General features: G+C 71.2%; 54 protein-coding genes (2 of these 54 running past the window's edge). 22 read left to right on the plus strand and 32 right to left on the minus strand.

The genetic code is table 11. The annotated features are described in order from the left end of the window. The 4 genes in view from ACI2K4_RS23895 to ACI2K4_RS23910 are tightly spaced (at most 25 nt apart) and all read right to left on the minus strand, a layout consistent with a single transcriptional unit that may run on beyond the window. On the minus strand, positions 1-324 hold the 5' portion of the coding sequence (locus ACI2K4_RS23895) for an adenylosuccinate synthetase (RefSeq protein ID WP_404514282.1). The gene continues 951 nt to the left of window position 1, outside the view; 324 of the gene's 1275 nt are visible here — the first part of the coding sequence; its start codon is at positions 322-324; its stop codon lies off the left edge, out of view. Further along, complete coding sequence (locus ACI2K4_RS23900; RefSeq protein ID WP_404514283.1) at positions 321-1295, minus strand: hypothetical protein; 975 nt, start codon at positions 1293-1295, stop codon at positions 321-323. Before ACI2K4_RS23900 ends, ACI2K4_RS23895 begins: the two co-directional genes overlap by 4 nt. Positions 1296-1320: 25 nt before the next feature. Continuing rightward, on the minus strand, positions 1321-2370 hold the full coding sequence (locus tag ACI2K4_RS23905; protein ID WP_404514284.1) for a molecular chaperone DnaJ: 1050 nt from the start codon (positions 2368-2370) through the stop codon (positions 1321-1323). Next, positions 2367-3119 carry an NUDIX hydrolase gene (locus ACI2K4_RS23910; protein WP_404514413.1) on the minus strand — a complete coding sequence of 251 codons (753 nt, stop codon included), beginning with the start codon at positions 3117-3119 and terminating at the stop codon, positions 2367-2369. The genes ACI2K4_RS23905 and ACI2K4_RS23910 overlap by 4 nt, the downstream gene beginning before the upstream one ends. Before the next feature lie 273 nt (positions 3120-3392). Here ACI2K4_RS23910 and ACI2K4_RS23915 point away from each other — a divergent pair, with 273 nt between their 5' ends. Continuing rightward, a complete protein-coding gene (locus tag ACI2K4_RS23915) occupies positions 3393-5531 on the plus strand; it encodes a multicopper oxidase family protein (RefSeq protein WP_404514285.1) in 2139 nt (712 codons plus the stop codon). Here the strand turns inward: ACI2K4_RS23915 and ACI2K4_RS23920 are convergent. Then, a complete protein-coding gene (locus ACI2K4_RS23920) occupies positions 5487-6332 on the minus strand; it encodes a BTAD domain-containing putative transcriptional regulator (protein WP_404514415.1) in 846 nt (281 codons plus the stop codon). The two genes, ACI2K4_RS23915 and ACI2K4_RS23920, sit on opposite strands and share 45 nt — an antisense overlap. 517 nt (positions 6333-6849) lie before the next feature. Here ACI2K4_RS23920 and ACI2K4_RS23925 point away from each other — a divergent pair. The 10 genes from ACI2K4_RS23925 (at position 6850) to ACI2K4_RS23970 (ending at position 15701) form a co-directional block, all read left to right on the plus strand. Further along, positions 6850-7221 carry a TcmI family type II polyketide cyclase gene (locus ACI2K4_RS23925; protein WP_404514286.1) on the plus strand — a complete coding sequence of 124 codons (372 nt, stop codon included), beginning with the start codon at positions 6850-6852 and terminating at the stop codon, positions 7219-7221. Next, positions 7218-8936: an acetyl-CoA carboxylase carboxyltransferase subunit alpha gene (locus tag ACI2K4_RS23930; RefSeq protein WP_404514287.1), complete on the plus strand. Its 1719-nt coding sequence runs from the start codon at positions 7218-7220 to the stop codon at positions 8934-8936. Before ACI2K4_RS23925 ends, ACI2K4_RS23930 begins: the two co-directional genes overlap by 4 nt. Beyond that, positions 8933-9430 (plus strand): acetyl-CoA carboxylase biotin carboxyl carrier protein, encoded by a 498-nt coding sequence (gene accB / locus ACI2K4_RS23935; RefSeq protein ID WP_404514289.1) that lies wholly within the window; start codon positions 8933-8935, stop codon positions 9428-9430. The genes ACI2K4_RS23930 and accB overlap by 4 nt, the downstream gene beginning before the upstream one ends. An 18-nt stretch (positions 9431-9448) precedes the next feature. Further along, positions 9449-10879, plus strand: a complete 1431-nt coding sequence (locus ACI2K4_RS23940; RefSeq protein ID WP_404514290.1) for an acetyl/propionyl/methylcrotonyl-CoA carboxylase subunit alpha — start codon at positions 9449-9451, stop codon at positions 10877-10879. Positions 10880-11006: 127 nt separating this feature from the next. Then, the gene (locus tag ACI2K4_RS23945) at positions 11007-11945 is read left to right on the plus strand and encodes an SRPBCC family protein (protein ID WP_404514291.1); all 939 of its coding nucleotides are present in this window, start codon (positions 11007-11009) and stop codon (positions 11943-11945) included. Beyond that, positions 11938-12357: a cupin domain-containing protein gene (locus ACI2K4_RS23950; RefSeq protein WP_404514293.1), complete on the plus strand. Its 420-nt coding sequence runs from the start codon at positions 11938-11940 to the stop codon at positions 12355-12357. The genes ACI2K4_RS23945 and ACI2K4_RS23950 overlap by 8 nt, the downstream gene beginning before the upstream one ends. Further along, positions 12354-13625, plus strand: coding sequence for a beta-ketoacyl-[acyl-carrier-protein] synthase family protein (locus ACI2K4_RS23955; RefSeq protein WP_404514294.1), 1272 nt, complete (start codon positions 12354-12356; stop codon positions 13623-13625). The genes ACI2K4_RS23950 and ACI2K4_RS23955 overlap by 4 nt, the downstream gene beginning before the upstream one ends. Next, on the plus strand, positions 13622-14917 hold the full coding sequence (locus ACI2K4_RS23960; protein ID WP_404514295.1) for a beta-ketoacyl synthase N-terminal-like domain-containing protein: 1296 nt from the start codon (positions 13622-13624) through the stop codon (positions 14915-14917). The genes ACI2K4_RS23955 and ACI2K4_RS23960 overlap by 4 nt, the downstream gene beginning before the upstream one ends. After that, positions 14877-15272, plus strand: coding sequence for an antibiotic biosynthesis monooxygenase family protein (locus ACI2K4_RS23965; RefSeq protein ID WP_404514296.1), 396 nt, complete (start codon positions 14877-14879; stop codon positions 15270-15272). Before ACI2K4_RS23960 ends, ACI2K4_RS23965 begins: the two co-directional genes overlap by 41 nt. Before the next feature lie 60 nt (positions 15273-15332). After that, complete coding sequence (locus ACI2K4_RS23970; protein WP_404514297.1) at positions 15333-15701, plus strand: SchA/CurD-like domain-containing protein; 369 nt, start codon at positions 15333-15335, stop codon at positions 15699-15701. A 46-nt stretch (positions 15702-15747) separates the two neighbouring features. On the opposite strand, the gene ACI2K4_RS23975 is transcribed toward ACI2K4_RS23970, so the two are convergent. The 6 genes from ACI2K4_RS23975 to ACI2K4_RS24000 all read right to left on the minus strand — a co-directional run bounded on the left by ACI2K4_RS23975 (position 15748) and on the right by ACI2K4_RS24000 (position 20724). After that, a complete protein-coding gene (locus ACI2K4_RS23975; protein WP_404514298.1) occupies positions 15748-16491 on the minus strand; it encodes a DedA family protein in 744 nt (247 codons plus the stop codon). A 202-nt stretch (positions 16492-16693) separates the two neighbouring features. Further along, entirely contained in the window at positions 16694-17656 is a 963-nt protein-coding gene (locus ACI2K4_RS23980; RefSeq protein WP_404514299.1) for a PDR/VanB family oxidoreductase, read from the minus strand. 19 nt (positions 17657-17675) lie between these two features. Continuing rightward, on the minus strand, positions 17676-17909 hold the full coding sequence (locus ACI2K4_RS23985) for a hypothetical protein (RefSeq protein ID WP_404514300.1): 234 nt from the start codon (positions 17907-17909) through the stop codon (positions 17676-17678). Continuing rightward, a complete protein-coding gene (locus ACI2K4_RS23990; protein ID WP_404514302.1) occupies positions 17906-18964 on the minus strand; it encodes a Rieske 2Fe-2S domain-containing protein in 1059 nt (352 codons plus the stop codon). Before ACI2K4_RS23990 ends, ACI2K4_RS23985 begins: the two co-directional genes overlap by 4 nt. A gap of 65 nt (positions 18965-19029) precedes the next feature. Beyond that, the gene (locus ACI2K4_RS23995) at positions 19030-19992 is read right to left on the minus strand and encodes an ABC transporter substrate-binding protein (RefSeq protein ID WP_404514303.1); all 963 of its coding nucleotides are present in this window, start codon (positions 19990-19992) and stop codon (positions 19030-19032) included. 123 nt (positions 19993-20115) lie between these two features. Next, the gene (locus ACI2K4_RS24000) at positions 20116-20724 is read right to left on the minus strand and encodes an excalibur calcium-binding domain-containing protein (protein ID WP_404514304.1); all 609 of its coding nucleotides are present in this window, start codon (positions 20722-20724) and stop codon (positions 20116-20118) included. A gap of 175 nt (positions 20725-20899) precedes the next feature. On the opposite strand from ACI2K4_RS24000, the gene lon reads away from it, so the two are divergent. The 3 genes from lon to ACI2K4_RS24015 all read left to right on the plus strand — a co-directional run bounded on the left by lon (position 20900) and on the right by ACI2K4_RS24015 (position 25001). Beyond that, positions 20900-23242 carry an endopeptidase La gene (gene lon / locus ACI2K4_RS24005; protein WP_404514305.1) on the plus strand — a complete coding sequence of 781 codons (2343 nt, stop codon included), beginning with the start codon at positions 20900-20902 and terminating at the stop codon, positions 23240-23242. 400 nt (positions 23243-23642) lie between these two features. Then, a complete protein-coding gene (locus ACI2K4_RS24010; protein ID WP_404514306.1) occupies positions 23643-24137 on the plus strand; it encodes a hypothetical protein in 495 nt (164 codons plus the stop codon). Between the two features lie 72 nt (positions 24138-24209). Further along, positions 24210-25001, plus strand: coding sequence for an alpha/beta fold hydrolase (locus ACI2K4_RS24015; protein ID WP_404514308.1), 792 nt, complete (start codon positions 24210-24212; stop codon positions 24999-25001). Positions 25002-25146: 145 nt separating this feature from the next. Here ACI2K4_RS24015 and ACI2K4_RS24020 read toward each other — a convergent pair whose 3' ends face one another. After that, on the minus strand, positions 25147-26190 hold the full coding sequence (locus ACI2K4_RS24020) for a hypothetical protein (RefSeq protein ID WP_404514309.1): 1044 nt from the start codon (positions 26188-26190) through the stop codon (positions 25147-25149). Between the two features lie 747 nt (positions 26191-26937). Then, positions 26938-27147, minus strand: a complete 210-nt coding sequence (locus ACI2K4_RS24025) for a hypothetical protein (protein WP_404514310.1) — start codon at positions 27145-27147, stop codon at positions 26938-26940. Between the two features lie 568 nt (positions 27148-27715). On the opposite strand from ACI2K4_RS24025, the gene ACI2K4_RS24030 reads away from it, so the two are divergent. After that, complete coding sequence (locus tag ACI2K4_RS24030; protein WP_404514311.1) at positions 27716-28138, plus strand: hypothetical protein; 423 nt, start codon at positions 27716-27718, stop codon at positions 28136-28138. 171 nt (positions 28139-28309) lie between these two features. On the opposite strand, the gene ACI2K4_RS24035 is transcribed toward ACI2K4_RS24030, so the two are convergent. Further along, on the minus strand, positions 28310-29257 hold the full coding sequence (locus tag ACI2K4_RS24035) for a siderophore-interacting protein (protein ID WP_404514313.1): 948 nt from the start codon (positions 29255-29257) through the stop codon (positions 28310-28312). A 246-nt stretch (positions 29258-29503) separates the two neighbouring features. On the opposite strand from ACI2K4_RS24035, the gene ACI2K4_RS24040 reads away from it, so the two are divergent. After that, positions 29504-30331: an SAM-dependent methyltransferase gene (locus ACI2K4_RS24040; RefSeq protein WP_404514314.1), complete on the plus strand. Its 828-nt coding sequence runs from the start codon at positions 29504-29506 to the stop codon at positions 30329-30331. 19 nt (positions 30332-30350) lie between these two features. On the opposite strand, the gene ACI2K4_RS24045 is transcribed toward ACI2K4_RS24040, so the two are convergent. From ACI2K4_RS24045 to ACI2K4_RS24075, 7 genes are all read right to left on the minus strand, one after another. Beyond that, entirely contained in the window at positions 30351-31199 is an 849-nt protein-coding gene (locus ACI2K4_RS24045; RefSeq protein ID WP_404514315.1) for a carbohydrate ABC transporter permease, read from the minus strand. Then, on the minus strand, positions 31196-32176 hold the full coding sequence (locus ACI2K4_RS24050; protein WP_404514317.1) for a carbohydrate ABC transporter permease: 981 nt from the start codon (positions 32174-32176) through the stop codon (positions 31196-31198). The genes ACI2K4_RS24045 and ACI2K4_RS24050 overlap by 4 nt, the downstream gene beginning before the upstream one ends. Positions 32177-32190: 14 nt before the next feature. Further along, complete coding sequence (locus ACI2K4_RS24055) at positions 32191-33588, minus strand: extracellular solute-binding protein (RefSeq protein ID WP_404514318.1); 1398 nt, start codon at positions 33586-33588, stop codon at positions 32191-32193. A gap of 470 nt (positions 33589-34058) precedes the next feature. Further along, the gene (trpA, locus tag ACI2K4_RS24060) at positions 34059-34856 is read right to left on the minus strand and encodes a tryptophan synthase subunit alpha (RefSeq protein ID WP_404514320.1); all 798 of its coding nucleotides are present in this window, start codon (positions 34854-34856) and stop codon (positions 34059-34061) included. Continuing rightward, the gene (trpB, locus tag ACI2K4_RS24065; protein ID WP_404514321.1) at positions 34853-36169 is read right to left on the minus strand and encodes a tryptophan synthase subunit beta; all 1317 of its coding nucleotides are present in this window, start codon (positions 36167-36169) and stop codon (positions 34853-34855) included. The genes trpA and trpB overlap by 4 nt, the downstream gene beginning before the upstream one ends. Positions 36170-36484: 315 nt before the next feature. Then, positions 36485-36766 (minus strand): DUF6295 family protein, encoded by a 282-nt coding sequence (locus tag ACI2K4_RS24070; protein ID WP_404514322.1) that lies wholly within the window; start codon positions 36764-36766, stop codon positions 36485-36487. 10 nt (positions 36767-36776) lie between these two features. Next, the gene (locus ACI2K4_RS24075; protein ID WP_404514323.1) at positions 36777-37520 is read right to left on the minus strand and encodes a dienelactone hydrolase family protein; all 744 of its coding nucleotides are present in this window, start codon (positions 37518-37520) and stop codon (positions 36777-36779) included. 252 nt (positions 37521-37772) lie between these two features. On the opposite strand from ACI2K4_RS24075, the gene ACI2K4_RS24080 reads away from it, so the two are divergent. Continuing rightward, positions 37773-38366, plus strand: coding sequence for a hypothetical protein (locus tag ACI2K4_RS24080; protein ID WP_404514324.1), 594 nt, complete (start codon positions 37773-37775; stop codon positions 38364-38366). Further along, a complete protein-coding gene (locus ACI2K4_RS24085) occupies positions 38363-41254 on the plus strand; it encodes a M48 family metalloprotease (protein WP_404514326.1) in 2892 nt (963 codons plus the stop codon). The genes ACI2K4_RS24080 and ACI2K4_RS24085 overlap by 4 nt, the downstream gene beginning before the upstream one ends. 64 nt (positions 41255-41318) lie before the next feature. Here ACI2K4_RS24085 and ACI2K4_RS24090 read toward each other — a convergent pair whose 3' ends face one another. Continuing rightward, positions 41319-42035, minus strand: a complete 717-nt coding sequence (locus ACI2K4_RS24090; protein ID WP_404514328.1) for a DUF981 family protein — start codon at positions 42033-42035, stop codon at positions 41319-41321. Between the two features lie 504 nt (positions 42036-42539). Between ACI2K4_RS24090 and ACI2K4_RS24095 the strand changes: the two genes are divergently transcribed. Then, positions 42540-43382: a PhzF family phenazine biosynthesis protein gene (locus ACI2K4_RS24095; protein ID WP_404514329.1), complete on the plus strand. Its 843-nt coding sequence runs from the start codon at positions 42540-42542 to the stop codon at positions 43380-43382. Between the two features lie 85 nt (positions 43383-43467). On the opposite strand, the gene ACI2K4_RS24100 is transcribed toward ACI2K4_RS24095, so the two are convergent. The 5 genes from ACI2K4_RS24100 to ACI2K4_RS24120 form a co-directional block, all read right to left on the minus strand. Then, on the minus strand, positions 43468-44643 hold the full coding sequence (locus tag ACI2K4_RS24100) for a CaiB/BaiF CoA transferase family protein (RefSeq protein WP_404514417.1): 1176 nt from the start codon (positions 44641-44643) through the stop codon (positions 43468-43470). Between the two features lie 2 nt (positions 44644-44645). Continuing rightward, complete coding sequence (locus ACI2K4_RS24105; RefSeq protein WP_404514330.1) at positions 44646-45056, minus strand: DUF6188 family protein; 411 nt, start codon at positions 45054-45056, stop codon at positions 44646-44648. A gap of 21 nt (positions 45057-45077) precedes the next feature. Next, a complete protein-coding gene (locus tag ACI2K4_RS24110) occupies positions 45078-45410 on the minus strand; it encodes a hypothetical protein (RefSeq protein ID WP_404514332.1) in 333 nt (110 codons plus the stop codon). A gap of 103 nt (positions 45411-45513) precedes the next feature. Next, positions 45514-46008, minus strand: coding sequence for a hypothetical protein (locus ACI2K4_RS24115; RefSeq protein WP_404514333.1), 495 nt, complete (start codon positions 46006-46008; stop codon positions 45514-45516). A gap of 2 nt (positions 46009-46010) precedes the next feature. Beyond that, a complete protein-coding gene (locus ACI2K4_RS24120; protein WP_404514334.1) occupies positions 46011-46340 on the minus strand; it encodes a hypothetical protein in 330 nt (109 codons plus the stop codon). 191 nt (positions 46341-46531) lie between these two features. On the opposite strand from ACI2K4_RS24120, the gene ACI2K4_RS24125 reads away from it, so the two are divergent. Continuing rightward, positions 46532-47779: a low temperature requirement protein A gene (locus ACI2K4_RS24125; RefSeq protein WP_404514336.1), complete on the plus strand. Its 1248-nt coding sequence runs from the start codon at positions 46532-46534 to the stop codon at positions 47777-47779. Positions 47780-47828: 49 nt separating this feature from the next. Here ACI2K4_RS24125 and ACI2K4_RS24130 read toward each other — a convergent pair whose 3' ends face one another. Beyond that, the gene (locus ACI2K4_RS24130) at positions 47829-48812 is read right to left on the minus strand and encodes a tripartite tricarboxylate transporter substrate binding protein (RefSeq protein ID WP_404514338.1); all 984 of its coding nucleotides are present in this window, start codon (positions 48810-48812) and stop codon (positions 47829-47831) included. Positions 48813-48929: 117 nt separating this feature from the next. Between ACI2K4_RS24130 and ACI2K4_RS24135 the strand changes: the two genes are divergently transcribed. After that, positions 48930-50489 (plus strand): ATP-binding protein, encoded by a 1560-nt coding sequence (locus ACI2K4_RS24135; protein WP_404514339.1) that lies wholly within the window; start codon positions 48930-48932, stop codon positions 50487-50489. Then, on the plus strand, positions 50486-51160 hold the full coding sequence (locus ACI2K4_RS24140; protein WP_404514340.1) for a response regulator: 675 nt from the start codon (positions 50486-50488) through the stop codon (positions 51158-51160). The genes ACI2K4_RS24135 and ACI2K4_RS24140 overlap by 4 nt, the downstream gene beginning before the upstream one ends. Positions 51161-51176: 16 nt before the next feature. Here the strand turns inward: ACI2K4_RS24140 and ACI2K4_RS24145 are convergent, their stop codons facing one another. The 4 genes from ACI2K4_RS24145 to ACI2K4_RS24160 all read right to left on the minus strand — a co-directional run. After that, positions 51177-52727 (minus strand): tripartite tricarboxylate transporter permease, encoded by a 1551-nt coding sequence (locus tag ACI2K4_RS24145; RefSeq protein WP_404514341.1) that lies wholly within the window; start codon positions 52725-52727, stop codon positions 51177-51179. Next, positions 52724-53404: a tripartite tricarboxylate transporter TctB family protein gene (locus ACI2K4_RS24150; RefSeq protein WP_404514342.1), complete on the minus strand. Its 681-nt coding sequence runs from the start codon at positions 53402-53404 to the stop codon at positions 52724-52726. Before ACI2K4_RS24150 ends, ACI2K4_RS24145 begins: the two co-directional genes overlap by 4 nt. Then, positions 53404-54489 carry a Bug family tripartite tricarboxylate transporter substrate binding protein gene (locus tag ACI2K4_RS24155; RefSeq protein WP_404514343.1) on the minus strand — a complete coding sequence of 362 codons (1086 nt, stop codon included), beginning with the start codon at positions 54487-54489 and terminating at the stop codon, positions 53404-53406. The genes ACI2K4_RS24150 and ACI2K4_RS24155 overlap by 1 nt, the downstream gene beginning before the upstream one ends. A gap of 434 nt (positions 54490-54923) precedes the next feature. Continuing rightward, positions 54924-55391: the 3' portion of a C40 family peptidase gene (locus ACI2K4_RS24160; protein WP_404514344.1), read on the minus strand. 33 nt of this gene lie beyond the right edge of the window; 468 of the gene's 501 nt are visible here — the last part of the coding sequence; its start codon lies off the right edge, out of view; it ends in the stop codon at positions 54924-54926.

Genomic DNA, 55391 nt, shown 5'->3' on the forward strand with positions numbered 1-55391 from the left:
GGCGTCGACGGTGAGCAGTTCGAACGGGTCAGGTACGCCGATCGCGTTGAGCTGCTCCGCCTCGGCGGCCAGCGCGAGTGGGTCGACCACCACGAAGCGGGACAGGTGGGTGGGCACCCCGTGCAGGGTGCCCGACCCGAACTGGGCGAACGTGTGGTGCCGTCCGTCCGGTGTGACCACGTTGTGTGCCGCCTGTGCGCCCCCGTTGAACCGGACCACCGAGGCCACCGGCCCGTCCGCGCAGAGCCGGTCCACCACCGTGCCCTTGCCCGCGTCGCCGTAGCCGAGGTCGACCACGACGACGTGCCGCCCGTCGGCGTTCACAGCCGGACCAGCCCGTCGTCCGGGCCGTCGGTGTCCAGCCCCTGCGGCAGTTCCGTCCGCACCACGGCACCCCGGGCGGTGCCGATGGTGGCCAGGGCCTTGCCGACCGTTCCGGTCGCGGTCGAGCCCACGTCCGCCAGGTCGTGCAGCCCCTCGGCCAGGTCGATCGCCTCCTCGCCGAGACCGACGGTGAGCGCGATCGTCTCGCAGACCGCGTCCAGGTCGTCGAGTTCGATCACGTGCTGGCCGAGCAGCCGGCGCCAGTGACCCAGGATCTCCGGGTCACCGGCGTAGCTCGCCCCGCTGGGCAGGATGTAGTAGACCTCGAAGTGCTGGCGCAACTCGGCCACGATCGCCGCGACCGAGATCGGTTCGGCCAGCTCGTCGCCGATCCAGCGGCGCACCTCGGCCGGCTTCACCTGCGGGTACGGCAACTCGTCACCGATGATGAACAGGTAGCCGCGCCGGCCCCGCCGCCGCACACTGTCCAGGCTGGTGTGCCGGGCCATGAAGTACATCGCCAGCTCGTACGACTCGGTGCGCTGGCCGCCACCGCCCCCTTCGAGCACGAAGCTGGCGAGGTCGTCGTCCATCCGGTTGTCCGACTCGAACTGGCCGATCTGCAACGGCACCCGGTCGCAGGTGGCGTCGCCGATCGCACCGAACATGATCTGCGGGTCGGTGGCGTACCCCTTGCGCAGCAACAGGCCGAACAACTCCGGCAGCTTGCCCTGCAACACCCGGGGCACGTTGCCCATCGAGCCGGTGACGTCGAACAGCACCGCGATCGGGGTCGACCGGGGGTGCTCGTCGCTGTCACGGCTCTCCCGTACGTCGACCCCGCGCGGGTCGAGCCGTTCGTGCACGCTCCGCGCCCCGCCGTCGCTGTACGCGAACGCGCTCTTCCCGGTGGCCGCGCGGTAACTCGCGGCGGCGCCGTACACGTCGGTGGACCAGCGTCCACTACCCATGGTCTGTCTCCCTCTCGTGGTGTGGTCAGGCGGGTGTCGGTGGTAGGAGCAGGCGCCGGAACCGGCGCGGGCCGTAGCGCCGCTCCAGCAGTTCGTCGAGTTCGCCGAGCAGCCGCCAGGCGTCCTGCGGGCGTCGGCGCGGATTGGCCAGGGTGCAGCCACGGATGAACCGGGTCAGGGCGGCGTCCGCGCGGGACCCGATCAGCCAGTCGACGCAGCGGGAGGCCAGGTGGATGTCGGTGGCCGGGGTGGCCGGGCCGCGGCGGCCCACCTCCGGCGGGTACCAGTCGCGGTAGCGGGCCACCAGCGCCGGCACCGAGCCCCCGTCGCCGCCGACCGAGTAACACCAGTCGACCAGGACCACGCCGTGTTGCTCCGGCTCGATCAGCACGTGCTCGGGCAGGACGGCGCCGTGCACCACCCCGGCCCGGTGCGCCCAGCCGAGGGCGACCAGCAGTCGACGCCAGATCCAGGCGGCGTCGCGCGGGTCGAGGCCGCCCGGGTAGGCCCGCCGGACCTCGGTGAGCGGGACCAGGCCGGGGGAGTGGGCCAACACGTTCGCGGTGCGCCGTACGCCGGTGTCCGGGTCCTCGTGCCGGAAACTCTCCACCAACTCGGGCGCGTAGGCACGGTGTTGTGGGTCGCCGAGGCGGCGCAGCGTGTCCAGCGCGACCGCCTCCCGTTCCAGCAGGTCGTTCTGGGCCGGCTGGCGGGGGAGCTTGAGCAGGGCGTCACGGTTGTCGTAACGGACCCGGTAGAGGTTGGCCAGGTCGCCGGTGGCGAACCGCTCGCCGATCATGTACTGGTGCCGTCGGGTGCGCAGACCCGGCCCGCCCCGGCCCTGGTGCCGGGCCCAGAGGTCGGCCAGGAGCGCGAAGACGGCCGTGGCGGTCGCCGTCCGACCGGCCGGTGCCGCGTCCGGGTGCAGCAGCCGGGCCATCCTGCGGTACGTCACCGCGTCCTGACCGTCGCCGAACAGGTCGCCGGGCGTACGGGCGGCGCGGACCAGGGTGACCGCCTCGTCGAAGGTCATCGTGTGCCCTCCCCGGGGCGAGGGTCGGCCGTTGTGGCTCATCGCACCGTCTCCTCCCGGGACGGGCGCAGCAGCGCGGGGTGCAGCAGCCTGGCGTCGCCGGCCCGGTAGAGGCGGGCCCGGGGCCCGCCGCGCTCGCCGCCCCGGCTGGTGGTCTCGCCGGTGCTCTCCACGAAGCCCGGCACGGAGAGCACCTTGCGGTGGAAGTTGCCCGCGTGCAGCTCCTCGCCCCAGACCGCGGTGTAGACGCCGCGCAGCTCGCCGATGGTGAACTGGTCACCGAGGAAGGCGGTGGCCAGCGGGGTGTACTCCAGCTTCGCGCGGGCGCGTTCGAGCCCGGCGGCGAGGATCGCCCCGTGGTCGAAGGCGAGCGCGCCGGCCGCGTCGACCTCGACCCAGGCCGCGCCGGCCGCGTCGGAGCCGGCCCGGGGGTCGGGCAGGCTGGGGGCGAACGCCAGGTGGGCGACGGAGACCACCCGCATTCTCGGGTCCCGGCCGGGGTCGCCGTAGCTGGCCAACTGCTCCAGGTGGAGCCGGGCCAGTTCCCCTTCGCCGGGGCGCAGCCCGGTCTCCTCGGCGAGCTCGCGGATCGCCGCCGACTCCAACGGCTCGTCCCGGACGAAACCGCCGGGCAGGGCCCGGTGCCCGGCGAACGGCGGCTCACCCCGGGTGACCAGCAGGACGTGCAGCCGGCCGTCGCGGATGGTCAGGGCGACCACGTCGACCGTCACGGCGAGCGCGGGGTATGCGCGCGGGTCGTAGCTGTCGAGGAATTCCTGTTCGGTGGTCACGCCTGGTTCGGTGGTCACGCCCGGCCTCCGGCCTGTCATTCTCAAGCTGAGTGTTTCTCAGTAGGAGGGTAACTTAGCTCCGCCACGCCCGGTGGGTCAACGTCGTTTCCGTGCCCGTGTCTAAGCCTTCGGGGTGAATCCCCCGTCAGCGGAAGAACCGCGAGTCTCTTTCGGCTACCGTCAACCGGAAGATTCGCCCAAGTCGGACATTGGTCCTGGACGGGCCGTTGCCAACCGAACATGTCGAAGAAGCGGCGGAAGGTGGAAGGGCAGATGGTTGCACGAAGGCGACTTCTCGCGGCCGGTGCCGCAGGCGGTGCCGCCCTGATGGTTCCGGTGGGGAACCGCCCGGCCGGCTCGCACACCCGGTCGGCGTACGCGATGGACCCCGGAGGCATCCCGAAGTACGTCTCCGACCTGGTGATCCCGCCGGTCATGCCGCCACTGCCCGGCGACGGCAAACAGGCCCTCGACGAGTACCTGATCGCCGTACGCCAGTTCCAGCAGCAGATCCTTCCGCCCGGCTACCCGACCACGACCGTCTGGGGCTACGGCTCGCCCAGCCACGGCAACACCTTCGGCTACCCCGGGTACACGGTGGAGGCGAAGGTCAACCGCCCGGTACGGATCACCTGGGCCAACGAACTCGTCGACGAGCGGGGCAACTTCCTGCCGCACCTGCTCCCCGTCGACCCCACCCTGCACTGGGCCAACCCCGGCGGCGGTGTCGAACACCGCGACCAGCGACCGACCTTCACCGCCGGGCCGGAGCCGTACAACGGGCCGGTGCCGTTTGTCACCCACGTGCACGGCGCGCACACCGCGCCGGAGAGCGACGGTTACCCCGAGGCGTGGTACCTGCCCGCCGCGAAGAACATCCCGGCCGGCTACGCCCCGGTCGGCAGCTTCTACGACGAGTTCCGCGAGACCTTCGCCCGCCGGCACAAGGTCGAGTGGAAGGCGGGCTCGGCGACCTTCGAGTACCCGAACGACCAGCGGGCCACCACGCTCTGGTACCACGACCACACCCTCGGCATGATCCGGTTGAACATCTACGCCGGGCCGGTCGGTCTCTATCTGCTCCGAGGCGGCGCGCACGACCTGCCGCCGGGCGTGCTGCCCGGTCCGGCCCCGGCCCGCAACGACCCGCCGGGCTCCCGCTACTACGAGCTGCCGCTGATCATCCAGGACCGTTCGTTCCACGAGGACGGCTCGCTCTCCTACCCGAGCCGGGCGGCCATCGACGGCTTCTCCGGCCCGTACGTTCCGGACAGCGACGTCTCACCGATCTTCAACTCGATGTTCTTCGGCGAGACCATCGTGGTCAACGGCAGCACCTGGCCGGTGCTGCGGGTCGAGCCCCGGCGCTACCGGTTCCGCGTGCTCAACGCCTGCAACTCGCGCTTCCTGATACTCCGGATCGCCGGGGACGCGACCGCCCGGCCAGCCTCGACCGCCGTACCCTTCTGGCAGATCGGCGCCGACGGCGGCTTCCTGCCCGAACCGGTCCGGCAGGAGCGGATCGTGCTCGGCAACGCCGAGCGGGCCGACGTCGTGGTGGACTTCACCGGCATCGCCGAGGGGACCGAACTGTACCTGGTCAACGAAGGACCCGACCACGAGTTCCGGGGCGGCACGCCCGGCACGGACTTCCCGGCGGCCAACCCGGAGTCCACCGGCCAGGTGATGAAGTTCCTGGTCGGGCCGCTCGTCGGAGCGGACCAGAGCCTCCCGCTGGAGCAACTGGAACTGCCCGCCTTCACCCCGCTGGGCCAGGAGAGCGTCACCCGGCAACTGTCGCTCAACGTCGAGCGCTCCGCCGTGGCTCCGGCCGCCGGGGTGGTCGCCCACCTGGCCGGCGTGATCGACCCGGCGGGGCGGCGGGAGCCGCTGCGCTGGCACGATCCGGTCCGGACGAACCCGGCGGTGGGCGCCACCGAGATCTGGGAGTTCCACAACTTCACCCCGCACGCCCACCCGGTCCACATCCACCAGGTGCAGTTCCAGGTGCTCGGCCGGGGCCGCGACGGGAAGACCCCGCCGGACCCCTCCGAGTCCGGTTACAAGGACACCGTGGTCGCCCTGCCCGGCCAACTGACCAGGGTCAAGGCGAGGTTCGACCTACCGGGACGCTACGTCTGGCACTGTCACATCCTGGAGCACGAGGACAACGAGATGATGCTCCCGTTCCTCGTCGGTCAGACACCGAGGGGCAGCGCGGACACCGGCGGCGGCCCTGCGGCCGACGCCGCCCGGGGACTCGCCGCCGCCGGGGCAACCGCGCTCGCGGCCGCCGCCACCGGCATCCTCCTCCGGCGTAAGGAAGGGCCCCTTATTAACGCTATAGCGTTAATAAGGGGCCCTTCCTTACGCGGTGGGTGGGCGGGGGGCGCGCGGGGCGGGCGGCGGTGACTGGCGTTGGCGCTGCGGGGAGTACGGGTCCCGCGCCGGTCTCGGTGCCGGGCGACCGATCGGGGCGAGGATGTCGTCGAGCAGTGCCCGCATGGCGTTCGACGGCTCCAGTTGCAGTTCGCTGAGAATGAGCTGCCGGTACGCGTAGAACGCGTGCAGCGCCTCGTACGCGTTCCCCTCGTCCAGGTGCACCTGGACGATCAGCCGGTGCGGGGTCTCCCGCAACGGTTCGGCCCGCATCGCCTCCAGTGCCGCCTGCAACGCCTCGCCGTGCTGGCCGGCGCGCAGGTACGCGCGGGCGATCTGCTCCAGGGTGTGCAGCCGCAGTTGGCGCAGCCGTTCCCGTTCCAGCAGCACCCAGTCGTCGTACCAGCCGGGGAGCAGGTCGTGCCGGCCGGCGGCGAGCACCCCCTCGGCCCAGCGCGGGTCGCCGCCCTCGCGGACCCGGGCGGCGGCTCGGACCAGGTCGTCCACGTCCACCTCCACGTCGGCGCCGAGGCGGACCGCCCCACCGGTGGTGAGTACGGGGCAGGTCCCGGTGCGGCGCAGCCGCCACAGTGCCGTACGCAGCCGGGACAGGGCGCGCTCCTCCGGCGTGTCCGGCCAGAGCAGTCCGGCCAGGTGCGTACGGGTCGCGCCCGGACGCAGTCCGATCAGCGCGATCACGCGTTGCAGCCCGCGCGGCACCACCACCGGCGTACCGGCGCGCAGCAACCGGAAGCCGTCGAGCAGGAAGAGGTGCACGGTCCCGGGCTGATCCGGGTCGCCGGAGACGGGTCGGCGGAGCACGGTGGGCGCCATGCTGCTGTCAGAGGTCATGGTCGAACCCCCTGCACCGGAACCCAGGTCCCGAACCACGCTGGCCGGGACTGTCGCCCTGGCCTGGCTGGGCATGACCGTGGTGCCAACGGCTCTGTCGTTGAACTGTCCCATGCCCCCGAAAGTGTGACGAAGAGTAGCAATCGCCCATATGCTCGGTCAATCGTCCGGGCGCCCTTCCGACTCCGGCGCGCCCCGTCGAAGCGTCGGCTCGTTGGGCTAAGACCGCGTCATCGCCCCTGGTCAGACGGGGTATGAACGCGAACTGATGATCCACTGCTGGCGTCACCGGAACGTCACCGGCGGCGCTCACCGCCCACGCGGACGCGGTGACAGCACGTTGACGGTCCTGCGCGCATCGTGACCAACGTTTCCGCGGACGCGCCGCCGCCTCCGCGGCGGTCCCGCCGCCGAACGTCCGCTGGTCCGATCGCACCTCGCGCCACAACACGTCCCCACTCCGATCCGGCACGGGGCCCTGACCCTTGGGAGGTCGTAGATGCATCGATCGCTGATCGTCGCCAAAATCGTGCCCGGGGCGGAATCGGAGGTGGCGCGGATCTTCGCCGAGTCCGACGAGACCGAACTGCCCGGCATCGTCGGTGTCCAGCACCGGTCCCTCTACCGCCTCGACGATCTCTACGTGCACCTGCTCGAAACCGAGGAGCCGGTGGCGGCCGGGCTGATGGCAGCCAGCCGGCACCCCGAGTTCGTACGGGTCAGCGAGCGGCTGCGGCCGCACATCTCGCCGTACCTGTCGACCTGGCGCTCGCCACGCGACGCCGTCGCCGGCTGCTTCTACCGGTGGGACGCAGGTGGGGCCGACCCGACGTACCAGGGGCCGGTCGGGGCAACCGGGAGTGGACGATGACCGCGAGCACCACCGCCGAGACCGTCGCCGACCAGCACTGGACCCGCTGCCGATCGTGCTCGGCACTGCTCTACCGCAAACGGCTACGCCGCAACCTCGACGTCTGCCCCGAGTGTGGCGACCACCGTCGGCTCCCCGCGCCGGACCGGATCCGGCAACTCGTCGACCCGAGCACCTTCACCCCGCTCCCCGGCGACGTCGCGTCGGTCGACCCGGTCGAGTTCGTCGACTCGATCTCGTACCCGCAGCGGCTCGCCGCCGCCCGGTCGGACACCGACCTCGCCGAGGCGGTCCTCTGCGGCGAGGCCCGGATCGACGGCCACCCGTTGGTCCTCGCGGTGATGGACTTCCGGTTCCTCGGCGGCAGCCTCGGCGCCGTGGTCGGGGAGCTGATCACCCGGGCCGCCGAGCGGGCACTCGACCGGAACCTACCGCTGCTCCTGGTCACCGCCTCCGGCGGCGCCAGGATGCAGGAGGGTGTGCTGTCGCTGATGCAGATGGCCACGGTGAGCCAGGCGGTCGCCGCGCTGCGCGAGGCGGGTCTGCTGACCATCAGCCTGATCACCGACCCGACCTTCGGCGGCGTCGCCGCCTCGTTCGCCACCAACACCGACGTGGTGATGGTGGAGAGCGGCGCCCGGATGGGCTTCGCCGGCCCCCGGGTGATCCACCAGACCATCCGCCAGCCACTGCCGGAGGGCTTCCAGACGGCCGACTTCCTGCTCCGCCACGGCCAGGCCGACATGGTGGTCGAACGCTGGAGCCTGCGGTCCCGGCTCCGGCCGCTGCTCGCCACCGCGCACGCCGCCTCGTCGTCGGGCTCGACGTCGCTGCCGGAACCCCCGCCGCCTCCGCAGCCGGTCCTGATCCGGGATCCGGCGCGGCTGGTCGAACCGGACGGCTGGCGTGCGGTGCAGGCGGCGCGGCACCTGGACCGGCCGACCACCCTGGACTACCTTGCCACCGCCTTCGACGGCTTCACCGAACTGCACGGCGACCGGCTCGCCGCGGACTGCCCAGCCATCGTCGCCGGCCTGGCCCGTATCGCCGACCAGCAGATGATCGTGGTCGGGCACCAGAAGGGGCACCACACCAAGGATTTACTCGCCCGGAACTTCGGCATGCCCACGCCGGCCGGTTACCGCAAGGCACAACGGGTGATGCGACTCGCGGTCCGGCTGGGGCTGCCGATCGTCACGCTCGTCGACACTCCCGGCGCGTACCCGGGAATCGAGGCCGAGAAGCACGGCCAGGCGGCGGCGATCGCCGACAGCATCCTCGCCATGACCGGGCTGCCGGTCCCGATCGTCGCCGTGGTCACCGGTGAGGGCGGCAGCGGTGGCGCGCTCGCCCTGGCGGTCGCCGACCGGGTGCTGATGCTCCAGAACGCGGTCTACTCGGTGATCAGCCCCGAGGGCTGCGCGGCGATTCTCTGGAACGACCCGACCGCCACCCCGCGTGCCGCGCGGGCACTGCGGGTCACCGCACCCGACCTGCTCCGGCTCGGCGTCACCGACGCGGTTGTGCCGGAGCCGCCGGGGGGCGCGCACGAGGACCCGGCCGCCGCCGCCGACCTGCTGCGGCACGCCGTGGTCGAGGCACTCGGCCCGCTGCTGCGGATGCCGGCCGAATCCCTGGTACGCCAGCGCCGGCTGCGGTTCCGGCGGTTCGGTGCGGGCACCGGTACGACCACTACGGCGGTGGATCCGCGATGACCGACGAGCCGACCGAGGACGATCATCTGATGGCCCGGCTGCGTGAGCAGGCGAGCCGGCTGGTGGCCGAGGTGGACGGTCCACTGCGACGGATCCGGATGCGCAGCGGCAGCGCGGTGCTCGAGATCGAGTGGCACGGCGTACCGGCGGTGGTCGCGGCGGGACCGGTCGACCCCGCCGGGGCGCCGACGTACGCCGTGGGCGCCGTCCCGGTGCTGCCGGCGGTCGCCGCGACGGCCGCCGAGACCGGATCCCGGCAGAGCGTCGTCTCGCCGATGGTCGGGACCTTCTACCGGGCCGCCGAACCGGGCGCGGCGCCCTTCGTCGAGGTCGGTGACCTGGTCGAGCCCGGACAGGTGATCGGCATCGTCGAGGCGATGAAGTTGATGAACCACATCACCGCCGAGCACGCCGGCAAGGTCGCCGAGGTGCTGGTCGGCAACGGCGAGCCGGTCGAGTTCAACCAACCCCTGATCGCCCTGGTATCCGGCTGACGCCGAGGACGGTGTCCGATGTTCGAAAAGCTGCTCATCGCCAACCGTGGCGAGATCGCGCTCCGGGTCGCGCGGGCCTGCCGTGAACTGGGCGTCCGTACGGTGGCCGTGCACTCGACCGTGGACCGGGACTCGGCCGTGGTCCGGCAGGCCGACGAGAGTGTCTGCATCGGGCCGGCGGCCAGCCGACACAGCTACCTCAACGCCGCCGCGATCATCGAGGCGGCCCGGCAGACCGGTGCCGGGGCGATCCACCCCGGCTACGGTTTCCTCTCCGAGGACCCGGACTTCGCCGAGATCTGCGCCGACAACGGGCTGGTCTTCGTCGGACCCCGGCCCGAGGTGATGGCCGCCCTCGGCGACAAGTCCCGGGCTCGGGCACTGATGCGTGACGCGGGCCTGCCGCTGCTGCCCGGCAGTGTCGAGACGCTCGGCACGGTCGGGGAGGCGCGGGCGGTCGCCGACGAGATCGGCTACCCGGTGATCATCAAGGTCGCCGCCGGTGGCGGTGGCCGGGGCATGACCGTGGTCTGGTCGGCCGCCGACTTCGCCCGCGCGTACGCGCACACCCGGACCGTCGCCCGGGCGGTCTTCGCCGACGACCGGGTCTACGTCGAGCGGTACCTGCCCCAGGCCCGTCACGTCGAGGTGCAGGTGCTCTGCGACGGGCACGGTGGCGGGGTGCATCTGGGCACCCGGGACTGCTCGGTACAGCGTCGCCACCAGAAGCTGGTCGAGGAGGGCCCGGCTCCGGCGCTCTCGGCCGCCACGCTCCACGCGATCGCCGCGGCGGCCCTGCGCGGCGCGCTCGACGTCGGCTACACCGGTGCCGGCACCGTGGAGTTCCTGGTCGACGAGGCGGAGCGGTTCTACTTCATGGAGATCAACTGCCGGATCCAGGTGGAGCACCCGGTCACCGAGATGATCACCGGGATCGACCTGGTGCACGAGCAGTTGTACCTGGCCAGTGGCGTACCGCTGCGGATCCGGCAGGACGAGGTCCAGTTGCGCGGCGTGGCGATCGAGTGCCGGGTCAACGTGGAGGACCCGGATCGGGACTTCCTGCCCACACCCGGCCGGCTGGACCGGTTCCGGCCACCCGACGGCCCGTTCACCCGGGTCGACACGCACGGTGCACCCGGGTACGTGGTCGGACCGCACTACGACTCGCTGCTCGCCAAGGTCGTGGTCTGGGCACCGGAGCGGACCCTCGCCATCGACCGGCTGGAGCGGGCGCTGGAGGAGTTCGACATCGGCGGGCCCGGGGTGCACACCACCATCCCGTTCGTCCGTCGGGTCCTCGACGACGCCCGGTTCCGCAAGGGCCGCTACTCCACCGACCTGGTCGACCGGCTGCTGCGCGACGGCGCCGCGCCCGCGCGGCCGGCGGTCGACCCGTCCACGCTTCCGGCCGACGGTACGCGTCGTCCCACGGCACCGGCGGCATGACGACCGCCCGTGGCGGACCGGCACCGGCCACCGGCGCACCGTCCCCTCCTCCCACCGGCACGCCGTCCCCCTTTCCACCCGACAGGTCCCGATCCCGATCCCGATCCCGAAGTTCAAGGAGAGCCAGATGACCGTGCAGAAGGCGGACAAGCGGCTGGCGACAGCCGAGGACATCACCTCGATCCTGGTCCGCAACTGTGGACTCAACGCGGAGTCGGCCGCCGCCGCGCCCACCGCCTCGCTGGAGGAACTGGGCATGGACTCACTGGCTCTGCTCGAACTGCAGGCCGTGGTCGCGGACCGGTACCAGGTGCAGATCCCCGAGGAGGTCAAGCATCTCAGCATCGCCGACATCGCCGAACTGGTGGACCGCCAGGCCGAACCGCCCCTGGTGCCGACGCAGACCAACGCGCCGCCCACCGTCACCGTCGAGCCGGCAGCCGGCATCGAGGCCGCCGTCACCACCGAGCCCGCCGTCACCACCACCGGGCCGGCGGCCGGCACCGGGCCGGCGGAACCCGCCGCGACGGTCGGTGCGGGCGTACCGGGTCCGGCCGAGCCCGCCCAGGACACGGACCCGCCCGGACACACCGAGAACAGCGTGGTGATCCTCGCGCCCCGGCAACTCGTCTGGGAACTGACCAACGACGTCGGCGCCTGGCCCAACCTCTTCACCGAGTACCAACTGGCGGAGGTGCTCGAACAGCGGGGCAACCGGGTGTTGTTCCGGCTGACCATGTTCCCGGACGAGAACGGCATCGCCTGGAGCTGGGTCAGCGAACGGACCATGAACCCGGAGCAGTTCGAGGTGCACGCGCGCCGGGTGGAGACCGGGCCGTTCGCGTACATGCGGATCTACTGGCGGTACGACGAGGTGCCCGGCGGCACCCGGATGACCTGGGTCCAGGACTTCGCCATGAAGCCCACCGCCCCGGTCGACAACAGGCAGATGACCGAACGGATCAACACCAACAGCAGGATCCAGCTCAACCTCATCCGGGACCGGATCGAGCTGGCCGCGCGGGAGCGGGCGTTGGACGTACCGAATGGGGGAGACGATGAGTGAGTTCGGACCGTACCTGATCGCCGCCCGGAACGTGGCGCCCGACCAGCGACGCGGCGGCGAACTGCGGGTGCTGCTCGGCCCGAAGACCGTCGGCAGCACCTCGGGGTTCATGGGGGTGGCCACCATGGCGCCGGGCGAGCGGATCGCCGAGCACTACCACCCCTACAGCGAGGAGTTCCTCTACGTCACCCGGGGCGCGATCACCGTCGACCTGGACGACAAACCGGTGCCGGTCGCCGCTGGCGAGGCGCTGTTCATCCCGGTCGACACCCGGCACCGGTTGCGCAACACCGGTGACGAACCGGCCGAGGTGGTCTTCCAACTCGGCCCCCTGGCGCCCCGCCCGGAGCTGGGCCACGTCGACACCGAGCGCACCGGCACCCCGCCGTCGCGACCGGAGTTCGCGTCATGACCACCCGGCGTACGGTCGTCACCGGCATCGGGGTGGTGGCACCGGGCGGCCCGACCCGCAAACAGTTCTGGTCCACCATCACCGAGGGCCAGACCGCCACCCGCCGGATCAGCTTCTTCGACCCGTCGCCGTTCCGTTCCCAGATCGCGGCCGAGTGCGAGTTCGACCCGGTCGCGGCCGGGCTCACCCCGCGCGAACGTCGCCGCGCCGACCGGTACGTCCAGTTCGCCCTCGCCGGGTCGATCGAGGCGCTGGCCGACAGCGGGCTGGAGCTGACCGACGAGGTGCGTACGCGTGCCGGGGTGGTGCTCGGCTCGGCGGTCGGCGGCACCATGGCGCTGGAGGACGAGTACGTGGTGGCCAGCGACTCCGGTGCGCGGTGGCTGGTCGACCACGAGTGCAGTGGCCCGTACCTCTACCAGGCGCTGGTGCCGAGCAGCCTGGCGGCGGACGTGGCGGTCCGGCACGAGCTGCACGGGCCGGCGCAGGTGATCTCCACCGGCTGCACCTCCGGCATCGACTCGATCGGGTACGCCTACCAGCTCATCTCCGACGGCGAGGCCGACATCGTCGTCACCGGGGCCTCGGACACGCCGATCTCCCCGGTGACGGTCGCCTGCTTCGACGCGATCAAGGCGACCACGCCGGACAACGACGACCCGGCCCACGCCTCCCGGCCGTTCGACCGGGACCGGCACGGTTTTGTCCTCGCCGAGGGGGCGGCGGTGCTGGTGCTGGAGGAGTTGACGCACGCCCTGCGCCGGGGCGCGCACATCTACTGCGAGGTCGGCGGCTACGCCAACCGCAGCAACGGCTACCACATGACCGGCCTGCGCCCGGACGGCGTGGAGATGGCCCTGGCGATCAGTTCCGCGCTCGACCAGGCCCAGGTCAACCCGGACGAGATCTCGTACGTCAGCGCGCACGGCTCGGGCACCCGGCAGAACGACCGGCACGAGACGGCCGCGTTCAAGCGCTCGCTCGGCCCGGCCGCGTACCAGGTGCCGATCAGCTCGATCAAGTCCATGGTCGGGCACTCGCTCGGCGCGATCGGGTCGATCGAGATGGCCGCCTGTGCGCTGGCCATCGAGTACGGCGTGGTGCCACCGACCGCGAACTGGGCCAACCGCGACCCCGAGTGCGACCTCGACTACGTCCCCAACACCGCCCGGGACCTGCCGGTGGACGTGGCACTCTCGGTCGGCAGCGGCTTCGGTGGCTTCCAGTCGGCGATGGTCTTCAAGCGGCTGCGGGAGAGCAACCGATGACCGCCCGGCCGGTGATCACCGGCATCGGCGTGGTCGCGCCGAGCGGGATCGGCACGGACGCGCACTGGAAGACCGTGCTGGCCGGGGAGAACCGGATCGGCCGGATCACCCTGTTCGACCCCGGGTGCTACCCGAGCACGCTCGGCGGTGAGGTGGCCGACTTCGACGCCACCACCTACGCGGACAACCGCCGGCTGGTGCAGACCGACCGCTGGACCCATCTCGGCTTCGCCGCCACCCGGCTGGCGCTGGCCGACGCCGGGCTGCCCGAGGTCGCCACCGACCCGTACGGCTACGCGGTGACCCTGGCCAGCTCCTCCGGCGGGAACCTGTTCGGCCAGCGCGAGCTGCAACGGCTCTGGGGGCAGCCATCCCGCACCGTCGGCGCGTACCAGTCGATCGCCTGGTTCTACGCGGCCAGCGTCGGACAGGTCTCCATCCACCACCAGTTCAAGGGACCGTGCGGGGTGCTGGTGGCCGAGGCGGCCGGCGCCCTGGACAGCCTGGCCCACGCCGCCCGGATCATCCGCCGGGGCACCCCGGTGGTGATCGCCGGCGGGACCGAGTGCCCACTGAGCCCGTACGCCCTGGCCTGTCAGATGCGCAACGGGCTGCTCAGCGTCGGCGACGACCCGGACCGCGCGTACCGGCCGTTCGACGTGTCCGCCTCCGGTTACGTACCGGCCGAGGGCGGCGCGGTCTTTGTCGTCGAGGACCTCGACCACGCGCTCGCCCGTGGGGTGACCACGGTGTACGGCGAGATCGCCGGCTGGGGCGCCACCCACGACGGGCGGCACACGGCCCGGGTCGGCCCGGTCGACCCCACCCAGTACGCCCGTTCGATGCGGCTGGCCCTGGACCGCGCCGACTGTGCCCCCGAGCAGGTGGACGTGGTCTTCCCGGACGCGCTCGGGTCACCGCGCCACGACCGGAGCGAGGCGGACGCGCTGCGTACCGTCTTCGGGCCGCAGACGCCGCCGGTGACGACGCAGAAACCGCTGGTCGGACGGGCACACCAGGGCGGTGCGGCGCTGGACGCGGCAAACGCGCTGCTCGCACTGCGGCACCAGGTGCTGCCCCCCACCGCCGGGCTCGACCAGCCGGCTCCCGGCTGCGAGCTGAACTTCGTCCGGCAGACCCGTGGCCAGCGGGTCCGTACGGCGCTGGTCGGCGCGCGGGGCTTCGACGGGTTCAACAGTTCCGTGCTGATCCGCGCCTACCAACCCTCGGCGGGGCTGCCCGGACAGCGGGATGGATCAACCAACGGGCCGGGAGGAGACGGCGATGGATGAGTCGGGCAGTGCACGGGTGGTGTTCCTCATCCGGGTGCCGGGTGAGCGGACGGACGAGTTCCTCCGGGCGTACGAACGGATTCGTTACCAGGTTGCCGAGGGGGTGCCCGGACACCTGGTGGACCAGGTCTGCCGTTCGGCCACCGACCCGGAACAGTGGCTGATCACCAGCGAGTGGCGGTCGCTCGCGGACTTCGAGGCGTGGGAACGCAGCGGCGACCACCGTGAGCTGGTCAAGCCGATGCGTGAGTGCATGACCGAGGCCCGCTCGATGCGGTTCGCCATTCACGCGCAGACCTCGGCCCGGGACCGTACGCCGGTCCGCGCCGGACCCGGCGAGCGGGCGGAGGACTGAACCACCCGTACGGCGGTGTGCGTCCCTCGGACACCGCCGCAACCCCTCAGGAGGAAAGCCATGGCTTCGAGCTGGCACGCGCTGCACTATCCGCTCAAGGCGAGGAGTGAGGAGAAGGTCAAGGAACTGTTCCGGATGAGCGGACGACCGCAGTTCCAGATTTACGGCGACGACGGACGACTGGTGGGACGCCTGCTCAGCACGATGGCGTTTGTCGGCCGTGAGATGGCGGTCCGGGTGATCGAGGTCGAGGGACCGCTCGGTCTGGTCGCCACCCACATCAGCCGCCAGGACACGATCCGGGAGTTCGAGCAGGAGTTGCAGGAGCACCTGGCGGTGCCCCGGGACATGACCACCCCGCAGGGCGCCCGGGACTTCTTCCGCAGCGCCTCGATGGAGTGCGTGCTCACCCGCCGGCACGACCGGTAGCGAGGCGGCGGGCGCCGACCGGTCGGTGCTGGTGGCGCCGGCCTGCTCAGCGGTGGTGGCGCCGGCGCCGGCGCTTGACCAGCCAGCGGACGATCAGCGCCAGCACCACCGCGGCCGCGATGCCGGCGCCCGCCTCCCCGAGGTAGCTCTCGGCCCGCTTCCACGACTCGCCGAGCACGTAGCCGATCAGGATGACGGCGGTCGCCCAGCTAACCCCGCCGATGACGTTGTAGAGCAGGAACCGCCGGTACGGCATCCGCGTCATCCCGGCCAGGGCCGGCACCAGCGCCCGCAGCACCCCGACCCAACGGCCGAGCATGACCGCGGCCGGACCGTGCCGGTCGATGAACCGTTCCGCCCGCTGCCAGCGTTCCTCGCCGATCCACCGGCCCAGCCGGCTGCGCCGCAACGGCATCCCGACCCGGCGGCCGATCTCGTAGCCGACGCTGTCCCCGATCACCGCGCAGACGGCGGCCACGATCACCAGGGCGGCGATGTTGGTCCGCCCGGTCGCGGCGAGCGCGCCCCCGATCAGCAGCGCCGTCTCACCGGGCAGGATCAGCCCGACGAAGGCGGCGCACTCGCCGAACGCGAGCGCTCCGACCAGCACCAGCAACGGCCAGCCGGACAGGCCGGAGACGATGTCGCTGAGCCAGTCCACCCCGGAGCCGTTCAGCCGTTGCCGTACGGCGGCCGAACTCGACCGCCGCCGGCCCGGCGTACGTCGGCTCCGACGGGTGTCGGCATGTTTGTCCCCTCGTCCCGGCGGCTGCGTCCCGGCATGGCGCACCGGTGGCGGTGTGCTCGCGCCACCAGCACCATCAGACCACCCGGCAGGTGTCGGACCTGGGGAAATGCGCCAGCCTCGCAGCCACCCGGACGGCCCCGGAACCGGACTCGCCGTCGGGAAGGTCCCGTTGCCCCCGGAACCGGGCAGGCGTCGGAGAAGCTCCGCCGCGCGGTGCGGACCGACCCGCCGGGGCTCGGTCCGGTCAGAGGTCGAGGACCAGCCGCGGACCCCGGGAGCGGGAGACGCAGACGAACATGGTGTCGTTGGCCGCCCGCTCGTCGTCGGTGAGCAGCGAGTCCCGGTGGTCGACCTCCCCGGCCAACACCGTCGTCTCGCAGGTGCCGCAGGTCCCCTCGGTGCAGGAGGAGAGCACGTGCACCCCGGCGGCCTCGATCGTCTCCAACACCGACCGGTCCGGCGGCACGGTGAGCACCAGGCCCGACGTGGCGAGTTCGACCTCGAACGAGCCCTCCCGGGCCAGCGGACCCTGCTCCTTCGGGGCGAACCGCTCCATCCGCAGGCCAGCCACGTGCCGCTGCCGGCAGGCCGCCTCCATCGCGAGCAGCAGCGGCTCGGGACCGCAGCAGTAGACCAGCGTCGTCGCCCCGACGTCGGCGAGGATCGTGTCGAGGTCGAGCAGCCCGATCTCGTCCTGCGGGCGGATCTCGACCCGGTCGCCGTACCGGCGGGTCAACTCGTCGGCGAAGGCCATCGAGGTACGGGTGCGTCCGCCGTACACCAGCCGCCACGGTCTGCCGGCGGCCTCGGCGGCGGCGAGCATCGGCACGATCGGGGTGATACCGATGCCACCGGCGACAAAGAGGTAGGCCGGCGCCGGGTCGAGCGCGAAGTGGTTACGGGGTCCGCGCGCCAGCACCGTCCCGCCGACCGTCAGGGTGTCGTGCAGGAACCGGGAGCCGCCCCGCGACTGCGGCTCCAGCAGCACGGAGACCGTCCAGTGCCGCCGTTGGGCGAGGTCGCCGCAGAGCGAGTACTGCCGGGCCTTGCCGTCACCCACGGCCAGGTCGATGTGGGCGCCGGGCGCCCACTCCGGCAGCAGGCCGCCGTCGGGCCGGGCCAGGGTCAGCCGTACGACGCCGTGCGCCACCTGTTCCCGGTCCCGGACGACCAGGTCGAACTCTGCCTCGTCGCCCGCGCCGCCCATGTCGACTCCTCCCGGTGGATCACGATCGTGTCCCGGCCAGCGACCGCCCGCCCGCCGGGGCCGGTCGACCGCTCCCCGACCCCTCGTCCCCGTGCTGGTCGGGATGGCCCAGCAGCCAGTCCCAGAGCTCGACCGGATCGTCGGCGTCCCGGTCGGTGCCGCACCAGCAGGTGCCGCGCAGCCGGTCCGAGCCGGGCAGCCAGACGATGCGGTACACGCCGGTGCCGGTGAGCCTGCGCGGCTCGGTGGTCATCGCGCCGCTGCCCGCGCCTGCGGCGCGCTCGCCTCGGCCATCCGCTTCAGGATGCGCCGGGCGGCCAGCCCGCCGGTGTCGATGTTGATGCTCAGTTCCTGGTAACCGGCCGGTTCGGTGGCGATGACCTGTTCGAGCTTGTTCAGCGCGGTGACGTCCTGCAACACCACGGTCCGGTTGCTGGTCCCGAGGAAGTCGGACACCTCCTGGTCGTCCAGGGCGAAGTCGCGGGCGACGGCCCAGAAGTCGTGGGTGCTCGTCGCGGTCTCCGGGGTGATCGCGTAGACCACCTCGACGTGAAAGGCGTTCTCGTCGCTGCCGTCCGGCTCGGGGTAGACACCGACCGGTGCGATCCGGCTGTGCAGCAGGTAGAGGCAGGGCGGGTGGTACTCGATGTCCTGCCAGCGCACGATCCGCCCCTCGATCCCGGTCGAGCGGGAGTAGAACGGCGGGCACTCGGCGTCGTCCATGTGCCGGCTGACGTACACGATGTTCTTTTCCTCGTCGACCTCCGTGGTGATCGGCGTGTTCGCCACCTCGGGAGTGCCGATGTAACCACCGTGCAGGTAGGTCTCGTGGGAGAGGTCGAGCAGATTGTCGACCAGCAGGTCGTACCTGGCGGCGAGCGGCTCCATCCCGTAGACCGTGGTGTAGCCCTCCATCCGCAACCACGGCGCGCGGGGGATCAGCGACTCGTCGGCCAGCGCCGTCTCACCGATCCAGACCCAGACGAAGGAGTCCTGCTCCTTCACCGGGTAGGCGCCCAGCCTGGCGGTACGCGGAATCCGGGTCTGCCCCGGCACCGCCACGCAGACCCCGTCGGGGCCGTAGGTGAAGCCGTGGTAACCGCAGACCACGGTGTCGCCGACGAGGTGGCTGGGAGGCTGGGAGAGCGGGAACCTGCGGTGTACGCAGCGGTCGCTCATCGCGACCACCGCCCCGGCCTCGGTGCGCCAGAACAGGATCGACTCGCCGCAGACCGTACGGCTGAACAGGTCCCGCCCGATCTCGGTGCCGTACGCCGCGACGTACCACTGGTTCCTGACGAACTCCATCTCCGGTCTCCTTCCCGGTGGTCCCCGCCGCGCCCACGCGCGACGGGGAGGACGTCCGTTCCGGGTTACTGGAAGAGCGCGCTCACCTGCGGCGGCTTGGTGACCAGCCCGTCGCGCTCGGCCATGTCGGCGAGCGCCTGTACGGACTCCCGGTTCACCTGGGCCGGAAACGCGGGCAGCGTGAGGGTGGGGATGATCTCGGCGCCGATCGAGGTGTAGGTGGAGAGGATCTGGCGGGTCTCGTCCGGGTGCGAGGCGGCGTACGCCTGCGCCTCCACCATCGCCTCGGTGAACGCCCGGACCAGTTCCGGATCCGACTTGAGCATCTGGTCGGCGGTGAAGTAGGTGGCCACCGAGAGGTTCGGGGTGGCCTCCGCGTAGGCCGAGGCGATGTCCCGGGCCTTCTGGTTGCGCGCGATGGTGAGGAAGGGCTCGACGACAAAGGCCGCGTCGACCCGTCCGTTCGCCACGGCGGCCGGCATGTCCGGGAACGGCAGCTCGACGAACTTGACCGACCGGGGGTCGCCGCCGGCCTTGCGGACCGCCTCGCGTACGACCGTGTCGCTGATGTTGTTCAACGTGTTGATGGCGACGGACTTGCCGGACAGGTCGGCGCTCGACTTGATCGGGCTGGCCTCGGGAACGACCACCCCGGCGAAGTCCTTGCCCGGTACGCCGGTCGAGGCGGAGCCCGGTGCCACGATCTTCAGCGGCAGACCACGGGTCTGGGCGAGCAGGAGCGAGGTGTTGTTGCTGAAGCCGAAGTGGAACTGTCCGGAGAGGACGGCCGGCACGATGGCCGCGCCGCCCTGGGCCAGCTCGAGCTTGACCTCGAGCTTGCGCTGGGCGAAGAATCCCTTCTGGACACCGAGGTAGATGGGCGCCACGTCCAGAATCGGAATCACCCCGACGGTGATCTTTCTGTTCTCGTCGGTGCTGCGGCTCTCGGCGCTCTCGCCGTCCCCACCGCCGCACGCGGTGAGCAGCAGCGCTGTGGCCAGCAGGACGGCAAGTCTGGTGCGCATCATCGTGCTCCCGATCTGGCCGCCGCGGTAGCGCCCGGCCATCCCCGTGTGAATCGTGAGGGCAGAATCCTCTATGGACCCTAGAGTCCGTCCGGTCGGCCGGTCAACAAATGGCCGTTCGGTGCGCTAGTCCTTCTTGTTGTCACAGGCGACACCGTCGCCGTCCTTGTCCAGCTTCGCCGAGTAGCCCGGATCGCCGGTGCGCAGCGGGGTGACGCCGGCTCTGCGTGCCTGGTTGCAGTTCTTGTACGTGACCCCTTCGGTCGGCACCGGTCGAAGGGTCGGCGAGACGCCGGGCTGTCCGGTCGGCGCGACCCGGGTGGAAGGCGCGGGCACCGGCTCGCGGTCCTCGCTGTCGACCGGCGCCTGCCGGGCCGGCTCGGGCGGCGTCGACCTGCTCGGCGGCCGGGGTGTCGGCGGTGCCGGTGGCTCGACCCGTGCCGGCACCGCGTCGTCGGGGGAGAGCGCGGTCGCCGGCGGGGTCTGGTCGGCGAAGACCGCGCTCAGGGTTGCCGCGCCGATCCCGAGGGTCAGCACCAGCAGCAGGGTGAGCAGCCAGAACCGTCGCCGGTTGACGGCTGTGCGGGAATTCGGGACCACGGCCGGCGGAGTCGTCGGCGGAGCTGACGGCGGCCGTGGGATCGGCGACCGGTATCGCCCGGCGGCCTGGTTGCCCCGACCGTAGACGTGGGCGCGGGGCTCCTGCCGCTGGTTGTCGAGGGGCGGCTGGCTCACGACAGCACAGGCTACAGGTGCGCCCAGCGAAGCCCGCCGATGCGCCCCCCGATCCCGGGTAGTGTCGTGTCGGTGGCGCAGGGCCCGGGGTGTGGCCTGCGTCACAAGGCGGAACACAGGGCACCGTTTGTTACTTGAGTCGTACAGGCTCAACTCAAACGATGGCAGGTGTTCGATGGCAACTCTTCCGGTTCTGCCCCTGACCGACGCAGTCCTGCTGCCCGGGATGGTCATCCCGGTGACCCTCGACCCGAGCACCCAGGCTGCCGTCGACGCCGCACGCGCGGCGGGTGACAAGAAGGTACTTGCGGTGCCCCGGGTTGACGGGGAATACGGCTCCATGGGCGTTGTCGCCCTGATCGAGAAGGTTGGTCGGCTGCCCAGCGGCGAGCCGGCCGCCGTGGTCCGTGGCATCACCCGGGCCCGGATCGGCTCCGGCGTGCCCGGACCCGGCGCCGCGCTCTGGGTCGAGGCGACCGAACTCGACGAGCCCACGCCGAACGGCAAGGCCAAGGAACTCGCTCGCGAGTACAAGGCCCTGGCCACCTCGCTGCTCCAGGAGCGCGGGGCGTGGCAGGTCATCGACGCCCTAGAGCGGATGACCGACCTCGGCGAGCTGGCCGACTCGGCCGGCTACGCACCGTGGCTCAGCCTGACCCAGAAGATCGAACTGCTCACCGCGCCGGACGTGACGACCCGACTCGAACTGCTCGTCGGCTGGGTCCGTGACCACCTCGCCGAGCAGGAGGTCACCGAGCGGATCAACTCGGACGTGCGCGAGGGGCTGGAGAAGTCCCAGCGCGAGTTCCTGCTCCGCCAGCAGCTCGCCGCGATCCGCAAGGAACTGGGCGAGGACGAGCCGGACGGCTCGGCCGACTACCGGTCCCGGGTCGAGGCCGCGGACCTGCCCGAGAAGGTACGCGAAGCGGCCATCCGCGAGGTCGGACGGCTGGAGCGGGCCAGTGACGCCTCCCCGGAGGCGGGCTGGATCCGTACCTGGCTCGACACGGTGCTGGAGATGCCGTGGACCACGCGTACCGAGGACAACACCGACCTGGCCGCGGCCCGTGAGGTGCTCGACACCGACCACGCCGGCCTGACCGACGTCAAGGACCGGATTCTGGAGTACCTGGCCGTACGGAACCGTCGGGCCGCCCGCAACCTCCAGGTGGTCGGCGGACGTGGCTCGGGCGCGGTGCTCGCCCTCGCCGGTCCTCCCGGGGTGGGCAAGACCAGCCTCGGCGAGTCGGTCGCACGGGCGCTCGGCCGCAAGTTCGTCCGGGTGTCGCTCGGCGGCGTACGTGACGAGGCCGAGATCCGGGGCCACCGGCGTACCTACGTCGGCGCCCTGCCCGGCCGGATCGTGCGGGCGCTGCGCGAGGCGGGCTCGATGAACCCGGTGGTGCTGCTCGACGAGGTGGACAAGATCTCCGCCGGCTACGCCGGTGACCCGGCGGCGGCCCTGCTGGAGGTCCTCGACCCGGCGCAGAACCACACCTTCCGGGACCACTACCTGGAGGTCGACCTCGACCTCTCGGACGTGCTCTTCCTGGCCACCGCCAACGTGGTCGACACCATCCCCGGCCCGCTGCTGGACCGGATGGAACTGGTCACGCTGGACGGCTACACCGAGGAGGAGAAGGTCGCCATCGCCCGGGACCACCTGCTGCCCCGGCAGCTCGAACGGGCCGGTCTGACCACCGAGGAGTTCAGCGTCAGCGACGAGGCCCTGGGCCAGATCGCGGCCGAGTACACCCGCGAGGCGGGCGTACGGCAGCTCGAGCGGTCTCTGGCCCGGGTCCTGCGCAAGGTCGCGGTCGCGCTGGCCACCAGCGACGAACCGGTACGCGTCGACACCGACAACCTCAAGACCTACCTGGGACGGCCCCGGTTCACCCCGGAGTCGGCCGAGCGCACCGCCGTCCCCGGCGTGGCGACCGGCCTGGCTGTCACCGGAGCCGGTGGTGACGTGCTCTTCATCGAGGCGACCAGCATGGAGGGCGAGCCGGGGCTGACCCTGACCGGCCAGCTCGGCGACGTGATGAAGGAGTCGGCGCAGATCGCCCTGTCGTACCTGCGCTCGAACGGCCGCAAGTTCGGGCTCGACCCGAACGCGCTGGCCGGACGCCGGATCCACCTGCACGTACCGGCGGGCGCGGTGCCCAAGGACGGCCCCAGTGCCGGCATCACCATGGTCACCGCGTTGGCTTCGCTCGCCTCCGGGCGGCCGGTCCGTCCCGAGTTCGGGATGACCGGTGAGGTCACCCTGGCCGGTCGGGTCCTGCCGATCGGCGGGGTGAAGCAGAAGCTGCTTGCCGCGCACCGGGCCGGGCTCACCGAGGTCATCATCCCGGCGCGCAACGAGCCCGACCTGGACGACCTGCCGACCGAGGTACGCGAGGCGTTGACCGTGCACACCATGGCCGACGTGGCGGACGTGCTCGCACTGGCCCTGCGGCCGGTCGAGGAGGTCGACGGCATCCAGGAACTGGGTGACTCGGCGCTGGCCGTGGCTTGACACCTGCGATCACCCAGGGTCCCAGGGTGATCCGAGCGGGGGCGTTCCACTTCGGTGGGGCGCCCCCGCTGTCGTTCCGTCTTCGGTCCTGTCGCTGGTGCCCTTCGGGCAGAGGCAGTCACGACGCCAGTCCCGTTCGAGCCGGTACGGGCCACCACCGTGCCGGTCGACACAGGGGTGGTCCGCACCTCGCCGATGGCGCGGTCCGGCTGGTCGAGGACGTGGAGCGCTGGATCGAGGTCCACCAGCCGTGGAAGGCGCGCGGCGCGGGCGAGCCACAGTCCCGGAAGCCTGAGACAACGAGTTGACGAGGAGTAGCGGCCGCACGCGAGACAGTTGGCACTGACTCCGTCCGAGCGGCCCAGCCGCCAGAGCGGGTGGCTGTTAGCCTCGCTCCTCGATGGTTCAACAGTTTGGTGACCGGGCCACCTTCGCGGTGGAGATCGGCGAGTTCTGGGGAGGGTCGTCCCAGCTTCGCATCGTCGACCTCTGGGCGGCGGGCAAGCGGCTGACCGTCGACGACAACTGCGCCTACCTCCCGTCTTTCACCTACGCCATGCGGTCGACCGCCGCCAGGGTGCGTCACGGCGATGTGGGGTCATGCCCTTTTCCGGGACGTTCGCCGGAGGAGATCTTCCGGCTGCTGGTGGCGGACGAGACGGAGTCCCGGGAGCAGTACTGGTTCATGCAGTGGGGCCCGACGGTCGACAACCTGTCGAAGTACGCCTACCTGGACGGCGACCTGGTGCTCGTCTTCACCTTCTGGCGACCGACGCATCCCGTACCGGGCGAGCGGGACAGGGTTTTTGTCGCCACGATTCCGCCGGCTGACTTCGTGGCCACGATCGAGGCCGCGGTCGGGCTGCTGGACGCCGAATCCCCAGCCACCCCATAACCGATCCCACGACAGTCCCGCCCCGTCGCGACACGGACCTTTCCCGTACGGGTGGATGGCACACTGCCGGGCATGGGTGACGTACGGCTGGTCGGGGACGAGGTCGACGCGGACGGTGGGGCGCCGACGCTGCTGCTGGTGCACGGGCTCGGTGCGACGGGCGCGGTGTGGGACCGGTGGCGTCCCTATCTGGACGAGCACTGGGCCGGTCGCTGGCTCGCCCCCGACCTGCCCGGTCACGGCGCCGCGAAGCCGCTGCCCCGCTACACCTTCGGGGCGATGGCGAGCCACCTAGCCGACCTGCTCGACCGGGACCGGCCGGTGGTGGTGCTCGGCCACTCCCTCGGCGGGGTGCTCGGGCTCGCCCTGGCCAGCGGCTGGTTCGGCGTACGGGTCCGGACCGCGATCGGGCTCGGCATCAAGGTGCACTGGACCGCCGACGAGTTGGCGAAGGCCGGTGCGCTCGCCCGACGCCCGGTCACCTGGTTCGACTCCCGTGAGGCGGCGGCCGAGCGTCACCTGCGGGTTTCCGGACTGGCCGGACTGCTGTCGCCGGACGATCCGGTCGTGGCGACCGGGATCGTTGAGCAGGAGGGGCGGTGGCGGCTGGCGATGGAGAACGCCACCTTCGGGGTGGGGAAGCCGGACCTGCCCGGACTGCTCGCCGCCGCCCGTGGTCGGGTGCTGCTGGCCCGGGGCGAACACGACCCCATGGTCACGATGGACCAGTTGACCCAACTGTCACCCTCGGCGGTCACCCTGCGCGCCCTCGGTCACAACGCCCACGTCGAGGACCCGTCCAGGGTGGCGGACCTGCTCACCCCGCCCCTCCCTGCGGCCCGCCCCGCCGACCACGCGGGTTGATCATGAGTTATCGCAGGTGTCGATCTCTACTGCAGGCGATAACTTCATGATCAGCAGGGTGGGGCTCAACGGGCTCGGATGGGGGTGGGCGCGGCCGGTGGTCCCCCCACGGTGACCACCGGCCGCACCCCGGTCTGCCGGGTGGTCAGCCCCGCTGGGCGGTGCGGATCAGGTACTGCACGCCGCCGACGTCGGTCTTCTCGCCGCCGGCCTTGGCCGGGCCGAACTGGACCACGTCGACCACGAACTGCCGGGACGACACGGTCTGGGTGGAGAAGATCAGGCTGAACTCCGGCCGTTCACCGGGGTTGAGCAACAGGTCACTGATCTTGGCGTTCGGCGCCACGATCTCCACCTGGGTACGGCCGACTTCCCGGATGCCCGTACCGGGTCGTCCGGCCTGCACCCAGCGCTGGAACAGAACCGGTCCCAGGTCGGCGACAATCCGCCCACCGGCATTCTGGAATGGTTCCCCGCGCTGGGCGAAGACGATGTCGTTCCTGGTCGGCACGTCGGTCTCGTTGCCGATCGCGAATGGACGCACCTCGGGAGTGCCGGGAGCCGGGTTGACCGAGTCGACGTTGCGCCAGGCGATGTTGTTGTTGTTCCGGGTGTTGGTGCTGTGGCTCGGACCCTCGGACGTCATCGGGTCGGTGGGGGAGACCCACCGGGCCAGCAGGCAGAAGTGCCCGGGACCGGGTACGCCGTTCCACGGAATCGTGACCGTGGTGACGCCCGCGAACGAGCTCGTCGCGACCGCGCCGATCAGGGTCCAGTGGATCGGCCAGCTCGCGCCGCCGCCCGGGGTCGTACGGTAGAGCTCCAGCGTGCCGGTGCTCACACCGGAGCCGTACGGGCCGGGGTTGTTGAGCTTGACGAAGACGTAGTTGGTCACCCCGACGATGGGGTTCTGGCTGGTGGCGCACTCGATGGCGGTCGGGCAGACCTTGATGTCGGGGCTCTGCCAGATCGGGTTGAGGTTGTGCGGCTCCGTGCCGACGTCGCCGGCCACGTCCCGGATGTACGCGTCGGTGCGCGCCGCGACGGCCGCCCCGGTGCCGCTGCCGTCTCCGCCCGACGGGCCGCCGAGCGCGGCACCGGCGGTGGTCAGGGTGAGCAGCGTCGCCAGTACCGTTCCGACGATGAGCCGGGGTGCCGAACGGCGTGCCTTCTCTCTTACGGTGCCCATGCGTCATTACCTCCGATTGGTGGTGGAGTGGCGCCGATCAATCGCCTCGAATGAGCGGTGTGGATCGACGGGATTACTGTATGACGCCGATGGGCGACTATGTGATTGGACAAAATTTGACTGCCGACCGTGTCCGGTTATGTCAGCAAGATTGGCATTTCAAATGAAGCCCAAAAGAGGGTGAACTTGTCGGTCACACACAATCGATCTGGGTCGTGATCCTGGTGGGCGGGAGTGGCTGTCGGTGGAAATGCCACGGTTCGCGGCGGGTCTCCGTCGGTCACGGCGAATCGGCGTACGGCGCTCGGTTGCCGTGTCCGCGCTGCTCGGACGCCTGCTGTCGGTACGGGCGTGATGGCGAAGGGTCGGCCCGGCGCAGTGTGCTCGTCAGGGCACCGGAAGTCGGTGTACGGGCGTTTCGCCGCGACCGTGGACCCACGATTCCCGAAGTTGAGTGGACCAGTCGAAACGATGGTGCCGGTAAGTGGAAAGCGGTGCCGAATCACGGTGGATCTGATGGTCGGTTGAGTCCGTACGCGGTGAGGCCGGGCCACTCATCCTCCCCAAGTGAGTGGTCCGGCCTACGTGCCGGCGCGTCAGATCGCCTCGCTCGGCCCGCTTTCTTCCGCCCGGCGGGACAGATTGCGGTAGATGTCCCGGCGGTGGTGCCGTCCGGTGAGGTGATGACCGGCGTTGCGGCGGATCCGCCTCATCCGCCGCTGTCTGTCCATCGTGGAGACAAAGCGCTCATCCGCTCGATTCGGCATGGCAACCTTCCGGGATCTCGCTGTCGGGCCGGTGTCGTAGTTTCGAGACGTCCATCTCGACCAGCGGCTTGTGGCCGACGACGATGCGGATGTCGTTCGCGTTGGCCCGTTCACCGGGTGCGTCCTCCGGGTCCGACGGCCCGGTCGGGTCATCGGTGTTCCGGGGGGCCGCTCCGTTTTGCCCGCTCACTCGTTCATTCCTTCTGTTGTAGGGCGGCAGGCCCGTGCGCCGTGTGTATCGATATCAAGATCACATACGGTGATCGTGACGCTACTGACCATACAACGGCTGGCTCCGTTCCATACATCTGTACCTCTATAACAGGGTGTGTCCTGGCAAAACCGGCAAAGGTTTCTGGTCGGATTATTCACCCGAACGACTCGGGCATGGTCGGCGTCGGCCGGCGCGAGATTGTTCGGCAACGAGTAGATCGCAGTGACGGATGTCAAATTAACCTAAGCGACGTCGCACATTCCGTCCGTTTTTGTGCATCGATTGTCCCGCCAGTCGCATTCCTGACAGCAGGGCACCTCGCGCCGGGAATAACCTCCGGCGACCGCCGCGTGAGCTGGGGTAGGAGTGCGATCGTCGTTTCGGCGTCGGTCGAGCTCGGTCCGATAGTCGACCGGTCACCGGCGCGCCGTCGACCGGTCACCAACGAGGGGATTGCCGTGATCACACCGGGACGTGCGCTGAGACGACCAGGGGCAGCACTGGGAGGCCAGCTCACTACCCGGCTCCGTGAAGGGTGGCGCCGATGAACCGCGTGGCCGACGGCCCCACCACCGCCACCAGCCCGGCCGCCGCCACCAGCCCGGCTGTGGCCGACGGACCCAGCGCCGGCGGTGGGGCGACCGGCGCGGCCGGGTTGCCGGTCGTACCGGGCGCGCAGACGGTCCGGGCCGGGGGTCCGGGTGCCGGTGGGGACCAGGAGACCGGACCCGGTGCGAGCAGTGCCGGAGAGGGCGCGCGTTCGCTGGTGAAGGTCACCGTCAACCTCACCCCTCGCGCGGTGGACGCGCTCGACCATGCCTGTACGCGTACCCGGGACACCAAGACGGACACGATCAACCGTGCGCTGGTGGTCTACAACCTGGTCCTGGAGCTGATGGAGCGCGGCGGGGGCAGTCTCACCCTCCAGAACCGCGACGGCGGGACGGAACGCGTCCACCTGCTCTGACGCGTACGGGAAGAGACACGGGAAGCGGGTGAGGTCGGCGCCGACGGGACGACGCGGTGCCGGGGGCCAACGGGGAGGCCCGCACCGGCACCGCGCCGGGATCGTGCCGGCAACCGCCCGGCCGCTCAGTTCCGCTCCGGCGCCTGGCCGCTCGGTTCTGCTCGGTACGGCTCAGTTCTGTTCGGTACGGCCCAGGCGCCAGTAACCCATGAAGGCCACCGTTCGGCGGTCCATGCCGTACTCGCCGACGAGTTGGCGGCGCAACGTCTTCACCACGCCCGCCTCGCCGGCCAACCAGGCGTAGAGGTCGCCGTCGGTCCCCGGGGCGTCGTCGCCCTCGACCGGCACCTCCCAGAGGATGTCGCCGTCGATGTCGACGTCCTCCAACTCGGTGCCGGTCGGCTGACCGGTCGTGCCGGCCCGGAGCCGCTCGGCGCAGGCCCGTACGGCCGGGACGAGTTGGCTGCCGTGTTCGGTGCCGTTGCGGGGCAGCCAGGTGACGCGCACTCCGGTGGGGCCGGTGAGTGCAAGCTGGTCACCGCTCTCCGGGACCTCCAGCAGTGCCTCGCCGACCGTGTCGGCCGGCAGGCGTTCGAGGATCGCACCGATCGCCGGCACGGCGGTCTCGTCCCCGGCGAGCAGCAGGCGGTTGGTCCGCGCGGGCGGGCGGAATTCCAGCCCGCCGTGCACCCCCGGGTAGCCGGCGTCCGGGCCGAACAGTGCCGCGACCGAGCCGGGGCGGGCGGCCAGCGCCCAGCGGGCGGCCGGTCCGCCGTCGCCGTGCAGCACCAGGTCGACGTCGACCTCGCCGGTCTGCGCGCGGACCGCCCGCACGGTGTAGGTGCGGATCGGATTACGTCGCTCGTCCGGTAGCGCCCGCCAGCGGCTGTACCAGTCCGGGCCGTCGGGCATCTCGGCCAGGCCCGCCAGCCCGACGCCGGGCAACGGCAGGATCAGCTTGATTCGCTGGTCGTATCCGTTGTCGGCGAACGCGCCCAGGTCGGGGCCGGTGAAGGTGATCCGCAGGAAGCTGGGACTGAGCCGGCGTACGCGGGACACCTCGGCGCCGAAGATGCGGAACGGCTGGATCGAGGTGGGTCGCTCGGCGGTCTGGGTCACGGAAATCTCCCTGCTTCATTAGGCGTGCCTAACCTAACTCATGGCCGGTGGAGATCGTCAAGCCCCTGCTCGGCGGCGGTCTGCCGCCGTTGCCCCACCGGGTACGCGGACCCGGTCGCCGGGCGACCGGATGCGTTGCCCGGCACGGTTTTTCTCGGTGGCGCCGGGGAGGCATGATGACTTCCACGCGTGAAGATCGATGGGGTCGGTCCGACGCGTCGACCCGGACGACCGGAGGAGGAGCGGATGGGGCTGCCCGACGAGAAGCCGTGGATGCCGGACGACGGGAACACCAACGGGCCGAACCTGGCCCGGGTGTACAACGCTCTCGGTGGCGGCACCCACACCTTCGGCGCCGACCGGGAGATGGCCAACCGCCTGCTCGCCGTCGAGCCGGAGTTGGCCTACTGGGTGCGCAGCAACCGGGCGTTCCTGGCCCGGTCAGCCAGGTTCGTGTTCGGGTCGGGCATCCGGCAGGTGCTCGACGTCGGTGCCGGACTGCTCGCCCCGGGCAGTGTGCACGAGCTCGCCGCCCAGGTCGCGCCGGACGCCCAGGTGGTCTACCTGGACCTCGACCCGGTGGTGGTGGCCCAGGCGAACGACATCCTGCGCGGCCAGCCCCGGGTGGTGGCCGCCCGGGGTGACCTGCGTGAGCCGGCCGAGATGCTGCGGGTGGCTGTCGACGCGGGGCTCGACCTGACCCGGCCGGTGGCGATCCTGCTGGTCGCGGTGCTCCACTTCGTACAGGACTCGGATGACCCGGTCGGCATCCTCGCCCGGCTCCGGGACGCCGTACCCGCCGGCTCCTACCTGGTCGTCTCGCACGCCTCGCCGCCGCCGACCGCCACCCCGGCGGGCGACCAGGCGAAGAAGGAGTACAGCGAGCGGACCGCTCCGGTGGCACTGCGTACCCGGGAGCAGGTCGAGCGTCTCTTCGCGGGCTGGGAGTTGCTGGAGCCGGGGCTGGTCCAGCCGGCGTTCTGGCGGCCCGAGCCGGAGGACCTGGCCGAGCCGGCCGACGTCGAACGAGCCAAGGGCACCCCGGCCTGGGTGGGGGTGGCGGTCAAGAGCTGACCCGGGTCCGCCCGGTGACTCAGTCCTTGACCGCGCCGGTGAGGCCGTTGACGAAGTAGCGTTGCGCGACCAGGAAGAGCACGATCACCGGCACCACCAGGATCAGCGAGCCGGCCATGATCTCGTTGTAGCGGGGTACGGTGCCCGAGGCGAGCGCCTCCAGTGCCAGCGGCAGCGTGTACCGGGACTCGTCGTTGAGCGAGACCCGGGTCAGCACGTACTCGTTCCAGGTCGGCACGGCGGTCAGCACCGCCACGGTGATCAGGGACGGGCGGCTCAGCGGCAGGTAGACCCGCCAGAAGATGCGGGTCTCGCCTGCCCCGTCGACCCGGGCGGCGTCGTGCAGTTCGCTCGGGATCGACCGGAACGCGTTGGTCAGCAACAGCACGGTCAGCGGCGCGGTCCCGTTGACGAACGGCAGCACCAGCCCCAGGTGGGTGCCGAGGATGCCGAGCTTGTTCTCCAGGATCACCAGCGGCAGCAGCACCGTGATGCCGGGTACGAAGAGCAGTGCGACGAAGAACCAGAACAGGAACCGGCGCCCGGGGAAGTCGAGCACCGCGAAGGCGTACGACGCCAGGCTGTAGACCACCAGCACCCCGAGTACGGTCAGCCCGGTCACCTTCAGACTGTTGAGCAGGTAGTCGAAGAACTGCAACCGGCTCCAGGTCTCGACCAGGGTGTCCCAGGTCGGCTGGCGCGGCACCAGGTGCCCGCCGCGCAGGATCTCGTCCCGGTTCTTCAACGCCCCGGAGACCATCCAGGCGAACGGGTAGAGGCTGACCACCGCGTACAGGGCGAGTGCGGCGTACGCGACGAGCTGGCCGGGCGAGGGCCGGCGGAACCGGACCGGTCGGTTCGGGGTCATCGGCTGCTCCGGAGCAGTCGGGCGTTCACGACGGTGAGCAGCAGCGCGGCCAGGAAGATCATCCAGCCGAGAGCGCTCGCCACGCCGAGGGTGGGGGAGAGGTTCTGGAAGAACGCGAGGTGGTACGCCTGAAGGCCGAGCACGTCGGTGTGTCCGCCCGGCCCACCGTTGGTCATCAGCAGGAAGATCTGGAAGCCCTGCATGGTGTCCCGGATGCCGAGCAGGGTGATCGCTGCCGTGATCGGCACCAGCAGCGGCCAGGTGATGTGCCGGACGATCCGGACCCCGCCCGCGCCGTCGAGCTGGGCGGCCTCGACCAGGTGTGGGTCGATCGCCTGGAGCCCGGCGAGGTAGAGCAGCATCGCCACCGGCACGCTGCCCCAGATGATGACCACGATGAGGGTGCCCAGCGCGGTGTCCGGGTCGGCGAGCCAGCCCTCGGGCCGGGCCAGGCTGCCCAGGCCGGCCGAGCGGAGCAGCAGGTTGACCGCCCCGTCCGGTTCGAGCACGTACCGCCAGGCGTAGTAGACCGCGATCCCGGTGGTCACGTACGGCAGGAAGTAGACCGACCGGAGCAGCCCGCGCAGCCGCCGGACGCGGTTGAGGAGTACGGCCAGCGGCAACGCCACCGCCACCGTGCCCAGTGGCACGGTGACCATCGCGATCGCGGTGTGCCACGCCGCGGCGCGCAGCTCGGGGGCGAGGGTCGGGTCGGCGTAGAGCAGGTCGCGGTAGTTGTCGAGCCCGACCCACTCCCAGTCCGGGGTGAAGCCGTTCCACCTGGCGAAGCTGAGCGTGACGCTGTATCCGACGGTGTAGAGCCCCATCAGCAGGAAGAGCAGGACCGCGGGCGCGACAAAGGCGTACCCGGTCAGCCACTGGCGGCGGGGTCGCCGGCCGGACCGGCGTCGGGGTGCCCGGTGGGACGGCCCGGCACCGGGCCGTCCCACCGGGTCGATCGTGTCGACGACTGCCACGGATCTCGACCGTCCTAACCGGACTTCTGCCACATGCCGGCGATCACCTTGTCGAGCTGGGTGCCGGTGGCCGCCGGATCGGTCTCGCCCAGCGGGGAGAACTTCACCAGCGGGTCGCCTACCTGCACCTCGTCGTAGTCCGGCGGGCGGAAGCCACGGTTCGCGGCGTCGTAGGTGTTCTCCGGCGGGCCGGTGAAGTACTGCTGGAGGGCGGCGAGCCTCGGACCGAGCAGGGTCGCGGCCTGCGCGCCGAGGTCCGTCGCCGGCAGGTCGAGCGACGCCTTGGCGAACGCGCCCGATCCCTCCGGGGAGGTGAGATGGTCGATCCACCTGACCGCCGAGGCCCGGTTCCTGCTCTGCGCGCTGACCGACAGACCGGTCAGCGCCAACGGGGCCAGCCGCAGGTCGGTGACCTTGCCGCCGGCCGGTGGTGGGATGGGGAAGGTGAGCAGGTTCTCCGCCGACATGCCGTTCTGCGAGAGGAAGGCGAGGGTGAAGGTGCCGCCGACGTTGAAGGCCGACTTGCCCTGGGCAAACGCCACGTCGGCCTCGTCGATGCCGAGGGCGCTCACCCCGGCGATCCAGTACGGCGTGAGCTGCTGGTAGAGCCGGAGGGTCTGGAGCCCGTCGGGGCTGGCGAAGCCGCGCGCCGGGTCCTTGTCGAACAGCGCCTCGAACCCGGCCTGGCCGAGGTGGGCGAAGGCGAGCTGCTCGTAGATCCAGTTGAAGCCGGTCTGGCTCACCTTCAGGCCCAGCGACAGGCCGCCCTGCTTCGGGTCCGCCCTGGTGGTCGCCTGGAGGTAGCCGACGAACTCCTCCCAGGTGCGGGGTGGCTTGTCCGGGTCGAGCCCGGCGGCCTTCATCTTGTCCCGGTTGGCGTAGACGATGCCGAAGGTGCCGGCGGTGAACGGCACGCTGAACAGGCTGCCGACCTTGGCGTTCTTGACCTCTTCCTGCTCGGCCCGGCGCTTCTCGGTGACCAGGCCGGCGGCCCGGGTGCTGGGCAGGAAGCGGGCCATCGCCGAGTCCGGGAAGTCCGGGGCGAGGTCGCCGAGCAGGCCGGAGCCGCCGATCCGGAGGTCCTCGCCGCCCGCGTGCAGTTCGAGTACGTCCGGTAGGTCGCCGGTCTGCGCCGCGCTCTGGATCTTGCTGGTGAAGACGTCGTCCGGGGTGAACGCCTCGATCTCGACGCTGATCCCGGTCCTGCTCTTGAACTCGGCGGCGACCTGCTCCAACGCGGCGACGTGGGTGTTCTTGAACGTCCACATGGTCACGGTCTGGTCGGTCGACTCGGCGTCGTCGCCGCAGGCGGCGGTGCCGAGGGCCAGGGCCGCTGCGGCGAGGCCGGCTAACAGTCGGCGGCGGGACATCGAGGCTCGGGCGCTGCTCGCCGGTGATCGGCTGTTGGTCACGGTCTGCTCCCCAGGAAGACGAGTGCATGGCGTACGGGCTCCGGCGGTGCGCGATCACCTTCCTCGTGCGGCTCCAGTCATCCGAGCTATCGCAAGTGGACGGTGGTCCGGGTTGCGCATCCAGGACATTCGACCTGCTCGAAATCGGTAGGCGTCCGATGTTTAACGCAGGTTACGAGCATCATGTCGAAGAAACAAGACGTCGGTAAATATTCACGTACGTCGCGTCCCGAGCGTGCCCGGTCAATCGGTGGCGGTAGACCCAGACTTCCGTGGTCGGGATCTTACCGCCGACAATCCGAATATTGCGAACATCAATCGCACTCTTGCGCCGCCCTGGTCTGCCGGGGGCTGCCTGTCTCGTCTGGGTTGACCATGAAGTTGTCGCACGCGTTTGTCGGTCGCCGGCGCGACAACTTCATGGTCAACGGGTCTGGCCGGGTGGCCCGGGTGGGGCGGGGCGGAGGGGGTTAGGGGGTCGAACGTACGCCGGTGGCCAGGTCGCGGGCTATCGCCTCGACGGCGGCCAGGCCGGACTGGCGGTCGGGGGCGTCGAGCAGGGCGCGCACGAAGGCCGAGCCGACGATGACGCCGTCGGCGAAGGCGGCGACCTCGGCCGCCTGCACGCCGTTGCTCACCCCGAGTCCCACGCAGACCGGTACGTCGGTGATCGCCTTCACCCGTTCGACCAGGTCTCTCGCACCCGCGCCGACCGACGCGCGCTCACCGGTCACGCCCATCAGCGAGGCGGCGTAGACGAACCCGCGCGACGAGTTCGCGGTCAGCTCCAGCCGCTGCGCGGTGGAGGTCAGCGCCACCAGGTAGACCCGGTCCAGGTCGTGCTTGTCGGAGGCGGCCTGCCACTGCGCCGCCTCGTCCGGGATCAGGTCCGGGGTGATCAGCCCGGAGCCGCCCGCGGCGGCCAGGTCGGCGGCGAACCGGTCGACGCCGTACCGGTCGACCAGGTTCCAGTAGGTCATCACCAGCGCCGGGGCGCCGGCCTCGACCACGCCGCGAACGGCGGTGAAGACGTCCCCGGTGCGCGTGCCGGCGGCCAGTGCCGCCTCGGTGGCCCGCTGGATCACCGGGCCGTCCATCAGCGGATCCGAGTACGGCAGTCCGACCTCGACGATGTCCACCCCACCGGCCACCATCGCGCGCATGGCGAGCACCGAGGTCTCGACGTCCGGGAACCCGACCGGCAGGTAACCGATCAACGCGGCGCGGCCCTCGGCCCGTGCCTTCTCGATCGTCGTACGGACCGTCACTTGGCCACGTCCTCTCCGTGCGCCGCGTCGGCGGCCTGGGCCGGCGCGGAGGTGGCGTCCGGCGCGGGTGCGCCGTCCAGCAGGCCGAAGTAGCGGGCGGCGGTGTCGACGTCCTTGTCACCGCGACCCGAGAGGTTGACCAGGACCACACCGTCCGGGCCGAGTCGCCGCCCCTCGCGGATCGCACCGGCCAGCGCGTGCGCGCTCTCGATCGCCGGAATGATCCCCTCGGTACGGGTGAGCAGCAGGAACGCCTCCATCGCCTCGGCGTCGTTCACCGGCTCGTAGCGGCCCCGCCCGATCTCGTGCAGCCAGGAGTGTCCCGGTCCGACGCCGGGATAGTCGAGCCCGGCCGAGATCGAGTGACTCTCCACGGTCTGGCCGAACTCGTCCTGGAGGATGAAGGAGCGGCTGCCGTGCAGCACCCCGGGGGCGCCGCCGCTGATCGCCGCCGCGTGCCGGCCGGTGTCGATGCCGTCCCCGCCGGCCTCGAGCCCGACCAGTTCGACCCCCGGGTCGTCGAGGAACGCCTGGAAGATCCCCATCGCGTTGGAGCCGCCGCCGACACAGGCGCAGATCACGTCGGGCAGCCGGCCGACCAGGTCGAGCACCTGCTGCCGGGCCTCGATCCCGATGATCTTCTGGAAGTCGCGGACCACCGACGGGAACGGGTGCGGCCCGGCCACCGAACCGATCAGGTAGTGCGTGTTGTGCACGTTGGTGACCCAGTCCCGCATGGCCTCGTTCATCGCGTCCTTGAGGGTGCGCGAACCGGCGGTCACCGGGATGACGGTGGCGCCGAGCAGTCGCATCCGGGCCACGTTCAGGGCCTGCCGGCGGGTGTCCTCCTCGCCCATGTAGATCACCGCTTCCAGGCCGAGCAGCGCGGCGGCGGTCGCGGTGGCGACCCCGTGCTGACCGGCGCCGGTCTCGGCGATGACCCGGGTCTTGCCCATCCGTACGGTCAGCAGGGCCTGACCGAGGACGTTATTGATCTTGTGGGAGCCGGTGTGGTTCAGGTCCTCGCGCTTGAGGATGATCCGGGCGTTCCCGGCATGCTTGGCGAACCGTGGCACCTCGGTGAGGATGCTCGGCCGGCCGGAGTAGCTGCGGTGCAGCTCGTCGAGCTGGGCGATGAATTCGGGATCCACCAGCGCGGCCTGGTACGCGGTGTCCAGTTCCTCGAGCGCCGCGATCAGCGCCTCGGGCACGAACCGCCCACCGAACCGCCCGAAGTACGGTCCGGTGTGTGCGGAGAGCGGGGCGGCCGGAGCCGTCGGATCCTCTGCGGTGCTGTCGACAGTCTGGGTCACCGGGTCCTCATCTGTTCGGATCGGTCGGAATCAGTGTGGGGCGGTCGGGGCGCGGCGGAATGGGGCCGGTCCCGGCACGGGGGGCGGCTCAGCCGCGGGGTGCCGCCGCCGGCCGCCGGGGGACCACCGTCGCCCGTGGGCGTGCCGCCCGACGGTGCGCCCGCGTCGGGGCTCGTCGGAGCGACGGAGATCACTGCGGCGGTGAAGATTGCCCTGGCCGGACCACCTTCCCTGCCTGCGGGCAAGCCTACTGGCCGCGTCCGGCGGCTCCGGCGCACCGGATCCGACCTTTCCCGAGGTTCAGGACACGCCGGGTCAGCCGGCCCGACGCGGGGCGCTGGCCAGGCCGGGCGGGGCGCTGGCCAGCGCGGCCTGGATCGCCGCGACCAGCGCCAGGGCGGACTCCTCGGTCAGCTCGACCGCCACCCGGGCACCCGGACCGGCGGCCGGATTGATCAGGTCGATGTTCACCGTGTGCTCGTACGGCGCGTGCTGCGGGTGGTCGACGTAGACGGTGGCGTCGGTGAGCCCGAACCACCCCGACGGGCCCTTGCCGCTGCCGTCGATCTCGATCTTCTCGGTGAGGTACGTGCACATGTGCGGCTCCTCAGGCGCTCAGGTAGCGGTCGAACCAGGTGAAGATCTTCTGCCAGCCGTCCACCGCCGCCTGCGGGCGGTAGCTGGGCCGGTCCACCGCGAAGAAGGCGTGGCCGGCGTCGGCGTACGTGTGGAACTCGAACGTCTTGCCGAGCCGGGTCAGTTCCCGCTCCAGTTCCTCCGTCTGCTCCGGCGACGGGTACCTGTCCTCGGCGCCGAAGAGCCCGAGCAGCGGGGCGGAGAGCCGGTCGGCCATGCCGATCAGTGGCTGGAACGTCGACGGCATCCCCGCCGGGGGCGTACCCACCACAAACGCGCCGTAGCAGTCGACCGCCGCGTCGAGCTGCAACTGGCAGGCGGCCAGGAACGTCTGCCGGCCACCCGAGCAGTGGCCGATCACGCCCACCTTGCCGTTGCTCGACGGGAAGCCACGCAGGTACGCGGCGGCGCCGGCCACGTCACCGACCAGCCGGGCGTCCGGTACGCCACCGTTCGCCCGAGCGGCGGCGGCCGCGTCGTCGGGGCTGGCACCGGGTGCCTCCCGGCTGTACAGGTTGGGGCAGACGGCCAGGTAACCGTGGTGGGCGAAGCGGCGGGTCATCTCCTTGGTCGGCTCGTCGTACCCGGGCATGTGGTGGATCACCACCACGGCGCCGTACGGGCCCGGACCCATCGGCCGGGCCAGGTAAGCCTCGATCTGGTCGCCGTCCGCCCCGGTGATGGTGACCGTCTCCGCCAGCATCGCGTCGTACATGGTGGCTCCCGTTTTCCGCGCGTTCGCCGAATCTGGCCGGTATTCCGACCGGAACGCGGGTCAGCTTAGATCAACTAGACGTGTCGACCCGGCCCGGCGACCCGGTCCACGAGTCCGCCGTGGCCGCCTTCACCCGCCTGCCCCGGCGGGGTCACCCGGTCCTCGGGCGGCCGACCCGCCGCACCGAACGGACAGTGTTCGAATCCTTACCGCTGACTTCCAGAGGTGGTTCCACGACGGTTGAATGATGCCGTGACAGATCGACAGCAGTACGCCGCCGTCCTTGTCGTCGACGCCGCCCGCAGCGCGGTGTCCGGAATCGCCCCCGAGGAACTGGAGGTCTTCGACGGTGTGCTCGCGAACTGGCAGGAGCGCGCGGCGCGGGTGGGCCGGCAACGGCCGGTGCCCGGTGGTTCGGTCGGCTTCGGTATCGACGCCGCGCTGGTCAGCGAGGTGTTGTTGCAGGCGGTCGCGGCGGCGGTGAGCGAGATCCTGGTGCTCGGCGTCGCCGGGATCGCGGCCGAGATCCGGGCGAGCTGGAAACCGCGTCGGAGCCGGAACGGAACGGCGGGGGCTGTCGAAGAACAGGCGGTGACCGGACCGGCGGCGGAAGTGGAGGCGGGTGCCGGCGGATCGACGGCCGAGGCCGAGGGGGCGACCGAGGCGGGCGCGGACCGAACGGGGCAGCCGACCACGGCCGACCGGCTCGGGCTGACCGAGACGCAGATCGTGGAGCTGCGACGGGCGTGCCACCGGCACGCTCTCGCGCTGGGGCTGTCCCCCGAGTCGGCCGACCTGCTGGCCGACGCGACGGTCGGCGCCGTGGTCGCCCCGGTCGTGCGGTGACCGCGCCGGCCGGCCCGCCGCCGGCCCGGCTGGGCTGGACGTATCTGCTGGTGGTCGCCGCGTTGTCGGCGATCGGGATCAGCGCGGGTGACATCTACTTCCTGGCCGACCGCTCGCTCCACCTGCCCTGGGCGCTGGCGGTGGACGAGTGCGAGCGGATGCTGGCGGCGGTCGAGCCGGAGCGGGCATCCGCCGTGCTGGCCGAGTGCCTGGCTCCGGTTCCCCGTCAGCGTGGGCTGGTGATGCTCGGCGGGGCGGGCGTCGTACTGGCCTGCGCGCTCCTGCTCCTGCTGCTGGTGCCGCTGCTCGACCGGTGGCGGCTGCGCCGGGAGCGGGACCGGTTCGACGTACCCGGGGCGGTCGCGAGATTCGACGCGCTCTGCGATCGCGACCGCCTGGTCGGTCGGCACCGTCCGAGGCTGCTGATCGTCGGCCCGCCGTTCCGGCAGGCGTTCACCACCGGAATGCCGGGCCGCCGCCCGTTGGTCGTGCTGCCGGCGGCCGTCGCCGTGGCGTACCGCGACCCGGACCGGTTCGACCCGGTCGTCCAGCACGAACTCGCCCACGTACGGGCCGGTGACGTGACCCTCGTCTCGGCCGTACGCGGGCTGGTCTGGCTGCCGGTCCCGGCGGTGGCCGTCGGCGCGCTGGTCGAGGTGTTCTCCTTCGGCCCGAACGAACTCCTCGCTCGGGCGCTGCTCCGGGCTCTGCTGCTCTCGGTGCTGGTCGCGGTGCTCGGGGCGCTGCTGATGCGGGTCCGTGAACGCGAGGCCGACCTGCACGTGGTTCGCGCCGGTCACGGGCGGGCGCTGGCGGCGCTGCTGCGCCGGGCCGGCGAGCAAACGGCCCCACCGGAGAGTCGCCTGCTGGCGTTCCTGCGTCGGGCGTTCGCCCGCCACCCTGGTCCGGCCGAACGTGGCGATTCGTTGGAGCGCCCGGGTCGACTCCGGGAGGGCGGTCTGGCCCAGGCCCTGGCCGTCGCCACGGTCGCGGTGGTGGCGATGGTGGCGGCGTTCGAGGTGACCTCGGAACTCCGTCCCCCGGCACGGGGTTGGCTGCCGGCACTGGTCGCGGTCTGGACCGGGGCGACCCTGCTCGGGGGCGCGCTCATGCCGTCGCTGGTGCGCCGGGCCGAGGCGGCGCGACGTACCGCTCGGGAGGCCGACTGGTGGCGTCCGGTTGCCGGCGCGGCGGCCGGTTTTTTCGTCTCCGTGCTCGTCGCGGTCTGGTTCCCGGTGCCCGGTGGAATGGGCCTGTTCCTGATCCGGGACGGCGGGGCCAGCCTCGCGACAGCCATCCTCGCCATGACGCTGGGGACCGGCGCGGTCGGCCTCTGTGTGGTCCTGGCGACGGCACTCGCCCGCACCGCCGACACCGGCAGCGCCCGGTGGCGCTACCTCGGCTACCTGGCCGCCGTCGGCGTCACGGCGTCGGTGCTCTGGCCGTTGCCGGTGGTCGCGGCCGTCCAGCACGACCCGGAAGCCCTTTGGGCCTGGCTGGTCTACGCGCTGCCGCGCAGCGGGTGGCTGCTGCCGGCGCTTGCCCTGCCGGCCCTGCTGGCTGCCTGCCGGTGGTTCACGGACCGGCCCAGCGGACCGGCCACAGCCCCCACGATGTTCCGCTCGGTGCCGGCTCGGGCGGTCGCGCTCGCGGTGCTGGTCTGCGGCGGCGGTGCCGTGCTCCACACCCGGCTCGACCCGCCCGGCACACTCGCCGAGTCGCTGCGCGCCCTACAGTCCCGTTGGCTGCTCTGCGCGTTGGCCGGGTTGCTCGTCCTGCTGGTCACCGCCGCGTACGCGCGACAGCGGCACCTTCTCGGTCCACTGCTCGCCGCCGGGACCGCGACCGCGCTGGCCGCCCTCGTTCCGTACCTGCACGCCCTGGTGACCGGCGGGGCCGCCGGTCCGGAGGCTCTCCGGTTACACCTCGTCGCACCCCTGGTGTGGCTGCTCTACCTGGTCGCGGTGACCGTGCCAGCGCTGTTGCTCCGGCCGGTTGGCCGGAACCCGGAGCCGGAGCCGGAGCCGGAACTGGCGTCGGCGCGGCCGGCGGCTCTGTCCCGGATCGCCTCGCTGACCAGGGTGGCGTTGCCGGCGGCGGTGCTGACGGTGGTGGTGCTCGGACCGGTGGCACCGCGCCTGTACACCCCGCTTCCGGTCCGGGGCGGCGTGGCGGGCGCGGTCGACGCCGGTTCGGTGCCGAGACCCGAACGCTCCTTTGTCGTCGGACCAGCCACCTCCGCCACCACGACACCGCCGGTCCCGATGCCGACGGCAGCCGCCACCCCGGCCGCCGGTCGACCGCTCGGCGACGCCGAGACGCGGGCGGTCGCCGGGGCCGTGCGGGCGGCCGTACCGGATTCGTGGACCGTGCGGGCGAGCGGGACCGGTGGCGAGTCGCGGATCGAGCCGGCGGCCTGCCGCCCACTGGCCACGGATGCCTACCTGGGAGCGATCAAACCGGGCGTACGTTCGTCCGCCAAGGCCGGGTACGCCAGCCCACGGGGCCGGGTCGGGGTCGCGTCCACCACGCTCGACGTCACGGTCACCTCGTACGCCGAACCGGTGCCCCGGTCGGTGTTCGACGCGGCCGATGCCGCTCGGGCGGCCTGCCAGCGGTTCAGCAGCGCCGGTGCCGGTGGTTCCCTGGTGCACTTCACGGTCGGCGCCAGGCCGGCGCCGCTGCTCGGTGAGCAGTCCTGGCGGGTCGACTACGCGCTCTCGGCCGGCAGCGGGCAGGGCCGGATCAGCGGCGACTCGGCGTTTGTCCTGGTCCGGATCGGACACAATCTGGTGACCGTGTACCTGTCGGCGGTGATGGAGCCGTTGGACGAGCGGATCCTCGGTGCGGCGCTGACCGCCGCCGTAACCGCCCTCGACCCGCCGTGAGTGCGGCCGGTCGTCGGGTCGGCGGGCGGCGGCGGTCAGTGCCGGCGCACCGGGTCCGTACGGGTCACCAGCGGTAGTCGGCGCCGTCCGTACCCATGTTGATCAGCATTCCGGTGTGCGTGTAGAAGTTCATCGCGCTGAACAGGGCGAATCCGAGCCCGGCGATGGTCCAGCACCAGTAGAGGACGAGCCAGGCGGCCCGACCACGGTCACGTACGGCGGCGGGGAAGAGCAGGCAGCCGATGGCGGCGGGGGCGTAGAGCAGCAGTGCGAAGAAGAGGTTCTCCACCACCGGCCAGTCGTGCAGCAGCCCGGTGATCGGCTCCTCCCGGGGAGCGGAGCCGACCACGTTGAACCGGATGATGGCCAGGGTGCACCAGAGCAGGATGACGCCGAGCCAGAAGATTACCCAGCTCACCGGGGTGAGTACGGCCCGCAGCTTGGCCGGGTCGAGTTCCTCGCCCTCGGGTCGCCGTCCGAGGTACCAGGCGGCGGCGAGCAGGGTGACGCCGAGCAGCAGCGTCGGTTCGCCGAATATGGTGTCGATGTAGTCCTTCGCCGGGGCGGAGGGATGCCAGATCGTGGTGACGAAGCCGAGTGAGGTCAGCACGACGCCGAGGATGCCGAAGGTCGCCGCCCAGCCGCTCGGGCTGATCGGCTGGCGACCCAGCAGCAACAGTGGCGGTCGTTCGCCCCGTACCGTCGCCCAGAAGCGCGGTACGAGCAGTAGTGCGATGCCGGCGCATACGCCCATCAGGGTGTTGAACATGATCAGCCGCATGGTGTCTCTCCTTTGGCGTGCGGCGAGAACTGCCGTCGTGGGGCCGTCCGAACCGAACAGAGCGCGGTAGCGAAGGTGGGCTGACGCAGAGCGGTAGGGAAGGAGGGCTGAACGCGGGGCGATGGGGAAGGAGGGCCGACGCGGGCCGGGCTCGACTGCCGTGGGGCGGGGGTCACCACGGTTTTGGTGCCGTGCCGTCGAGGAGCGTTCCGGGGTTGATTCATCTTCATCAGCCCTGCCCGTGGTCGTCGTACGGCGACCGCCGGCATCGATTGGGACTGATAACCGATGGCCCCCGATACATGGAAGTTTGTCAACCAAGCGGGCTCCGGCCCCGGTGCGTCGGATGAATGAAAATGAAGCATTTTCGGGCTCATTCACGCCCCGGTGTCGACCAGGGGTTATGGCATCCTCACGCGGCGGAGTCGGCCGTCGGGGCGCTCCGGGCCACCGCCCCGCCGTTGGCCGTGGCCGCCCGGCCGGGGTCCGCGTAGGGTCGCGATCATGGAAATCCTGAGGTACGCCGCCTTCAGCGCCGACCCGAGCGGCGGGAACCCGGCCGGCGTGGTGCTGGACGCGACCGGCGTGGACGACGCCGAGATGCTCCGGGTGGCGGCCGAGGTCGGCTACTCCGAGACCGCGTTCCTGGTGCCGGTCGCCGACGGGGAGTTCGACGTACGCTACTTCAGCCCACTCGCCGAGGTGCCGTTCTGCGGCCACGCCACCATCGCCACCGCAGCCGCGTACGCGCAGCGGCACGGTGCCGGCACGATGCGCCTGAACACCCGCGCCGGCCGGGTGGACGTGACCACCGCGCTCGCCCCGGACGGTACGACCACCGCGACGCTGACCAGCGTGCTGCCGCGTACCGGCGTGCTCGCCCAGCCCGACCTCGCCGAACTGCTCGGGGCGCTTCGTTGGAGCGCGGGCGACCTCGATCCGGCGGTGCCGCCCCGGGTGGCGTACGCCGGGGCATGGCATCCGGTGATCGCGGCGGCCACCCGGCACCGGCTCGCCGACCTCGACTACGACCTGCCCGCCCTGTCGGTGCTGATGGCGCGGCACGACTGGACCACGGTGGACCTGGTCTGGCGCGAGTCATCGGACGTGTGGCACGCCCGCAACCCGTTCCCGCCGGGAGGTGTGGCCGAGGACCCGGCCACCGGTGCCGCCGCCGCCGCGTTCGGCGGTTACCTGCGCGAGTTGGGCCTGGTCACGGTGCCCGCGATGATCACCGTCTACCAGGGCGCCGACATGGGGCGACCGAGCGTGCTGACCGTCGGCATCCCGGCCGGCGCGGACTCCGGTATCGCCGTGACCGGCAGCGCCGTCCGCCTCCCCGCCTGACCCGCGGCCACCCATCCTTGATCACGAAGGGTTCGGCTCGCCATGACCGGCCAAACTCTTCGTGATCACGGCGAGTCCGGGCTGGTCAGGCCACGGCGCGGTTTTCGCGCAGGCGGGCGGTCTCGGTGGGGGAGCGGCCCAGCTCGGTCAGGATCTCGTCGGTGTGCTCGCCCGGGTGCGGCGGCGGACGACGGATCACGGCGGGCGTACGGCTGAACCGGGGTGCCGGCGCGGGCTGGACCACGCCGGAGTGGGTGACGAAGACTCCGCGCGTACGCAGGTGCGGGTGCTCGGGTGCCTCGTCCCAGTCCAACACGGGCGCGACGCAGGCGTCACCGGGCTCCAGCAGGGCCGCCCACTCGTCCCGGGTACGGCTACCGAACAGCTCCGCCCAGGCGGCCCGGTCGACCGCCCAGTTGTCCGGGTCGAGCCGCGCGTCCTCGTCGCCCGACGGCGGCCGGAAACCGGTCCGGGCCACCAGTTCGGCGTAGAACCTCGGCTCCAGGGCGCCGACCGCGACGTACCGGCCGTCGGCGCACTCGTACGTGTCGTAGAACGGGGCGCCGCCGTCGAGCAGGTTGCCACCCCGGTCGCCCGACCACATGCCGAGCCCGCGTAGGCCGTGCAGGGCGGTGGAGAGCAGGGTGGCCCCGTCCACGATGGCCGCGTCGACCACCTGACCCGGCCCGCCCGCCCGCGCCTCGAACAGGGCGCAGACCACGCCGAAGGCGAGCATCATCCCGCCCCCGCCGAAGTCGCCGACCAGGTTCAGCGGCGGTACGGGTCGCTCACCGGCCCGCCCGATCGCGTGCAGGATCCCGGTCGGCGCGAGATAGGTCAGGTCGTGTCCGGCGTGCCCGGCGTTCGGACCGTCCTGGCCCCAGCCCGTCATCCGGCCGTAGACCAGGCGCGGGTTGACCTCGTGACAGTCGACCGGGCCGAGACCGAGCCGCTCGGTCACCCCGGGGCGGAAGCCCTCCAGCAGGGCGTCCGCGTCACGTACCAGGTCCAGCACCACCCGCCGGCCGGCGTCGGCCTTCAGGTCCACCCCGATCGAGCGCCGACCCCGGTTGAGCAGGTCGGGGTGGGGCGTGCCGAACCGCTCCGGACGTACCTCGGCGGCCCGGTCGACCCGGATCACGTCGGCACCCATGTCGGCCAGCATCATCGCGGCGAACGGGCCGGGCCCGATCCCGGCGAGCTCCACCACCCGGACGCCGGTGAGCGGACCGGCGGGCGGTTCAGCGGCTCGACCGGGCATCGTCATCCGGCTGCTCGATCGGTCCGATCCATTCGTACGGTCGCGTCGTCGCGGACGAACCTGAACCCGTCGGAATCGCTGCGCACCCGGGCATGGGCCCCGTGCTGTTCCGCGGGGAGCGTCAGGTGGTGCCCGCTGCTGAACACGACCCTCAGGGTTCCGTTCTTGAAGGCGACGGCGGAGAGGACCTTCGAGCCCTCGATGCCATGGAGGTCGGCGTCGGCCGCGTCCGCGAGCGGTACCGGCACGACGCCGGCCGCCCCGAGCAGGCCCTTCGACAGCAGCGCGTTCAGGCTCAGCCGGATATCGGCCTCCGGTTCGAGGGTGACCACCAGGTCACTTCCCCAGGCGAGGTCGGTGACCCGGGCGTCGCGTAGCCCGAGGATCCATCGATCTTCCAACTCTTGCACCATGCCGGCTCCGTCGCTGGGAGGTCATTTCAGGTAGTCGAACAGGTTGCCAATACTGTCGTCGGCCGGGGTGCCGTCCGGCAACTGGGGGTAGACCTCGCCGGTCACCGGGTCCACCGACACATCGGGATTCCGGTTGCCGCCCAGGCCACGCCACCCGGGCTGATTCTTCACCGCGTGGATCGCGTCGGCGATCTCCCGCTGGGTGCGGTTGAGCCGGCCGGCGATGTTCGCTTCGCCGTGCAGCCGCTCGCCGGGCGTGCCGCCCTGCGTATCGGGCGGTGGGCGCTCGTCGTCCCGATCGCTGCCCGGGTCCCTCCCGTCGCGGCGGCCACCACCTTCGCGACCGCCGGGCACTCCGAAGTTCTCCTCGACGCCCTCCCAGGGACCGCTGGCGCCCCGTCCGCCCCGGCCGCGACGCCCCCGTCCGCCCCGGTCGTCACCGTCGCGTCGATTCTTCCTACCCATTGAAGATCGTTGCCACGGCCATGCTGATCAGCTCGTCGATGATCAGTTTGGAGATGATCCGGAAGATCGGGATCTCGAGCAGTGACGCTCCTGCGGTCACCGCGGCGGTCGCTACCGCCTGCGCGATCTGGATCGCCAGCAGGGCGAGTTGCAGGATGACATTGATCTTGAGGGCGAGGATGATCCCGGCACAGAGCATCATCGCGATGCCGGACCGCTGTGCGCCCCGGATCGCGGAGGCCAGGTTCGCCGCTGGCGAGTCGCCGGCCTGCCACGCCTCCCGGAACCCGCTCACCGCGTCACCGGCGTTGTGTCCCAGCACGGTTCCGGCCGCGTCGGTCGCGGTGGCCAACGGCTGGGGCAGACCTGCGGCCAGGTCCAGCCAGGTCTGGCCGACCTCGAACATCTTTTCCTCGTCCGCTTCGGGCCAGGAGAAGCCGAGCCAGCCCAGAAGGGACACGAGTTCGTCGGGAAGCTGAAGACCCACGATCAATATCCCGTCAGGCGCTGTTGCAGGGCGTCGAACCCCAGCCGGCCGCTGTCGTCGGTCTGGTCGTACGAGTCCGCCATCCGAGCCAGGTTCTCGCCGTACCGGTCGAGTTCGGCGGCGTTCGCGTCCAAGCAGGCGACGGCCGCGTCCACAGCGGGCAGGTAACACCGTCCGATGAGGGATCCGATCTCGTCCGTACCCCAGGGCTCACCCAGACCGGCCAGCCGGGTCTCGAAATCGACGGCCAGTTGGTCCAGCGCGTCGACCGCCTCCGCGAGGACGGCCGCGGCGGATCGCAACGACCCTGGATCAACATCGAGGGGCCTCATGGTCGACCACCGTCGCTCATCACCGCACCCCTCCCGTTCGGCGCAGTCAATATATCGGCTTGCGACTATCTCCGGTGCCCACGTGAACCGGCCGGGCCGGGGAACCGCCGGGTCGGTTCGGGTCGGGAGGGCGGATCGGGATCTGGTCCAGTCCGCCTCCGGCGGCGCATCGTGATCGGTATGTTTATTCGGTGCGGCAGCCGCAGTCGGACAAGGGGGTGACCTGGGAAGAACTCTTCTTCGATCTGGCCTTTGTCTTCGCGGTCACCCAGATCACCGCGGAGCTGTTCGCCCACCACGACCTGATCGGCGTGATAGAGGCGCTGATCCTGTTCATCTCGATGTACTGGGCCTGGGTCGGCGTGACGATCTACGCCAACCAGCGGGACATCGGCAACGTACGCGACCGCGTGGTCATCTTCACCCTCGGCTTCGGCAACCTGGTCCTGGCCCTCGCCATCCCCGGCGCCTTCGACGACCGTGGCCTGCTCTACGGCCTCGGCTACCTGATCATCCGGGTGCTGCTGGCCGGTTTCGCGCTGAACAACTTCCGCGAGTGGCGGGGCTTCTTCATCGGCCCGTACGGGGTCGGTGCGGTCATCTCCGGGCCGCTGCTGCTGATCGGTGGGATCGTCGACGGCGACCACCGGCTGTGGCTCTGGGCGCTCGCCAGCGCGATCGACATCTTCAGCCCACTGGTGCTGCGCCGGCAACTGGCCCGGTTCCGGGTCCGGCCGGTCCACTACACCCACCGGTACGGCCTGCTGCTCATCCTGGTCCTCGGCGAGTCGGTGGTGCAGGTCGGCGCCGTCGCCTCCAGCCTGCCGCTGAGCTGGGACCGGATGATCGCCGTCGCCGGGGCGTACGCGCTCGCCTGCGGGCTCTGGTGGGCGTACTTCATCCACGGCCTCTGGGCGTTCCGTCGGGCGGTGGTGCAGTCCGAGGGGCACAGTGACGTACGCCGGGCGATCCTGCTCTACGCCCACCTGGGCTTCAGTTGCGGCATCATCGTCATCTCGGTCGGCCTGGCCGAGGTCGTCCGGACCCCGGCGAGCGGAATGCGGGCGGGCGACGCGGCCCTGCTCTACGGCGGGTCGGCGCTCTTCCTCGGCACGTTCGCCTACACCCACTGGACGCTGCACCGGACGGTGGCCTGGCGCCGCCTGCTCGCCGCCGGTGCCTGCCTGATCTTCTTCCCGGTCGCCACCATGATCCCCGCGCTGGCCGCGCTGGTCACCCTGGCCGTGGTGATCATCGTGGTGAACGTGGTGGAGCAGGCGATCCTGCGTCGGCACGGCGCCGGGCGCTTCTCCGGGATCGGCCCCTACCGGCCGGACGGGGTCGGTACCGAGGCGGACGCGGAGACCGACGGCGGAATGCGGATCGGCCCCGGTCGGGAGGCGGACGCCGCCGACACCGGCCCGGTGGTGAGCGACTGACCGGTTTTTCGCCCGGCTCTGCGGTACGACCGTAATGTGAAAGGCGTCGTCAGTGTGACCCGGTCAGCCCGAGGCCGCCGAGCAGGACGGCGAGCCGGTCGTTCTCCTCGGTCAGGAAGTCACCGAACGCGGGGCCGTCGAGATAGGCGTCGGTCCAGCCGTACCGGGCCAGTGCGGTGCGCCACGGCTGCGATCCGTGCAGGCGGGCCACCGCGTCGCGCATCGCGGCCACGTCGCGCTCGGCCAGTCCGGGTGGCGCCACGATGCCCCGCCAGTTGCTGAACACCACGTCGACGTGCTGCTCGCGCAGGGTCGGGGCGAGAATGCCGGGCACCCGCTGTTCGCTGGTGACGGCGAGGACCCGCAACTGGCCGGAGGCGATCTGGTCGGCGTACTCGCTCAGGCCGGAGACACCGAACGCGACGTCGTGGTGCAGGATCGCGGCGAGCAGGTCGCCCCCGCCGTCGTACTGCCGGTAGCTGACCTCGCGGGGGGTGATGCCGACCGCGTCCGCGACCAGCATCGGCGCCAGGTGGTCCGGCCCGCCGGCCGAGGAACCACCACCGACCGGTACGGCACCCGGGTCCGCCCGCCAGGCCGCGATCAGCTCGGCCAGGTCCCGGTACGGCGACTCCCGGGTGACGACCACGATCGCCGGCTCCTCGATCAGCCGCGCGATCGGCGTGGTGTCCTGCAACGTCACCGGAGCGTTCTGGGTGTACTGGCTGCCGACCACCCCGAGCCCCATCAGCATCATCAGCCGGCCGTTGCCGCGCTCGTAACCGAGCCGGCGCAGGCCGACCACGCCGCCGCCGCCCGGCAGGTTGAACACCTCCACGCCACGGATCACGTCGGCGTCCTCGAGCGCCTTCGCGGCCGTCCGCGCGGTCACGTCGTAACCGCTGCCGGGCGCGTTCGGCACCAGCACCCGCAGCTCGGCGAGGTCGTCGGCGGGTCGGCCGGGAGCGCAGCCGGGCAACGCGACCAGCAACAACACCAGGTTGGCCGCGAGCGTACGTCCGATTCGTCGCATCCTGCTCACCTCCGCACCCTCCGTCGCGGTACCTGACGATCCTGCTCGTCCAGCGGCGGCTTGTCATCAGCCGAGGCTCGGGTAGTTTGCGCTTTACCCCCGGTGGAAGGAGGAGCGATGCGCCAGCGGATGTCCCTCGCCGGCCAGTTCCTGCTGCTGCAACTCGGCATCGTGCTGCTCGTCGTCGGCGCCGTCGCGGCGGTGTCGATCGCCGAGGCCGACGCCGCGTTCCGCCGGGACGAGGGCGCCCGGCTGCGGTCGGTCGGCGAGAACGCGGCGATCAACCGTACGGTGCGACTCGGCCTCGCCGACCCGACCGGGCAGGAGGCCCTGGCCGCGGTCGCGGAGAGCGCGCGGGCGGTCTCCGGCGCCTCGTACGTGTGGATCACCGACGCCACCGGCAAACTGGTCACCGGCCCGGACGCGGGCACCCCGACGGTGCTCGGCCGCAGCGACGGCCTCGCCGGGCGTTCCTGGGTCGGCGTCGTCGACGACGGGTCGAAGGCGCTGGTCGCGCACGTGCCGGTGCTGGACGAACGGGACGGCGAGTTCCTCGGCCTGATCGTGGTCGGCGACGTCTATCCCACGCTGCCCGAACAGCTCGCCGCCGGACTGACCAACCTGATCGCGTACCTGCTGCTCGGTGGGGTGCTCGGGGTGGCCGGATCGTTGCTGCTGGCCCGTCGGGTCAAGCGTCAGACTCTCGGCCTGGAGCCGGACGAGATCACCGGGCTGGTCGAGCACCGCGAGGCGATGCTGCACGGCATCAAGGAGGGCGTGCTGGGCACCGACGCCGCCGACCGGGTCACCCTGGTCAACGACGAGGCGGTACGACTGCTCGGCCTCTCCGCCTCGCCGGTCGGCCAGTCGCTGTACGCCCAGCCGATGGAACCCCGGCTGCGCGACGTGCTCACCGGCCGGGTGAGCGGGGTCGACCAGATCGTGCTCAGCGACGACCGGGTGCTGGTGCTCAACCGCCGCCCGGTGCTGGTACGCGGTCGGCGGGTCGGTTCGGTGACCACGCTGCGCGACCGGACCGAGTTGACCGCGCTGCGCCGCGAACTCGACGTCAGCCGGCACACCACGGACACCCTCCGGGCCCAGGCGCACGAGTTCAGCAACCGGCTGCACACCATCGCCGGCCTGGTCGAGTTGGGCGAGCACGAGGAGGTGGTCCGCTACATCACCCGGGCCAGCCAGGTGCACGACGCCCTCAACCGCGACGTGACCGCGATGATCCGCGACCCGGCGCTGGCCGCCCTGCTGATCGCGAAGGCGAGCCTGGCGGCGGAGCAGGGCGTACAACTGGTCATCTCGGCCGAGTCGGACCTGCCGGTGGTGGACGAGCGGCTCGCCGGTGACCTGGTCACGGTGATCGGCAACCTGGTCGACAACGCACTGGACGCGGTCGGCCCGGGTGATCAGGTGGAGGTGGGCGTGCGTTCCGTCGACGGCGAGGTGCTGGTCACGGTCAGCGACTCCGGGGCGGGAGTGCCGCCGGAGCTGGCCGAGGAGGTGTTCCGGCAGGGCTACAGCACCAAGGACAAGAGCCTCGGGCACCACGGTCTGGGCCTGGCGTTGATCCGGCTGATCTGCCAGCACCGGGGCGGCAGCGTCGGGGTGGACGGGGCGTCCTTCCGGGCGCGGTTGCCGCTGGCCGCCGGGGCGCCACGATGATCAGGGTGCTGGTGGTCGACGACGACTTCATGGTGGCCAAGGTGCAGTGCGGCTTTGTCGCCCGGGTGCCCGGGTTCACCGTGGCCGGGGTGGCGCACAGCGGCGCGGAGGCGCTGGCCGAGGTGGACCGGCTCCGACCCGACCTGGTGCTGCTCGACATCTACCTGCCGGACATGTCCGGGCTCGAGGTGCTGCGCCGGCTGCGCGAGGGTGACGCGGTGGTGGACGTACTCGCGGTGACGGCGGCGCGGGACGTGAACACCATCCGGACCGCCCTGCGCAGCGGCGTGGTCCACTACCTGATCAAGCCGTTCGGCTTCGACGCGCTGCGCGACCGGCTGGAGCGGTACGCGGTGGCGCACCACGGCCTCTCCGGCTCCCGCGAGGTGGTCCAGGACGACGTCGACCGGCTCTTCGTCGCGCTCCGCCCGGCCCCGATCGACCTGCCCAAGGGGCTCACCCGACCCACCGCCGACCTGGTGGCCGAGGCGCTGCGGGGCAACAGCGGCGACCTCTCCGCGACCGAGTGCGCCGACCGGGTCGGGTTGTCCCGGGTCAGCACCCGGCGCTATCTGGAACACTTCGTCGGGGCCGGCAAGGCCGAGGTGAGCCTGCGGTACGGCTCCGCCGGTCGACCGGAACGTCGTTACCGGTGGACCGGCGGAGCCTGAGACGGCCTGCCGGGGTTCAGTCGTCCTCGCCGAAGGCGAGTCGCGGGGCGGAGGCGGCGGACCGGCCGCGCAACCGCGCGACGATCCTCGGCAGGTACGGCACCAGCACCGCCAGCACCACCAGCGCGAGCAGTACGGCGGTGAGCGGCCGGGTCACGAAGACACTCAGGTCCCCGTTGCTCAGCACCAGGGTGCGGCGGAACTGCAACTCCATCATCGGACCGAGGATCGCCCCGAGGATCACCGGCGCGATCGGGAAGTCGTAGTGCCGCATGAAGAACCCGATCACCCCGATCCCGTACGCGATCAGGACCTGGTTCACGTCGTTGGACGCGGCGTACACGCCGAGGGTGGCGAAGACCAGGATGCCCGCGTACAGGATGGGGCGGGGAATCTGGAGCACCTTCACCCAGAGCCGGATCAACGGCAGGTTCAGCGCCAGCAGCAGCACGTTGCCGACGTAGAGCGAGGCGATCAGCGCCCAGACCAGCTCCGGCGACTTGTCGAAGAGCTGCGGACCCGGTTGCAGGTTGAAGATCTGGAACGCGGCCAGCATCACCGCCGCCGTGGCCGAGGTCGGGATACCCAGGGTCAACAGCGGCACCAGTACGCCGGAGAAGGCCGCGTTGTTCGCCGCCTCCGGTCCGGCCACGCCCTCGATCGCCCCCTTGCCGAACTCCGCCTTGTTCTTCGAGCGGTGCCGCTCGTAGGTGTAGGAGAGGAAGGTGGGGATGTCGGCACCGCCGGAGGGGAGCGCGCCGAACGGGAAACCGACCGCGGTGCCGCGCAACCAGGGGCGCCACGAGCGGGACCAGTCCTGCCGGCTCAGCCAGCCGAACGCGCCCCGGCCCGGCTCCAGCGGTGTGACGTGCTCGGGTAGCTGCCGCAGCCGGCTCGCCACGTACAGCGTCTCGCCGATCGCGAACAGCCCGACGATGATCACCACGACGTCGATGCCGTCGAGCAGTTCCAGGGTGCCGAAGCTGAACCGGGCCTGGCCGGTCAGCCCGTCCAGGCCGACCAGGCCGAGGAAGAGGCCGAGGCTGAGGCTGAGCAGCCCGCGTACCAGGGAACGACCGACCAGCGCCGTGACCGCGACCATGGCCAGCAGGGCCAGGGCGAAGTAGTCGGCCGCCCGGAACTCGACCGCCAGCGCGGCGACCGGGCGGGCGAAGAGGGTGAGCAGCAGGGTGGAGATGGTCCCGGCGACGAACGAGCCGATCGCCGCGGTGGCCAGCGCCGCCCGCGCCCGGCCCCGGCGGGCCATCTGGTAACCCTCGATGGCGGTCGCCACCGAGGCGGACTCACCCGGGGTGTTCAGCAGGATGCTGGTGGTCGACCCGCCGTACATGGCGCCGTAGTAGATGCCGGCGAACATGATGAAGGTGCCGATCGGGTCGTCCAGGTTGAAGGTGACCGGCAGCAGCAGGGCGATGGTCAGCGCCGGCCCGATGCCGGGCAGCACACCGACGAAGGTGCCGAGGGTGACCCCGATCGCGGCGTAGAGCAGGTACTGCGGCTCCAGCACGGTGCCGAAGCCGCTGAGCAGGTCGCCGAAGACGTTCACAGTGGCATCACTCCGGCGGGCAGCGAGATTTCCAGTAGTTGGGTGAAGCCGAGGTAGATCCCGACCGTCAGCGGCACCGCCACGAGCACGTCACGGACCGAGTGGTGGCTGCCGAGGATCCGGGCGGTGGCGACGAAGAAGACCGCCGAGGCGAGCACGAAGCCGAGCGGCTCCAGTGCGAGTACGTAGCCGAGCAGTGCCACACCGAGCAGTGCCGGGGTGAGCCACTGCACGGGTCCGGTCGGTTCCGACTCGCCGTCCGCCTGGCCATCCGGTTCCTCACCATCCGATTCGTCGCCGTCCGGGTCTCTGTCACGGTCCGGGTCCTGGTCACCGGCCGGGTTCTTGCCGCTGTCCGGGTCGTTGCCGCTGTCCGGGTCGTCGCCCGCCTCCGGGTCCTCTTCGGACACCGAGCCGGCGAGCGGTGTGCCCGGCCGGACCAGTTGCCCGACCAGGTACCAGACGGCCAGCACCACCCAGCCGGCGGTCACCACCAGCGGCGCGAGCCACGGCCCCTCGGCGCTGAAGTCACCGTCCGCCGACCGGTACGCGGTCCAGCAGAGGAACCCGCCGGCCAGCAGCAGTACGACGCCGAGGATCCGGGCGCCCCACGGCGCCCGGGGGAGGGCGACCGGTCGGTCCGCCCTCCCCTGTGCGTCAGTTGTCGGCAGAGCCATCAATCAGCCAGGCCGATCTCTTCGAGTACGCCGGTGATCCGGCTGTTCTCACTCTCGAAATAGGACTTCGCCTCGTCACCGCTGCGGTAGAAGTCGTCCCACTTCTGGTCGGTGAGGGTCTGCTTCCACTGGGCGGAGGCGTGCAGGTCGTCGACGAGCTTGATGATCGCCGCCCGCTCGCTGTCCTTGATGCCGGGTGGCGCCACCAGTCCGCGCCAGTTCATCAGCTCGACGTCGTACCCGGATTCCTTGATCGTGGCGGTCGGCTTGCCGGCGCCGACGTCGATCCCGGTCGCGCCGGAGACCGCCAGGGCGCGCAGCTTGCCGGACGCGACCAGGTCGGCGTACTCGCTGGCGCCGGAGACGGCCGCGGTCAGGTCGCCGGAGAGCAGGGCCGCCTTGGACTCGCCGCCGCCGGAGTAGGCCACGTACTTCATCGCCTTGGGGTCCGCCCCGGCCGCCTTGGCCAGCAGGCCGACCAGGATCTGGTCGGTGCCGCCGGCCGAACCACCACCCCAGTTGATCGACGAGGGGTTCGCCTTGGCGTCGTCCATGAGCTGCTTGAGGGTGGTGTACTTCGAGCCGGCCGGTACCACGATCACCTCCTGCTCGGCGGTGAGCGTCGCGATCGGCGTGACCTGGCTGAGCTTGACCGGGGACTTGTTCGTCGCCACGCCGCCGATCATCACCAGGCCGGTCACCATGAGCTGGTGGGCGTCGCCCTTGTTCTTGGTCACCAGTTGCGAGAGGCCGAGCGTGCCACCGGCTCCCGGCACGTTGTAGACCTCGACCGACTCGCTGACCAGCTTGCTGTCGGTCAACGCCTTCTGCAACGCGCGGGCGGTGCTGTCCCAGCCGCCACCGGGCGCGGCCGGTGCCATCAGCTCCAGGGTGGTGGTCGGGTACTTCACCGCCTCGCCGGAACCGCTGCCGGCGCCGCCGTCCTTGGCGCAGCCGCCGGCCGCGAGCGCCAGCACCGGTACGCAGACCAGCGCGGCGACCCGCTGTCGGGCCGCCGCTCCCCGGCCGATAAAGCGCGGGCGACCACGGGAGCGTAGCCCCGCCGTGCCTCGGACCTCTGTCATCACGTCTCCTCGACCGGATGGGCAACCTGTGACCACGGCGTTTCCGCCGGGTTGCGTCGATGCTTCCGGTCGGAGTGAATCCGGTCACGGTTGCGGTCGCGGAGTTCGTTGTGGTCTTTGTGGTCGCGCCGGGCTACCGCTGGTCGATTCCCGCCGTTGCTCCCGCCGCTGGTCGATTCCCGCCGTTGCTCCCGCCGCTGGTCGATTCCAGCCGTTGCTCCCGCCGTTGCTCCCGCCGTTGTTCTCGATTCCGGGCCGATGTCTTCATGGCGGGTCGGTCCGGAGACGAATGGTGCCCGGAGCGACGTCGCTCCGGGCACCACCGTGGTTCGAATCAGTTGTCCTGCCGGTGGCCGCCGTCCTGGGCGGCCAGGCGATCCCGGCTTGTCGGAGACCGGACGGTTGCGCGGGGACCGTTCGGTGTACTCCGGGTGTTACAGGAACCGGTAGGCGGTTCCGCCACGGACCGTGTCGGTCCGTACCCCGGTGCGGGGCGTAGTGGCTGCCACCATCCTGTTGTTGCCCAGGTAGATGGCGACGTGTCCGGGTGTGTGGATCACGTCTCCGGGCATCCATTGCCCGGCGGGGACGCGGCGACCACGACTGGCGATGGCGCCGCTCTGGTGTGGCAGTTTGATTCCGACCCGGGCGTAGCTCGCCGCAACGAGGCCGCTGCAGTCGAAGCTGTTCGGTCCGGAGGCGCCGTAGACGTACCGCTTACCAACCTGGGCGAGCGCGTACGCGACGACTGTTCCGGCTGCGCCGGATGGAGGCTTGACCGTACTCCCCGCCTTCGGGGTGCTGGTGGACTTCTTCCGCGCCGGTGCGGAACTGGGAGTCTTTGGCGTCGTCGCCTTCTCCTGGGCCGGCTTTGCCTTCGCCTTCGGTGGCGCCTTGGTGGC

The sequence above is a fragment of the Micromonospora sp. NPDC050397 genome, from assembly GCF_044901685.1.
GTDB lineage: Bacteria > Actinomycetota > Actinomycetes > Mycobacteriales > Micromonosporaceae > Micromonospora_G.

Excerpts from the sequence above, each read along its gene's own strand:
- ACI2K4_RS23900 (WP_404514283.1), bottom strand. The coding sequence starts at position 1,295 with ATGGGTAGTGGACGCTGGTCCACCGACGTGTACGGCGCCGCCGCGAGT.
- ACI2K4_RS23905 (WP_404514284.1), bottom strand. The coding sequence starts at position 2,370 with ATGAGCCACAACGGCCGACCCTCGCCCCGGGGAGGGCACACGATGACC.
- ACI2K4_RS23915 (WP_404514285.1), top strand. The coding sequence starts at position 3,393 with ATGGTTGCACGAAGGCGACTTCTCGCGGCCGGTGCCGCAGGCGGTGCC.
- ACI2K4_RS23920 (WP_404514415.1), bottom strand. The coding sequence starts at position 6,332 with ATGGCGCCCACCGTGCTCCGCCGACCCGTCTCCGGCGACCCGGATCAG.
- ACI2K4_RS23925 (WP_404514286.1), top strand. The coding sequence starts at position 6,850 with ATGCATCGATCGCTGATCGTCGCCAAAATCGTGCCCGGGGCGGAATCG.
- ACI2K4_RS23930 (WP_404514287.1), top strand. The coding sequence starts at position 7,218 with ATGACCGCGAGCACCACCGCCGAGACCGTCGCCGACCAGCACTGGACC.
- accB (WP_404514289.1), top strand. The coding sequence starts at position 8,933 with ATGACCGACGAGCCGACCGAGGACGATCATCTGATGGCCCGGCTGCGT.
- ACI2K4_RS23940 (WP_404514290.1), top strand. The coding sequence starts at position 9,449 with ATGTTCGAAAAGCTGCTCATCGCCAACCGTGGCGAGATCGCGCTCCGG.
- ACI2K4_RS23945 (WP_404514291.1), top strand. The coding sequence starts at position 11,007 with ATGACCGTGCAGAAGGCGGACAAGCGGCTGGCGACAGCCGAGGACATC.
- ACI2K4_RS23950 (WP_404514293.1), top strand. The coding sequence starts at position 11,938 with ATGAGTGAGTTCGGACCGTACCTGATCGCCGCCCGGAACGTGGCGCCC.
- ACI2K4_RS23955 (WP_404514294.1), top strand. The coding sequence starts at position 12,354 with ATGACCACCCGGCGTACGGTCGTCACCGGCATCGGGGTGGTGGCACCG.
- ACI2K4_RS23960 (WP_404514295.1), top strand. The coding sequence starts at position 13,622 with ATGACCGCCCGGCCGGTGATCACCGGCATCGGCGTGGTCGCGCCGAGC.
- ACI2K4_RS23965 (WP_404514296.1), top strand. The coding sequence starts at position 14,877 with ATGGATCAACCAACGGGCCGGGAGGAGACGGCGATGGATGAGTCGGGC.
- ACI2K4_RS23970 (WP_404514297.1), top strand. The coding sequence starts at position 15,333 with ATGGCTTCGAGCTGGCACGCGCTGCACTATCCGCTCAAGGCGAGGAGT.
- ACI2K4_RS23980 (WP_404514299.1), bottom strand. The coding sequence starts at position 17,656 with ATGGGCGGCGCGGGCGACGAGGCAGAGTTCGACCTGGTCGTCCGGGAC.
- ACI2K4_RS23985 (WP_404514300.1), bottom strand. The coding sequence starts at position 17,909 with ATGACCACCGAGCCGCGCAGGCTCACCGGCACCGGCGTGTACCGCATC.
- ACI2K4_RS23990 (WP_404514302.1), bottom strand. The coding sequence starts at position 18,964 with ATGGAGTTCGTCAGGAACCAGTGGTACGTCGCGGCGTACGGCACCGAG.
- ACI2K4_RS23995 (WP_404514303.1), bottom strand. The coding sequence starts at position 19,992 with ATGATGCGCACCAGACTTGCCGTCCTGCTGGCCACAGCGCTGCTGCTC.
- lon (WP_404514305.1), top strand. The coding sequence starts at position 20,900 with ATGGCAACTCTTCCGGTTCTGCCCCTGACCGACGCAGTCCTGCTGCCC.
- ACI2K4_RS24010 (WP_404514306.1), top strand. The coding sequence starts at position 23,643 with ATGGTTCAACAGTTTGGTGACCGGGCCACCTTCGCGGTGGAGATCGGC.
- ACI2K4_RS24015 (WP_404514308.1), top strand. The coding sequence starts at position 24,210 with ATGGGTGACGTACGGCTGGTCGGGGACGAGGTCGACGCGGACGGTGGG.
- ACI2K4_RS24020 (WP_404514309.1), bottom strand. The coding sequence starts at position 26,190 with ATGGGCACCGTAAGAGAGAAGGCACGCCGTTCGGCACCCCGGCTCATC.
- ACI2K4_RS24030 (WP_404514311.1), top strand. The coding sequence starts at position 27,716 with ATGAACCGCGTGGCCGACGGCCCCACCACCGCCACCAGCCCGGCCGCC.
- ACI2K4_RS24040 (WP_404514314.1), top strand. The coding sequence starts at position 29,504 with ATGGGGCTGCCCGACGAGAAGCCGTGGATGCCGGACGACGGGAACACC.
- ACI2K4_RS24045 (WP_404514315.1), bottom strand. The coding sequence starts at position 31,199 with ATGACCCCGAACCGACCGGTCCGGTTCCGCCGGCCCTCGCCCGGCCAG.
- ACI2K4_RS24070 (WP_404514322.1), bottom strand. The coding sequence starts at position 36,766 with ATGTGCACGTACCTCACCGAGAAGATCGAGATCGACGGCAGCGGCAAG.
- ACI2K4_RS24075 (WP_404514323.1), bottom strand. The coding sequence starts at position 37,520 with ATGTACGACGCGATGCTGGCGGAGACGGTCACCATCACCGGGGCGGAC.
- ACI2K4_RS24090 (WP_404514328.1), bottom strand. The coding sequence starts at position 42,035 with ATGCGGCTGATCATGTTCAACACCCTGATGGGCGTATGCGCCGGCATC.
- ACI2K4_RS24095 (WP_404514329.1), top strand. The coding sequence starts at position 42,540 with ATGGAAATCCTGAGGTACGCCGCCTTCAGCGCCGACCCGAGCGGCGGG.
- ACI2K4_RS24100 (WP_404514417.1), bottom strand. The coding sequence starts at position 44,643 with ATGCCCGGTCGAGCCGCTGAACCGCCCGCCGGTCCGCTCACCGGCGTC.
- ACI2K4_RS24105 (WP_404514330.1), bottom strand. The coding sequence starts at position 45,056 with ATGGTGCAAGAGTTGGAAGATCGATGGATCCTCGGGCTACGCGACGCC.
- ACI2K4_RS24120 (WP_404514334.1), bottom strand. The coding sequence starts at position 46,340 with ATGAGGCCCCTCGATGTTGATCCAGGGTCGTTGCGATCCGCCGCGGCC.
- ACI2K4_RS24130 (WP_404514338.1), bottom strand. The coding sequence starts at position 48,812 with ATGCGACGAATCGGACGTACGCTCGCGGCCAACCTGGTGTTGTTGCTG.
- ACI2K4_RS24135 (WP_404514339.1), top strand. The coding sequence starts at position 48,930 with ATGCGCCAGCGGATGTCCCTCGCCGGCCAGTTCCTGCTGCTGCAACTC.
- ACI2K4_RS24140 (WP_404514340.1), top strand. The coding sequence starts at position 50,486 with ATGATCAGGGTGCTGGTGGTCGACGACGACTTCATGGTGGCCAAGGTG.
- ACI2K4_RS24150 (WP_404514342.1), bottom strand. The coding sequence starts at position 53,404 with ATGGCTCTGCCGACAACTGACGCACAGGGGAGGGCGGACCGACCGGTC.
- ACI2K4_RS24155 (WP_404514343.1), bottom strand. The coding sequence starts at position 54,489 with ATGACAGAGGTCCGAGGCACGGCGGGGCTACGCTCCCGTGGTCGCCCG.